This is a genomic window from Agrobacterium sp. FDAARGOS_525 (assembly GCF_003938925.1).
GTDB lineage: Bacteria > Pseudomonadota > Alphaproteobacteria > Rhizobiales > Rhizobiaceae > Agrobacterium > Agrobacterium pusense.
Genome location: NZ_RKIU01000003.1, coordinates 655001 through 712671, shown reverse-complemented (window position 1 = coordinate 712671; position 57671 = coordinate 655001). Strand labels below are relative to the sequence as shown.

Sequence of the window (57671 nt, the reverse complement as noted above, 5' to 3'; positions counted from 1 at the left end):
GATCGATGGTGACGTTGCGTCACATCAAGCAGCAGCTCGTGGAGCATCGCGATTCGGATGACAAGCAATTGCTCGGCGACTGAAGGTGGGATGATGAAAACGTGGGCTGCTCGGCCCGAGACCCCGCAACAGGGGTCGTGAAACTTCAAGGGAGTTGCAGGAGATGAAGGACAGGAAAGACCAGCTCGCCATCGTGACCGGCGCGGCAGGTGATATCGGGCGGGCGATTGCCGCGGCGCTTTCTGAAAGCCATGCGAAGGTGGTGCTGGTTGATATCGATGCTGAAGCCCTTTCCAGTGCGCTTTCTCTGCTTTCCGGATCCGGTTTCGTTGCAAAAGCCTGCGATGTCACCGATCCTGCAGATCTTTCGAGGCTGGCGGCTGACGTCGCGGAGCTGGGCGATGTGGCGACACTCGTCAACAATGCCGGTGCCGCGAGGGCTGTCAGTCTGCACGACACGACCGCCGAAATATGGCGGCAGGACAATGCCCTTAATCTCGAAGCACCGTTTCTCTGCTTTCGGGCTTTTGAAGACGCGCTGAAGCGGACACAGGGTTCCGTCGTCAATATTACGTCGGTCAACGGCATGTCGGTTTTTGGCCATCCAGCCTATAGTGCGGCGAAGGCCGGATTGATCCACCTGACGAAACTCATCGCCGTCGAATACGGGAAATTCGGTATCCGTTCCAACGCTGTCGCGCCGGGCACCGTGCGCACCCAGGCGTGGGAGGTGCGGGCCGCTGCCAATCCCCAGGTCTTCGAGGAGGCGAAGCGCTGGTATCCGCTGCAGCGCATCGTGAAACCCGAAGACGTGGCGAATGCGGTCGCCTTTCTGGCGGGACCGCAGGCGGCGGCCATCAGCGGCGTGTGCCTGCCGGTCGATTGCGGTCTCACGGCGGGGCAGGCGCCGCTGGCCCGCACTTTCTCGCAATCCGAACACTACTGACCGAGCCCTCTCATAGGGTCAAATGCGCAATAAAGGGGAGCATCATGGCGCTCGCAAACTATCGTCTCGAAAATTCATGGCATCCACTGGCGGAATCGGCATCCGGAGGCTTCACCTTCACGCTGATCAATCTTGCCCGAGAGCCGCTGAGGGATTTCCGTATCGTTTACACGTCGCTGACGCGGACGGTAGACAAGCCGGTTTGCGGCAATGCGGTTTATCTGCGCCGTAACGCCAATTTCCATGAATTCGCGCCACCTGCCGATTTCGTGCTGGAACCTGGCAAATCCTGGCGTTTCACCGTCGATGGGTTGCTGAGGCCCGCCCGGCATCGCACGGATGGTGCAAAATCCGCCTATATCAGCCTTGCCGACGGCACGCATCGCGCCGTTGATGTCGGGGACCTGATGTTGGACGGGCGTCACAGCGAGCCGGCGCCGGTGCTGCTTCCGGAAGGCAAGCTTGTTCTGCCTTTTGCCATCCAGCCCTGGCCTGCCGAAATCGATGCCGAACCCGGCGACGGCTTTCCCGTCGCGCTCTTCCCGTCGGAAGATGCCAAGGCCGATGAAGTCCTTGCGGTGGAAACCGTGCTTTCGCTGTTCCGCAGGCTATTTGCCGTCGGGCACGTGCCCTTCAGCCTCGCCCCTGTCCATGAGGGAAAGGCCCTGCACTTCAAACAGCATAGCGGACTGGAGGCGGAAGGTTATCGCCTTTCCTTTTCCTCTGACTTTGTTGTCGTGGAATACTCGGCCGCTGCCGGGCTGCAGTATGGCCTGACGGTTCTGGCGCAATTGCTGCATGGCGCGCGTCTCGATCCGAGGTTCCGTTTTCCCGCGTCCGGCACAATCAGCGATGCGCCGCGTTATAGCTGGCGGGGCTGCCACCTGGATGTCTCGCGGCAATTTTATCCGACGCAGGATGTCGTGCGGCTCATCGATATTCTTGCATGGCTGCGCATGAACCGCTTCCACTGGCATCTGACGGATGATGAGGCGTGGCGTCTTGAAATCAAGGCTTATCCGTTATTGACCACGGTCGGCGCCACACGCGGCCCGGATGCGCCGCTTCTGCCGCAGCTTGGCAACGGCGCGGAACCGGTCTCCGGTTATTATACCCAGGACGATGTGCGCATGGTCATTGCCCATGCGGCGGCGCTGAATGTGGAAATCGTGCCGGAAGTCGATATTCCCGGCCATAGTACGGCTGCCCTCGTCGCCTATCCGGAACTGACGGACGGGCAGGAAGCCCCTGACAGCTATCGCTCCGTGCAGGGATATCCTAACAACGCGCTCAATCCCGCCATCGAACTCACTTACGAATTCCTCGGCAAGGTTTTCGACGAGATGGTGGAGCTGTTCCCGTCTCGGCTGATCCACATCGGCGGCGATGAGGTTGCGGACGGATCCTGGCTCGCCTCGCCACTCGCCAAGGCGCTGATGGAAAAGGAGGGACTGGATGGTACTTTCGGTATCCAGTCCCACTTCATGAAACGCATTCAGGCCATGTTGCACGAGCGCGGCCGTCAGCTGGCCGGCTGGGACGAGGTTTCGCACGGCGGCGGCGTCGACCCCGCGGGAACATTGCTGATGGCGTGGCAGAAGCCGGAGGTCGGCCTTGAACTCGCAAGGCAGGGTTACGATGTGGTGATGACCCCGGGGCAGGCCTATTATCTCGACATGGTTCAGGACGAAGCCTGGCAGGAGCCGGGTGCCAGCTGGGCCGGCACCGTTCCGCCTTCCCACACCTACTCTTATGAGGCGATCGGTGATTTTCCAGAGGAGTTGAAGGAGAGGATGAAGGGCGTTCAGGCCTGCATCTGGTCAGAACATTTCCTCAACCGCGCCTATTTCAACCATCTGGTCTTCCCGCGGCTACCGGCCATTGCCGAGGCGGCCTGGACACCGAAGGCGCAGAAGGATTGGTTGCGTTTTGCGGCCATCGTTCCCTTTAGTCCGGTGTATTGAGGGGAAGGTGACATGCGTATTGCCGTTGGTGGAATCCATACTGAGTGCAGCACCTACTCGCCGGTGTTGATGGGACAGGAGGATTTTCGCGTCTTTCGCGGCGCGGAGTTGCTGGAGGCCGAATATTTCAACTTTCTCGGCGAAGGCGGAGCGGAGGTGCTGCCGCTTCTGCACGCCCGGGCGGTGCCCGGCGGTCCGGTGTCGCGCCCGGCCTACGACGCTTTCAAGCGGGAATTCCTCGAGCGTCTGAAAGCCTCATTGCCCTTGGACGGACTTTATCTCTCCATGCATGGCGCGATGAATGTTGAAGGCATGGACGATGCGGAGGGCGACTGGATTTCAAGCGCCCGCACCGTGGTCGGACCGGATGTCGTCATCTCCGCGAGCTACGACCTGCACGGTAATGTCAGCCAGACGATCATCGATCAACTCGACATATTTGCCGGCTATCGAACTGCGCCGCATATCGATGTGCGGGAGACGATGGTGCGCGCCTGGACGATGTTGATCAGGGCCCTGGAGACAGGGACAAGACCCGGTATCGCCTGGGCGAAAATCCCCGTTCTGCTGCCCGGCGAGAAGACTTCCACGGAAGACGAGCCGGCCAGGAGCCTTTATGCTTTCCTTCCTGATCATGACGCCCGCCCTGGCATCTGGGATGCGAATTTCATGATCGGCTACGTCTGGGCGGATGAACCGAGAGCGACCGCTTGCGCCGTGGTGACGGGAACGGATAAAGCGGCCGCACAGGCAATTGCGGCCGAGATCGCGCAATCCTACTGGGACGCCCGGCAGGATTTTCATTTCGGTCCCGTGACGGAGCCGCTCGCGAAAATTCTGGATATTGCGGAAACGACGACCACCCGGCCGATCATTCTGGCGGACTCGGGCGATAACCCCACTGGCGGCGGGGTGGGCGATCGCGCCGATGTTCTGGCGGCGCTCCTTGCGCGTGACTGGCAGGGTGCATTGCTGGGCGGCATTACCGACAGGCCTGCGGTCGAAGCCTGTTTTGCGGCGGGCGAAGGCGCGATCCTTTCCCTGAAGATCGGCGGAAGTCTTGATCCGAAGAGCCCGTCCGTCACCGTTGAAGCCGAGGTTGTTACACTGGACGATCCCGGTGCGGCAGATCAGCGGCAGGCTGTGATCGCCATCGGCGGAATCACGGTCATTCTGGCGGCCCGTCGCCGGCCCTATCACATGATTTCGGATTTCACCCGTCTTGGCTTCGATCCGAAGGACGTGCGGCTTCTGGTGGTGAAATCCGGTTACCTGTCGCCGGAGCTTGCGCCAATCGCCAATCCCAACCTCATGGCGTTGACGGAGGGTGTAATCAATCAGGATATTGAAAATCTTCCCAATCGCCGTCGGGAGGGCGATTTTTATCCCTGGGAGCCGCACTTCGATTATATCCCGAATCCTGCCCTTTCGGTCCGCTGGCGATGACAGCGGTCCGGTAGCTTCAATCCAGCGATCCGGCTTTGCCGGATCATCTCAGGCGAACATCCATGCCGTCGGCTCTTTCCATCGTCATCAACAATCCGTCGATCCGCATCGGGGCGCTCGCCATCCTGTTCTTCGGATTTTCGAATGCGGCGACCGCGCCCTATCAGGCGGTGATCGGCATTCGCGAAATCGGGCTCAGCAACACCGTCTATTCGCTGCTGATGCTGTTTGCCGCCGTCATCAATGTCAGCGCCAGCGTACTTATGGGCATCGTCGCTGACAGGCTGGGTGAATATCGCAAGCCAATGCTCTATATCGCGCTGTTCGGTGTCAGCGGCTACCTGCTGGTGTATCTCGCCGGTAATGCCACTGCCTTTGTGGCCTCCAAACTCGTGCTTTTGCCAATTTTCGGCGCGATGAATTCGCTGATCTTTGCGCATGTGCGCGCCGACGCCCGCAATCTTTCGACGGGCGAGATGATCGCGGTGAATTCCATCATGCGGGCGACGATCTCGCTTTCCTGGGTGCTGGTGCCGGGGCTTGTGGGGGTATTTCTGGTGAATTCCGGAAACATGCTGACCGCGTTTTTGTTCTCGGGCATCTGCGCGCTCGTCTGTTTTCTGCTGGTGGCCTTCTGCCTGCCGCGCGCCGCCACGCCCGCCTCGGCCAGTACCGAAGCGCGTTTTGGCCTGCGCGCCTCGCTTGGTGAAATCGGATCGCGTCGGGTGCTGCTTCGGATCGTCGCCATTGCATTGATCTGCTCGATGCTGCATTTGAACGATTCCGTGCGCTCCCTCATCATTACCGGCCAGGCCAAGGGTACGGTGGCCGATATCGGCATCGTCGCCGGTATCGTCGCTGCGCTGGAAATCGTTTTCATCCTGCTGTGGGGCTGGATAGAAAAGAAGGTGCCCCAGACGCTGACGCTTGCCGCGGGCGCACTGCTTTACGCTGTTTACCTGATCCTGCAGGGGCTCGCATCGGCGCCGTGGCATATCTATGCCCAGACCGTCATCAGCGCACTGGGGGCGGCCGCGATCATCAGCATACCCATCACCTACCTGCAGGAACTGATCGCGGACCGGCCGGGCCTCGGCAGTTCGCTGATCGCTGTCAATATTTTTCTTGGAGCGGGTCTGGGCGCCCTGATTTTTGCCCTTGGCACGCTCGTCTCCAATTATTCGGGAACGTCGATCCTCGGGGCGATCGTCGGGATTGGCGGGGTTTATATGCTCTACGCCCTTGATGGGATCGGTCGCCGCAGGTAACCGCCATCGAATGAAAGAGGCTATGATGATTCTCGAGATTTGCGTGGACGATGTGGCCGGTCTGGAAGCCGCAGTGAGAGGCGGGGCAGACCGTATCGAACTTTGCGCGGCACTGTCCGGCGGCGGGGTCACCCCGTCTGTCGGCTTTATGCACCGCGCTGCGGCTTATGGGTTGCCCGTCAGCGTGATGATCAGGCCACGTGCCGGCGATTTCGTTTTCACGCGTGATGAAGCGGATGTGATGAAACGCGATATAGATGCCGCGCGCGCCGCGGGCCTTTCCGGCGTGGTGCTCGGTGCATCGCGCGAGGACGGCTCCCTCGATCTTCCGCTGCTCGAAGAGCTGCGTCGTCATGCCAACGGTCTGGATGTGACGCTTCACCGGGCTTTCGATGTCGTTCCCGCCATGGATGAAGCCCTCGAGGCCGCCGTTGCGCTGGGCTTTTCCAGAATTCTCACTTCCGGCGGCGCACGTTCAGCGCTGGAAGGGGTGGAGACTCTGGCCCGCTTGTCGGAGGTCGCCGCCGGGCGGATCGCCATCATGCCGGGTGCCGGCGTGCGTCCGCAAAGCGTACAGACGCTGCTTGACCGGCTTCCAATCACCGAAATCCACGCATCCTGTTCCGCCGTTCCTCATTACGATCCGGAAAGCCGCGTAGCGAAGCTCGGTTTCACCGGGGCGGGGCGCAAAGTCACGGATGAGGCAGCGGTGCGTGAACTAAAGGCGATCCTTACCGCTCATCATAAAGCCGATGCAGCGTCCTAGCCGTCCCGGCGGCGCCATCGAGATTGAGGTGGACCGTACCGGGTGGCGGCAGGACGAGTGCCGCCTTGATCGCTTCGGCCATGGAGGCTGGCGAAATATCTTTCTCTTCCAGCACATGGGCAAGCCCAAGCCCGGCCAGCCGCTCCGCACGGGCGCTCTGTTCGGTTTCACCGCCGGCCGCGAAAGGGATGAGGAGCGAACGGCATTTTGCCTGAAGAATATCGCAGACGGTGTTGTAGCCGGCCTGTGACACCGAAAGGCGCGCGCCGGCGAGCAAGCTCGCGAAATCCTTGCGGAAGCGGAAAACGGAGATATTTTCCGGTGCTGCAGCCAATATCGCATCGAAATCCGCCTGTGGCATATTGGGACCGGTGATGAGACACCAGCTCTTGATACCGTCCAGCAGCGGCGCGGCCTCAAGGGCGGCCCGGACAAGGGCCGCACCGACAGCGCCGCCGCCGGCGGAGACCACAATATCGAATTTCTCGACCGGTTCCGGCGGTGGAAGCGGGGCCGCCAGGCCGGTATAAACAATACGCTGACGTATCTCGCTGGCGAGGGGAAAAGTATCTTCCAGCCGGGCGAAATCCGGGTCGCCGTGCACGAGCACGGCGTCGAAATGTTTCTTTACCAGCGAGACGGTTTCTTCATCCCGGCCCGGCTTGGTTTTTTCCTGCAAAATATCTCGCAGTGACGCCATGACGAGCGGGCGCGGTTCGCTATCCTCGATCTCATCGAGAAGCGGAAGCAGTTCGAACCGCACCTGCCTGCGGCCGAAGGGAAAAGCCTCAATGATGACGATATCGGGTTTGGCGCCATGATAGGCACCGATCAGCATATCGGTCCTGAGCCTCTTGAAGTCGTCATCCACCGGTTTGCCGGAACTGTCGACCAGGCCGGCAAAACTGCCATCGCTGACGGCAATCGGCGGCAATTCGACATGACGGATGCCTTCACCCGGAAATCCCGGGACAGGCGTTCCGCCCGTCACCAGAACCACGTTGAAGCCATCCGCCTGAAGGGCATTGGCGATGCGGCTGGCGCGGGCAATATGGCCGATGCCAAGAAGATGCTGGACATAAAAGAAAACACAGGGCCGCTTTTCCATCTCGGTCATGGTGTCTTTTCCCATTCGGTCTCGAAGAGCGTCTTCAGTTCGGCAATGCTGGTGCGATGATCGAAGGCGGTGCGCACGCGGTTTTCGGCGGCGTTGCCAAGACGCAGGCGCAATTGCGGATCGGTAATAGCCAAGCGCAGGGCATCTGCGAAGGCCGCTGGATTTTCCGGCTCTGTGAGCAGGCCGTTTTCACCACCGACGAAGAACTCCGGAATGCCCGATATGTTGGTGGAGATGCAGGTCATCGCCTGGCTCGCAGCCTCGACCAACACGTTGGGAAGACCGTCGCGGTCGCCATCGCTGGTGATGCGGCAGGCAAGGGCAAAGAGGTCCGCTTGCCGGTAATTCTCCAGCACCTGCTTCTGGTCCATGGCTCCCGTCCAGACGACCCTGTCGGAGACGCCAAGTTCGTCCGCGAGTTTTTTCAGCGCAGCCAATTCGTCCCCGCCGCCGATATGGGTAAAGCGCCAATGGATATTGCGTGGCAGCGAGGCGAGCGCGCGCAACAGAATATCGATTCCCTTTTTCTTGACCGCACGGCCGACACTCAAAATCCTGACCGGATCCTCGGCATCTGAACCGTCTCTCGCCGGCCGCGGCGTGTCGAAATGCGGGAAACGCGTGAGATCGAGGCCATGATAACTCAGATGCACGTTCTGCCTCACCCCGGAAAGGGTCTGCAGATGCCGAAAGCCGCCGGCAGTGCAGGTCACGGCCCAGCGGGCGCTTTGCAGCTTGGCGGCAAGGTCACGGTCGCTGGAGGTCCAGATGTCCTTGGCGTGGGCCGAAATCGTCCAGGGCGTGCCCGTGATGAGATGGGTATAGGCCGCGACTGAGGCGGGCGTATGAATGAAATGCACATGCAGCCACCCGGCATCCTCCGGCCATTCATTGGCCAGCACGGCCGCCTGACCGAAACGGCGAAAGCGGTTGCGGCTGAGATCATGGGGCAGGTCGCTGAGAAACTGGCGAAGCGCCTTGGTGAAGCCCGGCTTTTTGCGACATCCCCACAGGGCTTTCAGCACACGCAGAGGTTCCTCATGCAGATACTCCGGCAGGTAGGTGACGGGCGCGCTGATCTCATCATGAACAGGATGGCGTTTCTTATCCGTTGGCCGGCGCATGGACATGAGTTCGAGCTTCAGCCCGGCCTTTTCAAGCCCCAGCAATTCCTGGGCGATAAAAGTCTCGGACAGGCGCGGATAGCCCTTGAGGAGCACCACGATTTTTTTTGCATCAGTCACGTTGCGCGCGTCTCTTCTGAACGTTGGTTGCCGAGGCCGGGTTACGCGCTGAGCGTGATCGGCGTCTTGTCGCCCTCGGGCGGCAGCCATTCGGCAATCCTGCGTGATATGTTTTCCAACCCGTCGAGCTTCAGCCCGCACGAATTGACGGATGGCGGCGCGCGGTGCGGCAGGGCTTTGAGGGCGGCCGCCATCTTGGCGGGGTTCTCGGCATCTTCCGGCAGGAGCATGTCGAAAAGACCCAGCTCCGATGCGCGGCTGGCGCGGATAAGCTGCTCCTCCCGCGGCACCGTGCGGGGCACGACGAGTGCGGGTTTGTCGAAGGACAATATTTCGCAGACAGTGTTATAGCCACCCATGGAGACCACGGCCTGCGCACCAGCGACGAGATCTTCCATGCGATTGTCGAATTCGATGATTTCGATGTGCGGTATATCGGCTACGCTGCTCATGAAGCGCTGGCGCTGATCCGCCGGCATATAAGGGCCGAGCACGACCAGCGCCTTGTGCGTCAGCTCCGGGTCATGTCGGTAGGCGTTGATGACGTCATCGATCAATTCACTGCCGTCGCCACCGCCGCCTGTGGTGATGAGAAGATAATCGCCTTCCGGCCGATGCGCCGCGGTTTCCGCCTGTGTCTTCGATCTCTGAAGAAAGCCCACGAAATCCATCTTGTCGCGCACCGTCTGCGGAACGTCGAGCCCCGTCAGCGGATCGTGGAAATCCGGCGGGCCATAGACCCAGACATGGTCATAGAGCTGGCCGATCTTGGTCATGACGTTGTTGCGCTTCCACTCCGCCTCGAGCAGCTGCGGCGCATCCATGACATCACGCAGGCCGATGACGAGCTTGGTGCCCTGTCCCTTGAGATAAGCGAGTGTTTCCTCCACCTCGCCGCGAAGGCCCATGGGCTCCTTGTCGACGATGAAGATGTCAGGCTGGAAGCTTTCGGCGGTATGGTAGATGATGGACCGGCGCATCTTCAGCGTTTCCTGAAGATCGATATGCCTGTCCATCGAGGTGTATTCGCCATTGCGCAGCTTGATGACGCTCGGAATTTTCACGAAATCGACGCGGGCGCGATAATCGAAGGCACCTGCAATGGTAGCCCCTGAAATGATGAGGACGTTGAGACCGCGATAATCCTCCACCAGGGCATGCGCAATGGTGCGACACCGCCGCAGATGGCCGAGACCGAAGGAATCGTGGCTGTACATGAGAATACGCGCGTCGTTCAAACGGGAGCTCATGGGCCACACCTCTTTTTGCCTTTCACGATGAAGGCGGCTTCGGAAGGGCAGTTTATCAAGGTGTATTCCATTTTATCTGAAGGGGTCCGCAGCATCACGTAGTCCGTCACCGAAGAAATTAAAGGCCAGAATGACGAGAACGACAGGGATCGTCGGGATGAGAAGCCAGGGATATAGCGCAATGACGCTGACGCTGCGCGCCTCCGTGAGCAGAATTCCCCAACTTGTGATCGGGGGGCGCAGGCCGAGGCCCAGGAAGCTGAGCGCTGTTTCGCCAAGGATCATGCCCGGTATCGTCAGGGTGGCCGAGGCGATAAGATGGGACATGAAGCCCGGAATAAGATGTCGGCCAATGATACGCGGTGTGCCCGCTCCCATCAATTGCGCAGCCAAAACATAGTCTTCCTCGCGCAACGCCAGTAGCTTTGAACGCACGGCGCGCGCTAGCCCGGTCCAGTCCAGCATGCCGAGAATGATGGTGATGCCGAGATAAACGAGGATCGGACTCCAGGTCACCGGCATGATGGCCGCGAGCGCCAGCCACAGCGGAATGCTGGGAATGGATTGCAGGACCTCGATGATGCGCTGGACAATCAGGTCAAACGTGCCGCCGCGATATCCCGCCAGGCCACCGATCACAATCCCGAGAACGAAGCTCATGGCGACGCCGAGGAGGCCGATGGTCAGTGAAATGCGCGCGCCGTAGATGATACGGGACAGCACGTCACGCCCGAGGCGGTCGGTGCCGAGAAGGAACAGTTCACCGCCTTCTGCCGGGCAAACGAGATGGGTTCTGCCCTCGAACATGCCCCAGAAACGATAGGTGTCACCCTTGCAGAAGAAACGCAGCGGCTGGATATCGGTCGGCACGTCCCGGTAGACACGCCTCAGATTTTCCATGTCGAGCGTCATTTCACGGCCATACACGAAGGGGCCGACAAATTTCCCGTCATTGAAGAGGTGGATGGCCTGGGGCGGGGCGTATATGTGTTCGATATTGCGGGTGTGGAGATTATAGGGGGCGAGGAACTCGCAGATCAGAATCGAAAGGTAAAGCACCACCAGAAAGGCGCCGGACCACACCGCGATCTTGTGCTGGCGGAACTGCCACCACATGAGCTTCAACTGCGAGGCTTTGCTGAAGGCCGCCATGCCAGACGTGTTGGGTTCGATCAGCGACGGGTCGAAGGGCGCGGTCGAGACATAGTGTGGCAGGGCTTCGCCGGGATTCGGGATGGATGAAGTCATTTGACGTTACCACCTCCGAAGCGGATTCTCGGATCGAGTATGGCAAGGGCGATGTCCGACACCAGAACGCCGATCACCGTCAGGAACGCAAGGAACATCAGGAACGAACCCGCCAGATACATGTCCTGGCTTTGCAACGCCCGGATGAGCATGGGGCCGGTGGTCTCGAGCGACAGGACGACGGCAGTAATTTCCGCGCCCGATATGATGGCAGGCAGGATCGAGCCGATATCCGAGATGAAAAAATTCAGGGCCATGCGCAGCGGATATTTGGTCAATACCCTGAAAGGGTGCAGGCCCTTGGCGCGGGCGGTGACCACATATTGCTTCTGTAATTCATCCAGAAGGTTGGCGCGCAGGCGGCGGATCATGCCGGCCGTGCCCGCCGTTCCGATGATGAGAACGGGAATCCAGATATGCTCAAGGATCGACTTGAACTTCGCCCAGCTCATCGCCTGGTTCAGATATTCCCGGTCCATCAGATGGCCTATGGAGATGCCGAACCATATGTTGGCGAAGTACATCAGAATCAATGCCAGCATGAAGTTGGGGATGGCGATGCCGAGCAGGCCGAGGAAGGTTAGCCCGTAATCGCCCCAGCTGTATTTATGCGTGGCGGAATAGATGCCGATTGGAAAAGCCAGCAGCCAGGTAACAATGATGGTAACGAAGGAAACCAGAACCGTCAGCCACAGGCGATCTCCCACCACGTCGCTCACGGGTAGCTGATATTCGAAAGAATAACCGAAATCGCCGACAAGCATGCCGGTCGCCCAGCGGAAATAGCGGATCGGGGCGGGCTGATCGAAGCCGTAGCGGACGCGCAGTTCCTCGATTTCGGCAAGATTTGCCGTTTCGCCCATGGCGCGCAGCTCAGCGACATAGCTTTCGAAATAATCGCCCGGGGGCAGTTCGATGATGGTGAAAACCAGCATCGAGATCAGGATGAGCGTCGGGATCATGACGAGAACGCGCTTCAGAATATACCGCAGCATATCAGGCGTCTCCGTCATACCAGAAGCTATCCGGCATGTAGACGCCGAGATAGGAAGTGGGTTCATAACCGAAAAGCGCCTTTTCCGGCACGTTCCGCATGCGCTTGACATGGACGACGGGCTGCAGCGCGCCGTTGACGATGCCGATGGAAAATACCTGCTGCGTATAGACGCCAAGCATTTCCAGCCAGATTGCCTGACGTTCTTCCTCGGTGACGCTGCGACGCCATTTTTTCAGAAGATCAAGCAAATGGGCCGCTTCCGGCAGATCGGGCTCTTTGCCTTCACGGCCGCCGGATAGATAGTGAATCCCCCAGACCGGCCATTGCAACTGGTCGTCACCGGTGGGGGCAAGGCCGGAAGGCAGCATGTCGGCCGTTGGCACGCCATTGTCCATACCCATCCACACCGACATCAGTACTTCTCCGCCCATGGCGCGCTTGCGGAAAACATCGCGCTGGGTGGGGCGGACAGAAACGGCAATGCCGATATGTCGCCAGTGATCCGTCACCAGCTCCATCACGTCTGTTTCGAGCGTGCTTTCGCCTGTCGTCTCGACAATGATATAGGCGGGTCGACCATCAGGCAGGAGCCGAAGGCCGGCATTGTCGCGCTTGTCGAGACCCGCTTCATCGAGCAGCCTGTTGGCCGTTGCGCGGTCGAAAGCGCTCCAGGCGTCCGCAAATTCCTGCCGGTAAAGCGGGCTTTCCGGCAGTACGGTATCTGCGCTTTCCTTCGCGAGCCCGTAAAAACAGACCATGTTGATTTCGTGCCGGTTGATCGCGAGCGAGAGCGCGCGGCGCACACGCACATCCTGGAAAGCGTTGCGCCAGACCGGGTCGGCGCAATTGAGATTTGGCAGCAGCGCGATGCGCGAGCCCTGGGAGCGCTTGTAGAGGTTAACTTTCAGGGGGAAGCGCTTTTCAGCATCCTTCAGGAAAGTGTAATCAGCGAAATCGAGGCCGAAATATTGCAGGTCGCTATCGCCCGACGCCGTCTTGGCCGAGATGATATCCGACGAGGTGACGTTGAGCAGGAAGCGGTCGAGATAGGGCAGTTGCAGGCCGTTTTCATCGACGCGGTGATAATAGGGGTTGCGTTCGAACACGAATTGTTCGGCCGGCGGCGCGGTGGTGTTACGCCAGGCATCGAGCGTCGGCAGATCCGGATTTTCGGGACGCACCTGCCGCGACATCTTGATATGCAGCCCGCTCCAGTCGTCTGTCTTGTTTTTCTTGATCAGCTTGGCGAGCTTTTCTGCCGTCTGATATTTGATGTGGAACTGTTTCATATAGGCGGCAGGCAAGAACAGCCGCGCCGGCGAGGCGGCCGCCAGTTTCGCCAGAAAATCCGGATTGGGGCCGTCCCAGGTGTATCGCACGGTCAGCCGGTCAACGACCTCGATCTGGGGCGGTTTGCCATTGACCAGAAGCTCGATCGGCGGACCGCCCTTGTGGATTTCCTTATTGAGCGCAACATCTTCCCAGAAATAGCGGAAATCCTCTGACGTGAAATCACTGCCATCGGACCACTTATGGCCTTCGCGCAGCCTGAAGGTGAAGATGCGTTCTTCCTGTACGTCGTAGCTTTCTAGAATATCCGGATGAAGCTCGAATTTTTCGTCGTAACCGACAAGGCGGGCATAGCTGCTGATCGGCATCAGGCGAATGTCGCGCTGGCCGCCAATGAGCATACGTACCGATCCACCATGTTTCCCCGGCTCTCGGCCAAGTGCCTTCATGTCGATGACGCGCGGGTTTTTCGGCAGGCGCTCGGCGATGTCGGGCAATTCGCCCTTTTCGCGCTTTTCCTTGAAATAGGTGGGGTCGGTATAGGAGGCCCGCGCATAAGCCGGCACAAAGACAGAGGCCAAGAGAGCGAGAGCGGTGCGACGCGTGATCAAGGGCGAAGCTCCCGCATGTCGGCATTGCCGTTCGCAAGTACGAAATGGCCTTCCCCAAGATCGGCCGATACCATCTCGCCATCCCCCTCGTCGCGGAACTGTTTGCCCCAGTCGAATTTGCCCGTCGCGCTGATCTTGCCGATGGTGCGGAAATCGAGCGGACGGTCGAGATCGGGGAAAGGCACGGCGGCCAGCAGGGATTTCGTATAGGGATGCACCGGAGCGCGCATCAGGATTTCCCGTGGCGCCAGCTCCACGATGCGGCCCTCGCACATGACCGCCACGCGATCGGCCATATAATCCACCACCGCAAGATTATGCGAGATGAAGAGGTAGGTAAGCCCGAGATCCTGCTGCAAATCTTTCAGCAGATTGAGAATTTGCGCCTGCACGGAAACATCGAGAGCGGAGACGGGTTCGTCGCAGATCAGCAGTTCCGGGCCAAGTGCGAGGGCCCTTGCAATGCCGATACGTTGTCTTTGCCCGCCCGAAAAACTGTGCGGATAACGGTTCAGCGCGCTTTCCCCAAGCCCGATGGCCCTGACGAGGTTGCGCACTTTTTCGGAGCGATATTTCGCATCACCCCGACCGTGGATTTCCAGCGGCTCGCTCAGGATGTTTCCCACGGTCATGCGCGGCGATAGCGAGGATATCGGGTCCTGAAAGACCATCTGTATCTTCGACCGGAGCTCTTTCAGGTCATCGTCCCGGGCGTTGAGGACATCGATATCGCCCTGCGGACGGTGGAAGGTGACGGAACCCTGATCCGGGCGAACGGCGCGCATGAGGATTTTGCTGACGGTTGTCTTGCCGCTGCCGCTTTCGCCGACCAGTCCCAGACATTCTCCACGACGGATCTCAAAGCTGACGCTGTTTACCGCTTTGGTTGCGCTGGCGTCACCTTTGCGGAACCAGCTCGATTTGCGGGTCGTGAACGTCTTGCTGATATTGTCCACGGTCAAAAGCGGACCAGGGGTTTTGTTGACCGTTGCGGTTTTCTTCCCCACCAGGCTTTCATGGTCGACGTTGATTTCGCGTAGCGCCTTCAGCCGCTCGCCCGGCTTCATGTCGAAATGCGGAACGGCTGCCATCAAACCCTTGAGATAGGGATGGGCTGGCGATTTGAAGATATCATCGACCGTGCCGGCTTCCATGATCTCGCCCTGATAGATCACGGCAACCTCATCTGCAATGTTCGCCACCACGCCGAGGTCATGGGTGATGAGCAGCATGCTCATATTCAGCCTGCTCTGCAGGTCACGCAGCAGCTTGAGGATTTGCGCCTGAATGGTCACATCAAGCGCCGTCGTGGGTTCGTCGGCGATCAGAAGCGCGGGACGACAGATCAGCGCCATGGCGATCATGGCGCGCTGGCGCATGCCGCCTGAAAGCTCGAAAGGATACATGTTCACGACCTTCTTCGGGTTCGAAAACCCGACGAGATCGAGTGTCTCATACATTTTTTCCGCACGTTCCGCCGGCGAAAGAATGCTGTGGATTCTGAGCGCCTCGTCAATCTGGTTGCCGATGGTGTGCAGCGGCGAAAACGAGGTCATGGGCTCCTGAAAGATCAGCCCGATGCGGTTGCCACGGATGGCGCGGATTTCGCGGCCGTCTTTGGGCAATTGCAAAAGATCGACGGGACCGCCCGCAGTGTTTTCCGGATCGGTGAACAGCACGCGGCCATTCACACGAGCGGTCTTGGGATGGATGCCCATGATCGTCTGGCCAATGACGGATTTTCCGGAGCCGGATTCACCGACCAATGCGGTTACTTTTCCCGGAAGAATGCGGAGGCTCGCCCCCCTGACTGCATCGATCGTTCCACCCATGAGAGAAAACGAGACCTGCAGATTTTCGATACGGAGCAAATCTGCGCCTGCGCTCATGCCAAAGGGTTCCTTGCCGCCTCTTTATCGTTGCCTTGTGACAATTGCTCGGGAGGGCTTAAAGCAACGTTATCGCAGGGTTTGTTGTCTGTCTATCCTTCTGAAACATCGAATTCTTTAGCAAATTTGAAGCCGGCTTCCGAAATGCTGCGACTTGCCCCACCGCGCTTGTTTCGTAATATGCTGACGGGAGCTTTCGAACGAGGATCCATGTCCGACAAGAAATATTACGACGCCAAGCTGAACGATGCGCGTCAGTTGCAGAATAACGGCCAATATGCTGAGGCGAATGCGCTTCTCTTATCGCTGGTTGCAGCAAAGGACGGGCATCTGATGGGAGAGCAGACGGTGCTCGGCCTGCCGCGCCGGCTGCATGCCGCACGGCTGCGTCTTGCCAAGGCCGAAGGCGATATGGTCGCGAAGATCGGTTATCAGTATACGCTGGTGCCACCCCCGCAGGTGCTGGAAAAATATGCGCGATTTTCCGTGGAAGAACGCCGCACAATAAACCTCAAAAGCCGGGAGGATGTGCCGAGGCTCATTCATCAGATATGGATTGGCGAGAAATCGCCGCCCATGTCGGTCGAGGCCTGGGCTGCCCATGCGCTGAAGCACGGCTACGATTATCGCCTTTGGCGGGAAGCCGATCTTGAGCGGGAAGGGGTTTTTGCGAATAGCGTCTTTAACAGGATGCTGAGCGAGGGCGACTATCCGGGTGCTGTTGACGTCGCCCGCTACATCCTGCTCGAGCGGTTCGGCGGCATCTATCTCGACTGCGACTGGTATCCGGCGCGCGACGACGTGAGTTTCGATTCACTCCTTCCCCTTGCGGGTCTCACGGCGTTTGATGAAAAAACGCCGCGGAATACCGGACAGGGAAGTATGCTTCTCGCTAATTCCTTCATTGCCGCTCCAGCTGCGCATCCGGTCTTTCGCAAGATGCTGGCCGCCTTTCCCGACATTCTCGAAGAAATGCCGCGCGCGCCGGCGTGGTGGTCCACCGGCCCGTTGATTTTCACCGTCATTGCCCGGCAGGGAAGCATCAGCCTTGCACCGGCAGCGTTTGTCGCGGCATCCGTTCCAGACCGAACGCCGTTTGATACGGTTGATGCGATCAGGCGGGATCTGGCCAAGGATGCCGGCGGGCTGCTGATCGCCTGGAAATCATGGTGAGATTGCTTCGACGAGGTCTTTAGAGGAGCACCAGCGTGCTGCGCGGTGCCGTGCGGTCACCTCGAAAAGCCGCCGGAGGAAATGCCAGACGGTGTCATCATGCACGAGATGATGGGTAAGGATGCCGATTGTGCCGCCTTCCTCGGTAGCGCGCAGGATGCGGGCCGCCGTCTCGGCAAACAGGACATCGTGGTCACGGCCGCCGCGGCTGCCATGCCAATCGATCACGTCCACGTGCGTATTCAGACATGGCGGCGCTGTGTCCTTCTCCGGACCGAAAACGGAGAGGGCCCGATATCCAAGCCCTGTCAGTTCCCTCACTATATGGGCGTCGATGCGGTTCCACGGGGGCACCAGCATGGGCACGACACGCGGTCCATGCAGATCGTAGAGTTTTTCCAGCCCGGACTGCAGCTCGTCGAGAACGAGGGGAAGTTCCCGGTGGAGGCCAAGCTCCTGTTTCTTTTGTCCATCGCCGGCATAATTGCTATGCGACCAGCCGTGAACCGCCACCTGGGCAATGTCCGAGGCATCCAGATGCTGCGCTAGCCTGCGGGTCGTCGTTTCGGGAATGACCGCGAGGGTGACCGGAACCGAGAAACTTTCGCAAAGATCGAGCAGGGTATCGAGTGCCCCCGTCGGGTCCACTGCATCGTCGTCCCTGAGCCACAGATCGGCCGAAATGCCGCGACGTCCGCATTCGTCCAGTGCTGCGACGAGTTTTTCGAGACTCATGATCTTCGTGCCTTTGCTTGCATCAAAATATCGTTCAGCTTGGTTGCGGCATTTTCCAGAGACCGCTCATGCATGACGAACCGGCGGGCTGCTTTTGCCAGTTCCTGTCGCCGCCTGTCGTCGTAAAGCAGGGCCTTGATCGCATCGGCATAAGCGGCACTATCATTTTCAGGTGTCAGTAATCCGGTGGCGCCAGATTTTACGACTTCGGGAACGCCCGCCACTTTTTCGGCGATGACGGGCAGGCCGGCCGCCTGTGCTTCCAGATAGGCAAGGCCGTAGGCCTCGCCGTGACCCGGCCAGACATAAATGGCAGCTTTCGAGAGAAGCGCTGCGATCTCGTCTGCGGCTTTTTGCCCGTGCCAGACGAGGCGATTTTCAGGGAAGCCGCTGAACATGGCTTGCACCGCCTCGCGTTCCGGACCGTCGCCAACGATCTCAAGTGTCCAGTCTAGGTCTTGTGGTAGCAGGGCGAGAGCGTTCGACAGGGCGCGATAGCTCTCGAGTTTGTCGCCCGCCCTCATCATGGCGACGGTGATGAGCCGTGTCCGTTTCGGCTGGGGAACAACCTTGAGGAAGGGCGCGGGGTCGATGAAAGGCGGAAGCATCGCCCATTGAAGCCCAGGAGAGGCCTGTACGAGCCCTTCGCGATCCCGTTCGGTGAAGCAGATATTGACTGCGGCTTCGTTCAACGACGACAACAACCCGTCCTGCACTGCCTGCCAGCCCATGGCGTTGCGCTTTGGCGAATAGGATGCTTCGGCGGTGACGTAGGATATATTGAAACGGCTGGTGAGTTCCGGTCCGAGCAGGTCCGGAGCCTTGTAGTAAGGGTGATAACAAAACCACAGGTCCGGTGCGCCGTGCAACCGCCAGCGCTCCGCAATAGTCTCTACTTCACGTTCGGCCCGGTCGGCGAGGGACGATCGCTCGGGATCATCCGGCTGTCTCAGGAAGCTTCGCAGCTCGGACGCGACAAAAACCTCATGGCTACCCATTACCATCGCCTGCATCAACAGGCGGGCCATCAACCGGTCGCCGGAAGGAACGGGGTGGTTGGGTGCTTTGAGCGGCGAATAAAACGCGATCTTCATGCGGATGGTTGTGCGTTGGTCGTGCCTCTGGCGTCAACCGGAATTTGAAGACGCGGAGCCTTGACAGCCTCGCCATTCTTGCCCAACTGAAAGATATCTTTTGCACATGCGCGGAGCGTGACACGCTTTGACTTCTCCAGACATTTCCCAAGCCCTGCTTTCCAGCATCGAGAACAAGAGCGCCAAAGCGGGCGTGATCGGCCTCGGCTATGTGGGCCTGCCGCTTGCCATGACAATCGCCAGAGCTGGTTTCAAGGTTGTCGGTTTCGACATCGACCCCGGTAAAATTACTTCGATAGATGCGGGTCAGAGCTATATCGAGGCGGTTTCGGATGCCGTGCTCGCAGGAGCCAGTCAAAATGACGTCTTTGTTGCCACATGCGACTTCTCCAGATTGGCCGAGTGTGACGTGATCGCCATCTGCGTACCGACGCCGTTGACGAAGTATCGCGAGCCAGACCTTTCCTATGTCGAGAAGACCTGTCACTACATTGCCGCGCATCTGCGCAAGGGGCAGCTTGTGGTGCTGGAATCCACCACCTATCCCGGCACTACCGATGGGATTGTGAAAACCATTCTGGAGAGCACCGGTCTCGTCTCAGGTATCGATTTCTTCATCGGCTTTTCCCCCGAGCGGGAAGATCCCGGCAACCGGGACTTTGAGACGTCGACCATTCCGAAGGTCGTTGCGGGTGACGGCGAGGCCGCTGGGCAGCTGATGGCGGCTTTTTACGGATCGGTGGTCAAGAAAACCGTTCCGGTCTCGACCAATGCGACGGCGGAGGCCGTGAAGATCACCGAAAATGTCTTCCGCGCTGTCAATATCGCGCTCGTCAACGAACTTAAGGTCGTCTACGAGGCTATGGGTATCGATATATGGGAAGTCATCGATGCGGCAAAAACCAAGCCGTTCGGTTTCATGCCATTTTATCCCGGCCCCGGTCTTGGCGGTCACTGCATACCGATCGACCCTTTCTATCTCACCTGGAAATCTCGCGAATATGAATTGCCAACGCGGTTCATCGAGCTTGCAGGTGAAATCAACACCGGCATGCCGCGCCACGTTGTGGGGCGGGTTGCGGAAGCGCTCGACATCCATTCCGGCAAGGCGCTCAGCCGCTCGAAGGTGCTGGTTGTCGGTCTCGCCTACAAGAAAAATGTGCCCGATATTCGTGAAAGCCCTTCATTGAAGCTCATCGAGCTTGTTCAGGAGCGCGGTGGCGAAGCGGCCTATTTTGATCCGCATGTGGCCGAAATCCCGAAGACACGGGAATACAGCCACCTGATGGGCATGAAGTCCGTCTCCTGGGACAGGCAGTCCATCAGCGCTTTCGATGCTGTTCTGGTTGCGACCGACCATGACAATGTGGACTATGCCGCCCTTGCCGAATGGGCTCCGCTGATCATCGACACGCGAAACGCCTTCGCGCGCCGGGGCATTTCCGCAAGACACATCATCAAGGCCTGATAACGGACGGATCATGAGCAGACTGGACAGTTTCATTCGCCGGTTGACCGCGCAGCGTGACATTCTCAATCATGTCGCCGCCAAACTTGATATGCCGCATGAGGGTGCGCTCATGGAAATCGGCCTTGGAAACGGGCGAACTTTCAATCATCTGCGGGAACTGTTTCCGGGGCGCAGGATCATTGCGTTTGACAGGGCCATGGGTGCCCATGCCTCGTCCGTTCCTGCAGACGAAGACCTGGTGATCGGCGAGATATCGCAGACCGCTCCCGCATTCGTCGGTGCGGAAGCGGCAATGGTGCATGCCGATATCGGCACGGGCTATCCGGAAAAAGATGCGATCACATTGACATGGTTGCCCGATCTCGCCGCCGGCATGCTGGCGAAAGGCGGCGTCGCTGTCAGCGGTCTGCCTCTCGATCATCCCCTGCTGAAACCGTTGCCGGTTCCGGAGAGCGTGCCGACGGACCGTTATTTTCTCTATCGCAAGATATAAAGATCGGTCCGACCCCAAACTTCCGGGTCCTGTCACAAATAGCGTTCGCTCTCTTCCTCCGAGAGTAGAAACACCTTCATTTGCGAGTTTCGACCGCGAATGGCGACCTGTTCGCTTCTGAGATCGGTAATATTCTGTCCCGCCTGTATGATGGCCGGTTCGGAGACCACGATTGCGGCGCCAAATTCCTTGGCTTTGGATTCAAGCCTGCTTGCCACGTTGACGGTATCGCCAATGGCCGTCAGCGTTTTGGCAGCCCCATATCCCATGACCCCGACGATGCTCGGACCTGCGTGAATGCCAACCACCACCTCAAGACGCACGGTGAATTGTTTCTCCAGCCCTTCGTTCAGGATCGCAATATCCCGCAATATGATTGCTGCCGCCTTCATGGCATTGCGACAGGCGTGCTGGCTGTCGTCGCCTAGTCCGAAAAGCGCCATGGCGCCGTCACCGATAAATTTGTCGAGATGGCCCCCCGCCTGTTCGACGGCCTGGCCGACGATGGTGAAATAGCGGTTCAGGAGAAAGACGACATCGTAGGGCAGCTTCGCTTCCGACAAAGTCGTGAAATTGCGCAGATCGCAGAAGAGAATGGCGATCTCCTCTTCCCGGCCCGGCCGGGCCGGCTGGGCGTCCGCCGGCAGGTCACTGTGCTGGGGCGGTGAAACCAGAAGGGCAACGCCGAGATCATGTGTGGGACGCAGCTGGCAGCCGAGCCGCACATCCGAATCGGCATGGATGCGTCTTAATGTGGTTTGCTCGATGTCTCCGGGTGGAGGGAGCGGCCCCTTGCTTTCCATGACTCTCACCCGGCAGGTCGAACATCGTCCTTTACCGCCGCATACGGAATAATGCGGGATGCCTGCCAGACGGCTGGCTTCCAGAATGCTGAGTCCCGCCGGCACGCGCGCCTGCGCACCATGTTCGTAGCGGATTTCGATGGCCGTCAACCGCTGTCGCCAGCTTCTTACACCGCGCATCGCGAAGACCAGCATCACCGCGCCGGCAAAAATCGCCTCTGTCGTCCCGGTGATAAACCGGATTCGTGTTTCCATCTCCCGCTGCAGCGGAAGTTCGTCTCTCTGAACGATCGTGTCGCCCAGTCCCGGAGGAAGCGCATATTTGCGGTCGACTTCCTCGAGCCAACGGCCGGCATCGCTGAAGCCCAGCAGCGCCAGAAGCGGCAGCATCACAGCTATGGTCATGAAGATGCCGGCGATTTTCGGGTACCAGTCGCGATAACGCAGCCAGAAATAGAGGCCGATACATCCGTGTATCCAGATGACGATCAGGGCGAGACTTTGCCACGCGCCTCCCATGGGATTGTTGATCCAGAGCCGGCGGACGACGGTATAATAACCGATGTCGATGCCGTAGAGCATGTGCGACACGCGGATATTCACTGCATGGCTCAGAATGAGGAAGGGGATCGACAGGCCGAAGATGACCTGAAGTGCTTCACGAAGCGGCATGCGCAACGTTCGGCGCTGGTAAAGCGAGCGCAGGACCAGGCTGACATGCACCAGGACCGAGCCGTAGAAAAGCAGGCTGCTAACAGGGTTGAGCCAGATGAGGCTGAACCATTTTCGTGCCCGTTCGGCGGTGTCGATGGAAATGAGCGCAAGGGAATGATTGAAAAGATGCGAAAAGACAAAGGCAAATATAATCAGGCCGGATAAAATCCGGGCGCGTCTCAAACTGGTTTCCGAAAAGAAACGGATCATGCAAATCCCATCGTGAGGTCGTTCGGCCCAGAATCATCAGTCGGTCGATCGTCGCGTCTTTAGTGCATGACATCTCGTGGCAATATCGTGGAGCAAACGAGCGGCGATGGTCAATTATGCGTGTTTAAGTACCCGAAGCCACCAATGACTGGTGAGGCCTCTTCAGATTTCCGGTCAAATAGTCACGCGAAGTCAAAAACACCATGACGGCGGCTATCAGATTTCGATGACCTGACCGTCCATGGCTGCGAATGCGCCGCTGAACAGGGCTTTCGCCTGTTTTTCGATCATGTCCAGCTCTTCGTCGCTGCGGCTCGGGGCATGATGGATGAAACCGACATTTTTCGCATCGGCCAACTGGGCGAGGCGGATCGCCTGCTGCCAGGACGAATGGCCATAGCCGCGATAAAGGCCCATCTCGTCATCGGTAAACATGGCGTCATAAAGGAAAAGATCGGTATCCCGGATGAGATCAAGCACAGTTTCGTCGATGCCGCCGGGCTCGTGTTCGGTATCGGTGATGATGGCGAGGGACTTTCCCTCCCAGTCCAGCCGGTATCCGACGGCGTTGCCAGGATGGTTCAGCATGCCGGTTCGGATCGAGAGGCCCGGATGGACGTCTAGGGTATCACCGGGCATGAAATCCCGCGTGTCGATTTTTGCGCAGCAAATTTCCAGCGGCACGGGAAACCAGGGCGGGCTCATGAAGTCCTTGAGCATTTCCCGTGTCGTCATGGTGCCCGCGAGATGGCCCGACCAAATCGAGACGTCATTGCAGCTATTATAGAATGGCTTGAAATAGGGAAAACCGACAATGTGGTCGTAGTGGCAATGGGAGAAGAAAAGATCGACGTCGGTAACCCCCTCCGCCCGAAGCGCCATGCCCGCAGGATGAAGTCCCGACCCCGCATCGAACAAAAGGACATGGTCGCCGCATCGAACCTCGATGCAGATGGTATTCCCACCGTATTTTCGGAAGTTTTCACCTGAAACAGGAAGCGTTCCCCGCGCCCCCCAGATCTTCACCCGAAAATTTCTGTTACTTTCCCGACCCGCAGTGTCGGAATTGAACGCCATGACACACCCCAATAACAACGGAATCTTGCACGCTTTCCTCCCATGAAGCCCGTTGTCTCTATAGATCTTATTTCCCGCCCTTTTCGGGCGGATGCCTTTACCCCTTATTCAGTCAGCATTTCATTTATATTGCAATAGTACGACATTTATTTTTCCAATATCGACCGCCGGGGGAGCATAGAATTGCCGCTTATGTTCTGGCGTTTGTCCTGGCTTTGCTGAGTTCAGCCGTCGTCTGGGTGAGACGTTCGGCCAGAACGCGCATGACCTTGATAGTGATATCGGGGAAATCAGACATCAGCTTGAAGAATTGTTCCTTGCCGATCCGAAGAGCTTCCACATTGGTGGAGGCGCGGACGGTGGCGGTTCTGACGCTGTCGCAGAGAATTGCGATTTCCCCGACGATGGCGTTGCCGGTCATTTCCGCCACTTTCAAAGTGCCAGAGGGAGAATCGACCAGAACATCCACCTTTCCGGTCAGCAGCACATAGGCCGCGTCGCCGACGTCACCCTGCCGGAACAGCACGTCGCCGGCGTGATAGGAAACGCGGTCTGATGCGAATGCGAGCAGTTTCAACTTGGAGGGTTCCATTTCGGAAAAAAACGGCACCCTTTTCAGCATCTGAATTTCGTCTTTGAACAGCATTGCCTTACCCTGTTATTGTTCCACCTCGGTCACATTCTTGGAATTATGTCGCGACCATCTCCTTGAATGTACCGTTTTCCTCGACCAGAGTCTCGTAACTTCCGTCAGCGGTGATCAGCCCCTGATGAACAACGATGACCCTCTCGAACATGCGCGAGAGGTGCGCATTCGACAGAACCCATATGATCGAGGGGTTATTGTTGTTCTGTTTCAGGAGTGTGATGACCCTTTCAACAATTTCTTCCTGCTGTCTCGGGTCGAGGCCCGGAAGCGGGCGGTTGAAGACGTAAATGTCGGATTTCCGGATCAGCGCCCGTGCCAGATTAAGCTTCTGGCGCTGTAGCGGGCCTAGCCGCTTGCCGCCTGCACCCAGATTGAAATCCAGACCCACTGCCAGCACCCGTTCGTAAACGCCCTGCTTGCGCATGACGTCAGCAACGATGCGGGTGATGCGCCGGGAAGCATCGGTGTAGCGGTGGCTTACCTTGCCAAAGAGGATATTATCCAGAAGACTGGTGGCGCTCATGTATTTGGTCGGATCGTAGATTTCGATCACGTTTTTCAGACTGTCGGGCAGCTTCTCGTGGAACATGTGCCGGACCTCGACGATGCGGTTCATGATTTCCGGCGTCAGCAGGCCGAAACGCTGGCGGGGCTCGATATAGAAGAAGCTCAGCCGCAGCATCGCGCGTTTTTCGCTTTCATTGGCCTCGTCGAAATTCCGGCCCTGAAGGCGTTGCAGCATCTGCTGATAGACCGGAATATCGTCAGGCGTCATGAAGGTGAGCTGCTGGAAGAAGGGGTGATCCCCCGGCAGATCGGCGAAGATTTCCACGATGTTCTCGGCGATCGTGTAGCCCATTTCGAACAGGGTTTTGACCAGGCCGGTCTCGCGCATCAAAGAGCGGAAATAGTCGCTTTCGATGACCGTCCTGATTGACTGGGACGAGTCCCGCATGGTGCCGAAAAGCAGGTTTTCGCCGACCGTTGCCTCGCTATTGTAGCTCTCCAGCTCGAAAGGCGCGATCAGGCCGCTCAGATTTTCCTTTTCCAGCTCGGCGCGCAGGACATGTCGCAATTCAACGATCCGGGCGGCGAGATGCAGGTCTGTCAACGGGTCGATCGACGATCGCAGGGCGAATTCCAGAATATCCTGCGACAGTTCCACACTGTCGAGAACAGCTAGAATGGCCTGTATGAGATTTTCCGGTTTGCCGTCGCCTGCCGGACTCGAAGCATAATCGATCCATTCGCTGTTGATGTCGATCAGCGGATTGCCGGCCATCTTCGCTTCACGGATTTCCCATTTGCGATGGTCCAGCGCCGCGCCCTCATAGTTTTTCTCTGCAAGCGGCGCGTGTTTGAGACCGTATAGCAGGTTGTCCTTCAGGCTGGCATGGAAGAAATAGCTGTCCGAGGACACGTAGGAGATGCGCCGTCCCGTCAGCGATTCCGGCAATTCCAGAATGTCGACGTCGTTGATGCTGATCTTGCCTGAGCTCGGCCAGAGCGTGCGGCCTATCGCATCCGCCAGTGCCTCGCCTCCCGCACCACCGACGATGGCGATAACCTCACCCGGCTCGATCTTGAGGGATGCCTGTTCCAGAAGCCGGCTGCCGCTATCGTCTTCGAGCGTCAGATTGGCGACGACGAGCGGTGCGCTGATGGCTGCGACGGCACCGGGAGAAAGTTTCTGCACCTTCTCATCGATCATGTTCGGCGCATCGAACTGTTCGAAGACCTGCTCGTACTTTACCTGCACATCCTGCCGGGCCTGATCCCAGTCGATCAGCTCCTTCAGCGGCCCTGGCAGTTCCTTATAGGCGTTGATGACGGCGACCAGCTGCCCCACATCGAGGCTGCCCTTCAGGGTCAGATATCCGCCCAGCGCATAAAAGAAGAAGGGGGTCAGCTGGGCAAGGAAGTTGTTGATGAATTTGACCAGAAACTTCCACTGGTAGAGATCGTAGCGAATCTTGAAGATGTCGCCGAGGCGATGCGAAGCATCCGCACGCTCGTAATTGGACGTGTCATAGGCATGAATCGTGCCGATGCCGTCGACCATTTCACCGATACGTCCGGCGAGCTGGCGTGCACTCAGCTGCCGCTGACGGCCGAGTTCGATGAGGCGGCGGCGCATCTTGGGAATGATGCCGACCTGAATTGCCGCCATGAAGGCCGCGATCAGGCCGAGCCAGAAGTTCTGCACGAGAATGAAGAAGAGGGCGGAGAGCGCTTGGCCGCCGAGAAGGGCCGGCTGCACGAAGGCGTCGCCGGTAAAACCGCCGAGCGGCTCTACCTCGTCCTTCACCATGCTGGAGATTTCAGCGCCCTTCACCCGTTTGAAATGGCTGGGCGGAAACCTCAGGATCTTGTCGATAAGTTCGAAGCGAATACGCCGCAGAAGCCGTTCGCCAAGCCGGCCCTTGTAGGTATTGATGTAATATTTGAAGAGCCCATTGATGATAACAAGCGCAAGGAACGTCAGGCTGAGCGCCATCAGCATCGACATGCGGTTGAGCTCAAGCCCCGGGAACAGGGTCACGGTGCCCCAATAGGGGATATCGACCGTGAGATGCATGAAGAGCTGGGTTGCATTCGCTCCTTCGAAGCCGTCTCCCTGAATGGGGCCGTTGACGATCTGCTTGGGCAGGTCGAAGGCGAGGAAATACGGGATCATGGACAGGGCGACGATCAGCAGGATGAAAAGCTGCTGCCGCTTGGTATGCGACCAGATGTAACGCGTAAGGCTTTGTTCCATATAAAACTTCTATGACCTGTCGGGGCGGGCCCGGCGTGTTGGTTTGCGCGGTGTCTAGATGATCCGGCGGCCGGGTGGCGCAACCTCCTCCTGCAAATAGGTATGTGACTCGCTATTTATCAGCATATTCAAGCGGTTTCGAGAAAAATAGCGGCTCAAACGCGACCTGTCGCCACGCGAAGCCATTCTGTCTGCATGGCATGCGTTTTCGTCGATCCAGACGACATGGTATTTTTAGGATTCTCTAATGTTATTGTTTTTATTGTAGAACAGGCATTAAGACACTTCGGTATAGTGATCCCGTAATGGTTGAGCCCGACGCTGGCGCAATGGTGGCAAGGTCTATGGCAATAGATATTTCAGAGCATACAAGCAGCAATTCTTCCCTCGATGCATTATTGCTTTCCGGCATCGCGGCGGACGGCACGATCGCCCGTCCGGTTTCCTTTGACGGGCTTGCGGGTATTTTTCATCCGGCACGCCAGGACTTGCGGCAGGAACACGCCGTTCTTTTTGTCAGTCCGTGGGGCATGGAGGAGCTTTGCAGCCGCAAGTTCCAAAGGGTTCTGGCCGAACGGCTTGCGGCTTGCGGCGTCGCCAGCCTGCGGTTTGACTATCTTGGCACCGGAGATGCACTTGATCCGGAAGATGCGGGCCGCGTGGCGGACTGGCTTTCCGATACGCGGGCGGCGCTGAACTATCTCAGGCGCCTCTCCGGATGCTCGGGCGTGGTCGTCATCGCCCAGGGCCTCGGTTGCCCGATCGCTGCGGAGGCGCTTGCCGGAGCCGCCAGTTCCATGGCGTTTCTGGCACCCGTCGTCTCAGGACGTGCCTATCTGCGCGAACTGGCGATGTGGTCTTCGATGATCGACGATGGACTTGGCCTGCGTGCCAGCCAACGCATGCCACAGGCTGGTGCAATCGCCGGCATGGCGATGCCAGCCGGTGTGGCCGATACCGTCAAGAAGATCAATCTTTCGAATCTCGATGCCGCTCCGGCTCGCCGCATTCTCGTTCTGTCGAGGCCGGGCCGCATCACGGACGGTGATTTCGCCACACACCTCACCGCAATCGGCGGTGAGGTGGAGGAGGCCGAATTTTCGGGCTATGACGATCTCGTTTCCAGTCCCACGCTGTCGAAAATATCGGAAAATGTGGTGAGCCGGCTGGTGGGCTGGGTCTCTTCGCAGACACAGGCCTCAGGCTCCGCGGCCTGCCCGGCTGATTTCGTCATCAACGCGGCGCAGCGCGGTCAGGGTTTTTTCGAACAGCCGGTGCAGTTTGGTGAGGGCGGGCGACTTTTTGGCGTTTCCTGCACACCGGACGACCGGCGTGCGGTCTCCTCGGTTTTGCTGCTCGGGGCGGCCTATGACCGGCACGCGGGCTGGGGCAGGCTTTCGGTGCAGATCGCCCGGGCGCTTGCCCGGGAGGGTGTCGCTTCCCTCCGTTTCGATGCGGCCAACATTGCCGATAGTCCGCCGGTCAAAGGCGTGCCGGACCAGGTTCTTTACGATGCCGCGCAGAATGACGATGTGTCCGCCGCGCTCGATTTCCTCGAACGGGGCAGCAATGGTCCGTTCATCGCGGCGGGCCGATGTAGCGGCGCATACCTTGCCTTTAATGGCGCGCTTGTCGATGACAGGATTGAAGCGGTGGTTGCCGTGAACCCGGTTGTCTTCCACTGGCGGAAAGGCCGTTCGGTCGATGAGGCGTTGCACAAGCGGCCCCGTTCCTTTGGGGAATACAGTCAGCGCTTTCGTCAGGGCGCCACGTTCAAGCGTCTCATCAGCGGCGATGTGGATGTTGTCAGTGCCGGATTGAATATCGTCAAGGCGACGATGAAGAAGCTTTCGACAAAAACCGCGAGGCTGTTCCGCCGTGGCAGCGAGGAAGGACGGGCCGTATACCGCGCTTTCGATCTGCTGAAAGCAAAAGGGACTGCCGTCAATCTGCTTTACAGCGACAATGATGATGGTCTGGAGCATTTCCGCTATTATTTCGACGCCGACGGGCAGGGGCTGTCCGCCTATCGAAATGTGTCGCTGACCATCATCCCCGATGCCGACCACAACCTCTCCACGCCTGAGGCGAAGAGAACCTATATGGAGACCGTGAAGAGCGTGGCCCTAGAAGGAAAATCGTCGTCTGGACCCCAATGACACCACGTCACCGGAAGGAGGCGTCTGAGATCCTGCGGTCTCCGGCACAAGGCCGATCTTTCTGCTCTCGCCGGGGGCAAGGTGGAACCAGTTTTCCGAAGCACGGTAACCTTCTGCGGCAACATGGACGGACTGCGCCAGACGGTCAGTGCCGATCTCAAGCGACCAGATATCGTTGTTTTGGCTGATGGCGACCTGGAGGTTTGCCGCGTGCATCGCCTTTTTCCGGCCGAGCGGAAAATGGAATGCATCAGCAATGACTTGTCCGGTCGCAACGTCGCGAAGCCGGGCCACCGTGACATCATGGGACGGCGGGCCGAAACGGTAAGTGTAGGTCGTATCGAAAAACGCCCCGAACAGATCAGTTGCGGCAATCGTCTGGCTCTGTCGCGATGACAGCGTGATCGACCGCTTGGCATGAACGACGGGCTGGGCGCCGTCGCGCAGGCAGGTGAGTTCGAGCATACCCTCGAAGGTGTCGCCGGTCTCGTTGATCAGCTGAATGTCCAATCCGTTCGTGCCCTCGTCGAGCAGATTGACCTGGACGGGGCGAAACGCCCTTTTCAGGGCATGCCAGACGGATTTCGGCCTGCCGGTGGCATCGATGATACCCCAGCCTGCACCGGGAAGGAGGTCCTGCAGGGTCCAGACAAGAGCGCCCTGGCAGGATGAACCGCTGCGCCGCCATTCGGCGAAAGTCGCCTCCATGACTTCGGCCGTCGCGGCCCGGGACATGTCGAGATAAAGACCGCCGTCTTCTCGCCGCAGAACGTCCGGTTCGACATCATAAAGCAGCTTGAGATAGTGATCGCGAACATCCTCGAAATCCCAGGAGGCGCCGCGATCACGCGGTGCATGCGCTTTCCACCGTGGATCGTGCACGGCCACGCCGGGTAGATACCTGTCCAGCGTTTCCTGTTCGGGAACATTGGCGAAGGCCAGGCACTCGGCGGCAAAGCGCAGACCGGCGCGACGCGCATCTTCCAGCGGACGGCAATAGGCGCCGACGCCGTAATAATGGCCGACCCCGGTGTTCGGAAAAAAGGGCAATGCGCCGCCGGAGGGGGAATTGGCGACATAAGCCGCGTCTGGCCGCTTTTCGGCAAGAAGTTCCGGCAGAACCTCTTCGGTCAGTGTTCCCTTCCATATCTGTTCCGGAAGGCCGAGCATCGCGCCCTGCTGGTACATTTCACTGCCACCGCAAAAAATGGCGAGCGATGGAGAAAGCGCGGTGGCTTCAAGGAACTGCGAGATTTCCGTGACGATGTGCTGGCGCAGACTCTCGTCCCTTGCCGGATAATCGAAATTGGCGAGCATGGCGTCCTGCCAGACCATGATGCCGAGTTCGTCGCAAAGTGCGAAGAATTCCGGGGTCTCATAGGTCATGGTGCCGCCGATGCGGATCATGTTCATGCCTGCTTCCGCTGCTTTTCGAAGCCACGGCTCGTAGTCCGGCCTCGTTCCCGGCAGGCGCACGATGTCGGCCGTCGTCCAGACCGCGCCACGGCAGAACACCGGTTGACCGTTCACCCTGAGGCCGAAACCTTTACCGTCGTCGCCGTGATCGATCTCGACCTGTCGGAAGCCCGTGCGTGCAAGGCGATGTTGCGTGCCGTCCAGCTCAAGAACGACGTCATGCAGAGTTGGCCTGCCATGCGTGTGTGGCCACCATTGTTCCACATCAGTTATGCGCAGTTCGCCGGAAAGTGTGCCGCCTTCGTCTAGAGAAAGATCGGCGCTGTGACCGGCGCAGCCAAGCTTTGCCGACTTTATCGGGCGGTTGCCTTGCAGCGCGATGCTGACCCTTCCCGTTCCGGCCCCGTCCAGCGAAGATTGCAGCGTGCAGAGAATTCCGTTCTGACGTATCAGGCTGATGGGTCGCCATGGGCCGGCGGCGTGTATTTCCGGGCACCATCCAGGCATATAACCCAGTGCAGTCGTACGGATCAGCCGCAGCCCCTGCGTATTCATCATTTGCGGCCGCCAGCGAGCGCGAGGACCGGTTTTTTCAAGTCGGGGTGCCAGCGCTCTGAAGCAGATCGCGAGTTCATCCGCACCCGTCAGTTCCACAGGCACTTCCAGTCTTTCAAACATGCTTTGGCTTGCCGCGATCAGCTCACCGTTGAAGAAGATCTCCGCGATGGTGGAAAGACCGTCGAAGCGCAGGGTGGCACGCTCCCGGACATCGGAAATCATCGTCAGCCTGTACCAGGCGTCCCTGTCATTGAGGGGCGTCGGAGCGAGGCGGTCGAACTTTTCAGCGGCTTCCAAAGCCTGCGCCACGGTTCCGGGAACGGAGACATGGAGGCTTTCGAGCGAGGCGGGAATATCGGAGGGCGTTTCATAGGCATCGGCGGGCGTCAGCGCCAGCGTCCAGCCTTCGCTCAGCAATTCCTCGCTTTCACCCGGGAGATAGGTCCTCACGCGGCCTCGCTGGCATCAGACAGTTTTTTGCCAAGGCTTTGCATCAGACCATCCCATGCATCCGCGGCTGGATCGAGAACGGTGGCCAGCGCATCGAATTTGCGGCGGGTGACGGCGCGCGCAAGCTGGAACTGCACGGTCTTGGCAACCTCGGAGATTTTTAGCGCGTGGTTCTTTGCCTCAGAAAAACTATCCGCGTCCAACCATTCGAAGTGGCTTGCCGCCAGTTCGAAATTGGCACCGAGCTGGCGTAGCGTATTGAACGCGTATTTGTGGAAAAACCCGAAGGGCCGGTCTGCGACCTTTTCCACCTGTGCCGGAAACACCTTTGCAAAGGCCCGGACCGGGTTGGAGGAAGGTCGCCGGGAAAAATGAAACTTCAGGAGCCGTTCGGCGGTCTTGCGAACATGCGCCGGCGAAGGATTGCCGTCCGCGAATTTCGCAAATTCCGTATAGGGCAGGAAAGGCGGGTCGGTTTCAGCCAGATGATGCTGGAAAAGCCCGTCAAAGTCCTCGCCGGAGAGATGGAAGAAGCCGGCATTGTGGAAATAGTCGAGTTCCCGCTTTTCGAGATCGAGCCGGTTGATGGCGATCGTGGTCTTGCCGTGTTCCTTACGGTAGCCCACCCCATGGGTATCGGGCATATAGAAACTGTCCATCTCGATCAGACAGATGCGGCCGCGTTCCAGCTGCGCCTCGATGTGGTTTTCCACCTTATCGAAGATCGCAAGCTCGGTGGCGCGAACGCCATAAAGGGCTTCGAGGTCTTCCAGCGGCACCTTGAAGAAGGTGAACTGGTCGCCTTCGAAGTCCTGCGTCAGGGTGAAACCGAACATCGCTTCCGGGGATAAGCCTTTCGAGGCCAGCACCTCGATCCATAAATCAATGTAGCAATTGGTCTCCGGCCACATTCTTTCGGAGGAATGAAGCGGATGCTGCACATAATTTTTGGGATCGAGACCGGGAAAAATCTGCTGCATGGATAATCAGCCCCAGAGTGTTTCCACGACTTTCGCAGGCCATTTCTTCACATCGAGACCATGATGCGCAAACAGCGCCAGCGCGATGCGTTCAAGGCCGAAACCGACGCAGGCGGTGTGGGCGACATCGCCATTATCGAGGTTCAGACCCCATTTCTGGCCGAAGGCGTCCTGATGGTAGTTAAAGCTCATGCAGGCTGTCGGGCTGGTCGTTGACGTGACCGGGATCAACAGTTCGAATTTCAGGTTCTGGTCGCGCTGGTTGTTGGCGAGCATCTTGCCCGCGCGGCCGAAGAATGGATCGTTGGCGACATCGATGGTGACATCGAGCCCGACGGCTTTCATCATCTCAACGCCGCGATCCATCCAGGTCTGGCGGAATTCGGTGACGTTGGCCTCAGTGCCCATGCAGACATATTCGCGCATGCGGAAAAGCTGCTGGCGGGCCGGATCCTTGGAGGGCTCGTGGCGGAAGCAATAGGACTGGATGTCATAGAGACCGCCGCCGGCAGGCAGCGCGCCGCGCTTGGCGATCGTTGGATAAAGCGGGTAGCAGGCCGCTGGCGTCAGTACGATATCGGTTGCTTTCTGATCCTTGGTCCAGTCGCCGCCCTCATCCATGGTCTTCAGCAGGCTGACATGGTCCAGTTCGCAGCCGCAAAAGGAATGGACCGTGCCGGCGAGCTGCGGGAAGCTCTTCATGTAACCGCTTTTTTCGAAATAGGCGCGGTTGATGCCGGGCGGGAAACGGATCGCTTCGGCGCCATCGGCGCCACCGGTGCGGTCGATCAGCCGCTCGAAAGCGGCAATCACGTCCTCGAACTGGCCGCTGCGTCCATAAAGACCGTCCACACCCGTTTCAATCAGCAGGCCTTCTTCGAACAGTCGATCGAGGAACGATGTTTGCATGTCCATGGTCTTATCCCAAGAGGCTGGTGTCCTGCCTGTGAACCAGCAGGAGATTGGCGGAATTGCCGAGAATACGGTCGTTGGAAATCATCAGACGGGCGGAATGCGCGTCGCGCAGATGCCGGCCGAGGCTGTAGGGCGTGCCATTCTTGTAGCCCATGATACCGCAGACCAGCATGGCGTGGTCGATGATCTCGAGAATGGTTTCCGAAGAGCAGATTTTCACATTGTTCATGGCAACCGCAAAGGCCATCGACATCAATTTTTCCGGATCGCTCTTGGTGTCCTCGTAGGCCTTGATACCGGCTATGATGTTGGATTTCACCACCTGCAGCTTGGTGGAAACCTCGGCAAGGCGGATCGCGCCGGGAGGAGCCGTTCCGGGCGACTTGCGGGCCGCGGCTCTGACAAAAGATTGGGCGCGCAGCACCGCATCCGACGCGATACCATACCAGACGGCGCTCCACAGCAGATGCGAGCTTGCAAGCATGGATTGTGCAGCGATTTCTGCGAAAGGCTTTGGGAAAATCTGCGCCGCCGGCGCTTCGCCGCGGAACAGGAAGCCGTCCGAACAGGTGCCACGCATGCCGAGCGTATCCCAAACATGGGTCTTCTCAAGCGTATACTGGTTTTTCAGGAAGACGGTCATCACCTGATCGGCGGGCGCGGCATCCTTGTGGGCGCGCGACGTAATCAGGATCGCATCGGCGTTGCTGCCGTAAGAAATGACCGTGGCGTCCTTCTCCAGCCGGCAGCTATCACCTTCGACTTCTATTGCGCAGATGGAGTTACGCAGATTGCCGCCGATGCCGCCTTCGGTGGTGGCGGAACCGAGCAGAAGCTGTTCGCCGGCGACGCGGCGCATGAAGTCCGCGTGCCATGCGCTCGCCTCTCCATGTTCCACAAGGCTCGACAGTTTGATGTGGTGCATGGCGAAAATCATCGCCGTTGCCGAACAGGCCTGCCCAAGCCGAGCGCAGATATCGGCGATTTCCTGAAGGGAGGCGCCTTCGCCGCCCAGCAGTGAGGGGACCTGTATGCCGAGCAGACGTTCCTGCCTCAATGCATCAACGGCTTCCTGCGGAAAGCGGCCGGTGACATCCACCTCGTCCGCATATTTGGCGGCAATTGCCGCAACACGGCCCGCGCGCGCGGACAGCGTTTCATCCTGCGGCGCGACGGTGACGTTCATCAAGCTGCCTCTTTACCATCGAGAATGAGTTTAACAGTGTCTTCAATGGCCTTGATGCTGGCGAAAGACTTGCGGTTCAGCAGATTGTCCGGGAATTCGATATCGAATGCTTCTTCGATGCCGAGCATCAATTGCACCGATGCAAAGGAAGAAAGGCCCGCCGCGTAAAGATCGGCTTCATCTGCAATCGTATCGACGGGGGTTGGAAGCTGGCCGAATTTTGCCAGTATTTCACGTATAGTCGCATTCATTCCGACGTATCTCCCATGAATTTCACATCAGGATGGTTTGTGCTTATGGTTACGTTGCAAACGATAATATTCGCCTAAACCGTTAGGTTAATTACAACTAACGGCAGCATGCGCCATTCCCGCACCTTTGCCAAGCATGGATCGCCGGTCTTGACAAAAGCCTGAGGGTGTTTTTTGCTGGGGCCATTCACCAGGGGTGTCCCGTCAAGGGGCTGAGATTCTGCTTTCATGCGCAGTGACCCGTTGAACCTGATCCAGTTCATACTGGCGTAGGGACGGTGCAAAGACCTGATGTCGGGCGGCGCATGGCGCCGCGTTTCGGCACACAGGTATTTTCCATCATTCCGGCTCGAACTGGGTCTCCACTGTTAAACTTTGGAGCCTCAAGATGAATATCGCTGCCAAGACTATACCGCTCGTCGTTACAACCGGCCCGCATGCCGCCTCCACGAAAATCCATAAGCCGGGCGTTGTGCATCCGCATATCCGCGTACCGATGCGCGAGATCGCAGTGCACCCGACGGCGGGCGAGCCGCCGGTCACGGTTTATGATTCCTCAGGTCCCTATACCGACCTCAACCATCCGGTCCTGATCGAAAAGGGTCTGCCGCGTCTGCGTCATGACTGGATCGTCGCGCGCGGTGATGTCGAGGCTTACGAGGGACGGCACGTCAAACCGGAAGATAATGGTTTCGCCACCGGCGAACGCCTGACGCCTGAATTTGGTGTACGTCATCAGCCGCTGAAAGCGACGGCGGGCAAGGCGGTGACGCAACTTGCCTATGCGCGGGCGGGCATTATCACGCCCGAAATGGAATTCATCGCCATTCGCGAAAATCTCGGGCGCGAGGCAGCGAAGGAGAAGCTCGCGCGTGACGGTGAGAGTTTCGGCGCGCATATTCCTGATTACGTCACGGCGGAATTTGTGCGTCAGGAAGTGGCGTCGGGCCGCGCCATTATTCCAGCCAATATCAACCATCCGGAACTTGAGCCGATGATCATCGGCCGCAATTTTCTCGTCAAGATCAATGCCAATATCGGCAATTCCGCCGTCACCTCCTCAATGGCGGAAGAGGTTGAGAAGATGGTCTGGGCCATCCGCTGGGGTGCGGATACGGTCATGGACCTTTCGACCGGCCGCAACATCCACAATATCCGCGAATGGATCATCCGTAATTCGCCGGTTCCGATCGGAACCGTGCCGCTTTATCAGGCGCTGGAGAAGGTGAACGGCATTGCCGAAGACCTCAATTGGGAAGTGTTCCGCGATACGCTGATCGAGCAGGCGGAGCAGGGTGTGGATTATTTCACCATCCATGCCGGCGTCAGGCTGCATTACATACCGCTCACCGTCAACCGCGTCACCGGCATCGTCTCACGCGGCGGCTCGATCATGGCCAAGTGGTGTCTTCATCACCACAAGGAAAGTTTCCTCTATGAGCATTTCGACGAGATTTGCGACATCTGCCGTGCTTACGATGTCTCCTTCTCGCTGGGCGATGGCCTGCGTCCCGGCTCGATCGCTGACGCCAATGATGCGGCGCAGTTTGCGGAGCTGGAAACGCTGGGCGAGTTGACGCAGATCGCCTGGGCAAAGGATTGCCAGGTGATGATCGAAGGCCCCGGCCACGTGCCGATGCACAAGATCAAGGAGAATATGGACAAGCAGTTGAAGACCTGCGGCGAAGCGCCCTTCTATACGCTTGGGCCGCTGACCACGGACATTGCGCCCGGTTACGACCACATCACGTCCGGCATTGGTGCTGCAATGATCGGCTGGTTCGGGACCGCCATGCTCTGCTACGTTACGCCGAAGGAACACCTCGGTCTGCCGGATCGTAATGACGTGAAGGTGGGTGTCATTACCTACAAGATCGCCGCTCACGCCGCCGATCTTGCCAAGGGTCATCCGGCCGCGAAAGTGCGGGACGACGCGTTGTCACGTGCAAGGTTCGAGTTCCGCTGGGAGGATCAGTTCAACCTGTCGCTCGATCCCGATACGGCTCGGTCCTTCCATGACGAGACGCTGCCGAAGGAGGCGCACAAGGTTGCGCATTTCTGCTCCATGTGCGGACCGAAATTCTGCTCGATGCGGATTTCCCACGATATCCGCGCCGAGGCGCAGAAGGAGGGGCTTGAGGCCATGGCCGCGCGCTTCAAGGAAGGCGGTGAGCTTTACATGCCGCTTCCGACGCCTGCGAATGCCGAATAAAATGCACGTCCTTGTCAAGGGAACGGGGGTCGCCGGTTTGACGGCGGCCTTCGAACTGGCACGGAGGGGCGTTGTTGTCGAGGTGTCGGAGCGCAGTGGCGAGCCTTCTCGTGGAGCGTCGTTTTATGCCGGCGGCATGCTAGCGCCCTGGTGCGAGCGCGAAAATGCGGAGGAAGCGGTCCTGACGCTTGGCAAGGTGGCGCTTGACTGGTGGGACGAGGCAACTCCCGGCCTTGTGGTTCGCAATGGCACGCTGGTCGTCGCGCCAGCACGCGACAGGTCAGAGCTTACGCGTTTCGCATCGCGGACCAGCGGTTATCGCTGGGTGGATGAGGGCGAGATCGCCGCTCTGGAGCCCGATCTTGCGGGTCGCTTCCGCTCCGGGCTCTATTTCCCGGGCGAGGGGCATCTCGATCCGCGTCTCGCGCTGAAATCGCTGCATGAGCGGCTTTCTAACACGGGCGTGCGGTTCCACATGGGCATCCCTGTCGATGAACGATTGTTCGACCGGGTGGTGGACTGCACCGGAGCTGCGGCAGTGGGAGAAATTTCCAACCTACGCGGCGTGCGTGGAGAGATGCTCTACCTCGCTACCTCGGAGCTATCCCTCTCCCGTCCCGTCCGGCTGTTGCATCCGCGCATTCCGCTTTACATCGTCCCGCGCGAGTCTGGACGCTTCATGGTGGGCGCCACGATGATCGAGACGGAGGATGCCGGGGCCATTTCCGTCCGTTCGATGATGGAGTTCCTGAATGCCGCCTATGCCGTGCATCCGGCTTTTGCGGAAGCTCGGATCATCGAATCCGGCACGGGTGTGCGTCCTGCTTATCCCGACAATCTCCCCAGGGTCATGCAGGACTGCCGGACCATTTTCATCAACGGCGCGCACCGGCACGGCTTTCTGCTTTCTCCGGCCATGGCGCGGCACGCGGCTGACATCATTCGCCAAACTCTCTCAGAAGGAACAGGATCATGAAACTTCTTGTCAATGGCGACGAGCTTGATCTCGCCGCCGAGACGTTGGCCGGCCTGCTTGCCAGCCTCGAATACGAAGGCGATTGGCTGGCGACGGCGGTGAATGGCGAACTCGTGCACTCGGAAGAGCGCGCCGATTATCAACTGAAGGATTTTGACCGTGTCGAAATTCTCTCGCCGATGCAGGGAGGCTGAGCCATGCTGATGCTTTATGGCCGTGAGGTCTCGTCCCGTCTTCTCCTTGGTACGGCGCGGTACCCATCCCCCGCCGTGCTCGCGGATGCGGTCCGGGCCAGCAACACGGATATTCTGACGATTTCGCTGCGCCGGGAAATGGCGGGCGGCAGGAAAGGCGGGCAGTTTTTCGAACTGATCCGCGAACTGGATCGAAACGTCCTGCCGAATACGGCTGGCTGCCACACCGCCAAGGAAGCCGTGCTGACGGCAAAGATGGCGCGCGAGGTGTTTTGCACCAACTGGATCAAGCTGGAGGTCATCGGCCATCACGATACGCTGCAGCCCGATGTCTTTGCACTTGTGGAAGCCGCGAAAATCCTCTGCGACGATGGTTTTGAGGTCTTTCCCTATACGACCGACGATCTTGTCGTCGCCGAGAAGCTGCTGGAGGCGGGCTGCAAGGTGTTGATGCCGTGGTGCGCACCGATTGGTAGCGCCATGGGACCGCTCAATCTGGTGGCGCTGAAATCCATGCGGGCGCGTTTCCCCGACATACCTTTGATTGTTGATGCCGGTATCGGCCGCCCGTCGCATGCAGTCACCGTAATGGAGCTTGGATACGATGCCGTTCTGCTCAACACGGCGGTGGCGGGGGCGGGAGACCCGGCCGGCATGGCCGAAGCTTTTGCTCTGGCGATAGAAGCCGGCCATCAGGCATATATTTCCGGACCGCTGGAGCCGCGGGACATGGCCGTTCCCTCGACGCCCGTGATCGGGACTGCGGTTTTTTCCTGATCGCGGCTCGTCGCCGACATCAGGCGTGTCACCTTTTGCGTTGACAGTGCCTGATGGTGGCGGGATACCGGGAGAAAAGGGAAAAGGCATGGCGGCACTCACCAATCTTCTGACTGACATAGACGGCGTTTCGGTCGGCAATGTTACCGATCTTTCCCTCGGCTCCGGCGTTACGGCGATTGTTTTTGAAAAGCCCGCCATTGCCTCAGGTTCTGTTCTGGGCGGTGCGCCTGGCGGGCGTGACACGGGCCTGCTCGACCCGGCGATGACGGTTGAAACCGTGGATGCCTTCGTGCTGTCAGGCGGCTCGGCCTTTGGGCTGGATGCGGCAGGCGGCGTTCAGGCCGGGCTGCGCGAGATCGGCCGCGGCCTTCAGGTCGGTTCCACCCGCGTACCCATCGTGCCGCAGGCGATCCTCATGGATCTTCTGAATGGCGGCGACAAGGACTGGGGTTTGCATTCGCCCTATCGAGACATGGGATATGCGGCTTTCAAGGCGGCGCGTGCGGCGCCTTTCGAGCTCGGGACGGTCGGTGCGGGGACGGGAGCAACGACCGCGACCTTCAAAGGTGGGCTGGGGTCGGCAAGTGCTGTCAGTTCCGGCGGATATAAAGTGGCGGCTATTGTCGCCGTCAATGCGCTTGGCTCGGCAACCCTCGGCGCGAGCCGCCATTTCTGGTCGGCTCCGTTTGAGGTGGCGGATGAGTTTGGCGGAAGCGGTTTTCCGCAACGGTTTGAGCCTGAAAATACCGCCTTGCGCCTCAAGGGGGTCAATCTCACGGCAACGACCATCGGTACGGTGGTGACGGATGCCGCACTTACGAAAGCGCAGGCACATCGCCTTTCCATCATGGCGCATGACGGGTTGGCCCGCGCCGTTCTGCCCGCCCATTTGCCGAGTGACGGTGACACCATGTTCGTGGCCGCGACGGGCGAGAAGCCGCTTGAGCGCGGCGTTCATTTCGCAGAACTTTGCCATCTTGCCACCATTGTCATGGCGCGGGCCGTGGCGCGTGGCGTCTATGAGGCGACGGCCTTGCCGGTGGATGGAGCGCAAACGGCCTATCGCGATCTTCATGGACGGAGCCTTTAACCGATGAGTGAGACTCTTCCGCCACTGAAACCTGTCCTTCGCATTGATTTTTCGCCCGGAGAACGCCTCGGCCACGGCAAGATCGAATTGATGGAACTGATTGTCGAGACCGGCTCGATTTCCGCCGCCGGGCGGGCGATGGACATGTCATATCGCCGCGCGTGGCTGTTGGTGGATGCGCTGAACCGTATGTTTCGACAACCAGTTATCGAATCGCAGCGCGGCGGCAAACAGGGCGGCGGGGCGGCGCTGACCGTCTTCGGCACCGAATTGCTGGCGCGCTATCGCAACATGCAAACGCGGATGAACGAAGCCCTACATCAGGATATCGACTGGCTGGAGGCCAACCGCAATCCTGACGCTGCTCTCAATAGGGATCGATAGCCGCTGACTTTATGATTGCATGCACCGGTTTTCCGGGTTCCAGCTGCAACCTTTCGCGAGAGAGGTCTGTGATGCGCGACTGGATGATGTCACCGCCGCAATCCACCTGAACCGTGACCATGGCGTCTTCGCTCACGGAAACGTTTGCGACACGGCCGTTGAGAATGTTGAGCGCGCTCAAGCCTTCAGGTTTTACGGTTGCAAGCATTACATCGCGTGCGGGTATGAGCACGCGCACCGGGCTGCCGCATATTCCGCTTTTTGCCGGAACGTGAAGCAGCATGGTTTTTAGCTTTACGGCGGCAAGCCCATGCCGCTCGTCGAAGCTTTCAATGCGCCCGGAAAGAATGCTGCCCGCCTCGCGCCTTTCGAGATGGGTGCTGAAATCGGGTCTTGCCAGCACCTCGGCGGCTTTTCCCTGCGTTTCCACCGTTCCGTCTTTCATAACAACGATGCGATCGGCCAGACGGGCGACCTCGTGGATCGAGTGGCTGACATAGACAACAGGGATTTTCGTCTCGTCCCGCAGCCGTTCGAGATAGGGAACGATCTCCGCTTTCCGCTGTTCGTCCAGCGAGGCGAGCGGCTCGTCCATCAGCAGCAATCTGGGTGAAGAAAGCAGGGCGCGGCCGATAGCCACACGTTGCTTTTCGCCGCCGGAAAGTTTGTTCGGGCGTCGGTGCAGAAGATGGCCAATGCCGAGCATGTCGACGATATGGTCCCCATCCGTGCCCGTGGTTTTATTCGCAGTGAACCACCTGCCGTAGTTCAGGTTTTGGGCGACGCTGAGATGCGGGAAGAGCCGCGCTTCCTGAAAGACATAACCGAAATGGCGTTTATGTGCCGGTAGAAACAGTCGTTTTTCGCTGTCGCTCAGCACTTTGCCATCAAGTGAAACCTGTCCATCATCCGGCCGCAGCAGGCCGGCGATGATGCGGATCATTGAGGTTTTGCCGGAGCCCGAGCGCCCGAAAAGCGCGGTCACTCCGCCTTCGGACGTGAATGACGCGTCAAGTTCGAAGGCGCCAAGACGGTGGCGGATGGAAACCGAAAGCGTCATTCCATGCTCATCCGTTTGCCGATTACGCGGGCCAGCAATTCCGAGACGAGCAGAGCGAGCATGGAAATCGCAACCGAAACGATTGTAAGCCGCAGCGCACCGGCGTCGCCGCCCGGGACCTGCGTGAAGGTGTAGATGGCGGCGGACAATGTCTGCGTTTCGCCCGGAATGTTTGAAACGAAAGTGATGGTCGCGCCAAATTCGCCCATGGCCTTGGCGAAAGCGAGAATCATGCCGGCGATGATGCCGGGCAGGGTCAGTGGCAGGGTAACGGTGAGGAACACCCAGAGCGGATTGGCCCCCAATGTTCCCGCCGCCTCTTCCAGCTTGCGATCCACCGCTTCGATGGAAAGGCGGATGGAGCGCACCATCAGCGGAAAGGCCATGACAGCGCATGCGAGAGCTGCCCCCGTCCACCGGAAGGAGAAGACGATGCCGAACCAGCTGTCGAGAAGTTGTCCGATCGCGCCCCGGCGGCCGAAGAGAACCAGCAGCAGAAAACCGGTTACGACGGGCGGCAGGATAAGCGGCAGGTGGACGATGCCGTTGAGGAGAGACTTGCCCCAGAAGCGGCCGCGCGCCAACGCCAAGGCGATGAGAATGCCGAACGGCAGGCTGGCGAGCATGGCAACGGAGGACACCCACAGGCTGAGCCTGATCGCCGTCCATTCTTCAGGGCTGAGTGTCCACCAATGCAACGCCATATCCCGTAACCGTCATCTCTTGCGGCCCCTGCGCCAGGGAAAGCAGTTTACTTCAAAACCGTAAAGCCTTGCTTTTCGAAGAAGGGCGTTGCCTTTTCGGACTTCAGGAAATCCAGATAGGCTTTTGCCGCCGGCGATTTTGCCTCCGAAAGAATGGCCACGGGATAGATGATCGGCGGATGGCTGTCTTCAGGGAACGTGCCGACGATCTTCACACCGGGATCGGCAGCCGCATCGGTCTGGTAGACGATGCCATAGGGCGCCTCTCCGCGCGAGACGAGCAGCAGGGCGGCACGCACGCTTTCCGCGCCGGCGACCTTTTGTTCGACCGACGACCAGACGCCGAGTTTTTCCAGCGCGGCCTTGCCGTATTTGCCGGCGGGTACGGAATCCACCGCGCCCATGGCCAGGCGGCCGTCACCTACCAGAGCCGCAAGATCAAAGCCCTGCTTGATCTCGACCGGCTTGGCCCTGTCGGCGGGAGCGACGAGAACGATGCGGTTGCCTAGAAGATTGGAGCGGCTGTCAGCGTTGATCAGCTTCTTTTCAGCGACATAATCCATCCATGCAAGGTCGGCGGAAATGAAGATATCCGCTGGTGCGCCCTGCTCGATCTGCTTGGCGAGCGCTGAACTTGCGGCATAAGAAGCCGCCGCTTCATTACCGCTTTCCTTCGCCCACTCGGCGTTGATGCCGTCCAGTGCGTTTTTCATGCTGGCTGCGGCAAACACCGTGACTTTTTCGGCGGCATGGGCCGGAACGGCTGCAAAGGAGGCCGCCAGCCAGAAGGACGTCACTGTGGCGATGGTTTTGAAGAAGCTGCGACGCAAAAGTCTCATGGTGTGATGCCCCGGTACGAGATATTCCTATGAATATATCGATAGGCCTATCGCGCATTCATTATATTTTCAAGGATATATCGAAGGATGACAAAATTCCCGACGCGGGGCCTTTTCCGACCTCAGTTCTCTGCTCGTCACAGGAATGCGTTAGATGAGCGTCTGCGTCACGGGAGTTTCTTTTCAGACCGACTTGCGCTGACTGAAATCCCGTGACAGCGATGGGGATAGCAAGCACACAAGAAGCGGCAAAGGTCGTAATCAGATATCGGGCCCAATGTTTCTGTCGGACCGTAAGTCGGATCAAAAACGCTCGCCGGCGAAATGGGCTATCTGTGCACCTGCTTCGTAATAGGTTTCCTTCAGAGCCCTGAAGGGCTGCGCTTTTGGTTCCGTTAAAGGCAAAGGCAATTCCGCTTCGGTTATCTCACCGAGAACATGCTGTGCAATGACTTTGCCGAAGGCCGTGCCCGGTGCGATGCCGCGGCCATTATAGCCTGAAAAGCCGACGACATTTTCGGCGAATTTGTGAAAGCGGGGCACGGCATTGTCGGTCATACCGATCTGGCCGTACCATTCACACTCGAACTCGGTATCCCCAAGCTGCGGAAAAAGCCGCTTCAGCGACCGTTTCGCCCAGGCGCGGTGAATGGCGGCACCCGTGCCGCGCAGCGCCCCGACACTGCCGAAGACCAGCCGGCCAGCCTTGTCCATGCGGAAGGATGAGAGAATTTCCTTCGTGTCCCAGCAGCCCTCGCGGCCGGGGAGGATGCTTTTTTGCAGATTGTCGCCGAGAGGTCTGGTCGCGAAGTTGAAATAGGGCAGATAAATCTGTTCATCGCGAACGACCTGCCACGGTCCCGTGCTGTAGGCTTCGGTCGCCACCACGATCCATTTGGCGGTTACCGATCCGTTTGGCGTCTTCACGACCCATTGTCCACCGTTGCGTTCGGTGGCTACCACGGGGCTATCCGTATACAGCCGTGCGCCCGCCTTCTGCGCGGCGGCGGCGAGACCGCGAACATAGGCGAGCGGCTGAATTGTGCCTGCACGCGTATCCAGAAGTGCGCCGGAATAGGCTGTCGTGCCAGTGCGTCTGGCCGTTTCCTCTGCATCGAGAACACGAACGGGCGCGCCCCTTTCGGCCCATTGTTCGCAGCGTTTGCGGATTTCACGGAGCCCTTTTTCACCAACTGCGCAATGCAGCGTTCCGTTTTTTTCGATCTCGCAGGGAATTGCGTGTTTTTCCACCAGGTCTCGCACGAGAAGTGGCGCATTGCCCAGAAGGCCGAGAAGCCGCTCGCCGTAAGTTTCGCCCAGCACGCCAGGCAATTCCTTCGGCATGACCCACATGCCGCCATTGATAAGGCCGACATTGCGCCCCGCGCCGCCGAAGCCGATTTCCCTGGCTTCGAGCAGGACGACATTTATGTCCCGTTTGGCAAGGTGGAGCGCCGCAGATTGCCCGGTGAAACCGCCACCGACGATAACGACATCGGCAGCCACGGAGCCTTTTAACGCAGCGGTTGCGGGTGGCTGCGGCGCGGTCTTTTCCCAGAGGCCGTGCGAGCGGGGGTCGTTATACATCGTTCCACCATATCCGGGCGAGTTCATTTGGTTTTCGTATGAGTGACAAGCCCTTGTTTATAAGACTTTACAAGCCTCGCCGCCTGTTGAATATCGACATATCGTCAAGAGTTCATTCCGTGAGGGAATATGGTTCTGCCGCCCCGCCGTTTTTTGCCGTCGCTTTCGCTACTCGCGGCATTCGAAGCCGCTTCGCGCACCGGCAGCGTTACCGCAGCTGCGCGGGAGCTCGGCCTGACCCAGGGTGCCGTCAGCCGGCAAATCCTGGCCCTAGAAGAACAGCTCGGGGTGGCGCTGTTCCTTCGCGAGCGACAGACGATCCGGTTGACAAGGGCAGGGGAGGGTTATGGCCGGGAAATACGCGAAGCCCTGCGGCGCATATCGACGGCTTCCCTTAATCTGCGCGCCAATCCGGGTGGCGGCACGTTTAATCTCGGGGTGCTGCCAAGCTTCGGCACACGCTGGCTCGTGCCACGCCTGCCCGATTTTATCGCACACCACCCGGGTATTTCCGTCAATCTTCTGACGCGGTCTTCGCTTTTCGATTTCAAGACCGATACGGTCGATGCGGCGATTCATTTCGGCTTGCCGCACTGGCCGGGTACCGAACTTGTTTTCCTGATGCACGAAAAGATCGTTGCCGTATGCAGCCCCGCTTTCAAAACGCGACATCGATTTTCAACGCCTGATGATCTGCTTCATGTGCCGCTACTCCACATGACAACCCGACCCGATGCCTGGGAGCAATGGTTTCGCAGTCACGGCGTGGTATTCGACAATGTACACGGCATGCTTTTCGATCAGTTCACCACCATCGCCGAAGCGGCGAGCGCCGGTCTCGGTGTGTCGCTCATTCCTGCTTTCATGATCGAAGAGGAGTTGCGAAGCGGCCGACTTGTCGCGGCCGTTGCCGGCGAGGCGGAAAGCGAGGAGGCGTATTATCTCGCCTGCATGCCGGATCGCGCCGGTTACGCACCGCTTGAAAGCTTTCGGCGCTGGATCGTTTCCGAGGCAGGAGGTGGAACCGGCGTCGAGGCCGGGGAGTTTTCCGCTTAAACCCTTGCGCGGTCTTGCAAGAACGATGCGGCTCAGCCAATAGTGCGCCGTGACGCGTGGCGCCAGAGCCGTGCCTTGAAAGTTTCAATACGGGAGATGTCCGTGAAGCCCATTTTTGTTCAGCTTCAATGCGAGCCCGGCAAGACCTATGATGTCGCCGACGCCATCTATAAAACCGAACTGGTTTCCGAACTTTATTCCACCAGCGGTGAATATGATCTTCTGCTGAAAATCTATCTTCCGCAGGAAGAGGATATCGGCAAATTCATCAATCAGAACATCGTCAATATTCCGGGCATCGTTCGTTCGCTGACAACGCTAACCTTTACGGCCTTCTGACATCAAACTTGAGAGTCTGCGACGGCCTCTCATTCTGCCCGTCCCGGGAGCCTGTCAGCTCAGCGCCTTGTCGGAACAAGGAAATGTGGGGGCTTAGGCGCGTTTGCGAAGTTCGCAAAAACCTGCATAGGCAGACCTATTAAAGTGGAAGGCGTGTCTTGCAGGCAGGACTGTCAGCCAAAGGAAAAGCGCGCCGCCGGCCCACAATGTCGGGTCCGATATGGGGCGCGCTTTCGTTTTGACGGTTTTGTAAGCTGGCGATGGCTTTCACGCATCAGGCCACCGCCGCCAGGTTCCGATTACGCACGAGGTCGCGAATCGCGATCCGCACATCGTCCGCACTGTCGAACTTCTGCTCGTCCAGATCGTGAACGTGGAACTTCACCGCAATAAACTTCAGCCGGTCGTTGTCCGGGATGACGATGCCGACGGGCTCGCCGGCGAATTCAATAACTTGCTTCTGCATAGATAAACTCCCGCTGTGGCTACTTCTCACAGCATGTTGTCGAACTGATTTTCAGGAAATTGAGACTGTTAAGTCACATTCGACAGCAGCGGGAACACGTGGATTTAAATCCAGCATTCCAGGATTCAAGACCAAGGATTGCGTTGATGCGATTGTATTTTGACATGACACACTCCCTGTATTGGTGTTGATCCGGAATCAGGAGACTCGTTCTCCAGTTCCACACTGATAATCCAGACCAGCACTAAAATCAATGCTGATTGTTATAGGTAGAATATTTTTCTTTATGATGACAGGAGAGGGGCGGAATTGTGAAATTTTTGTTTCCGCTCGGGGCCGGCGTCAAAAGGCCCTGCGTTACGGGCTTTTTTAGCTTTTTTTAATCGTGTCCGGATGGCTGCGGCGGATAAATATGATCGTTTCCGTTGAAGTCAGATATTGAAAAACGGCCGTCCCGGGTCTTTTCAGCCGCATTTCCGCCAATGGGCGCCTTGCCGTGGCCGCCGGGTATGTCGAGAACATAGGTCGGTTGGCAGAGACCGGAGATGCGTCCGCGCAGGGCAGACACGATTCGCTGCCCTTCTTCTATCGACAGGCGGAAGTGGCTGGTGCCGGGCGCCAGATCGGGGTGGTGAAGATAATAGGGCTTGATGCGGGTCTCGACGAATGCCCGCATCAGTTCGGCAAGAATCGCCGGATCGTCGTTGACACCTTTTAAAAGCACGGTCTGGCTGACCATGGCGATCCCCGCATCAATGAGGCGTGCCGAGGCTAGTCTTGCGGTCTCGCCGAGTTCCCGCGCGTGATTCGCATGCAGTGCAACATAAGTCGTCTTGCCGCTGGATTTCAGCGCGTCGATCATCGCTTCATCGATGCGATCGGGATCGACTACGGGCACACGGGTGTGGAAGCGGACGATCTTCACATGCGATATGTCTTTCAGTCGTTGCATCAGATCGAAAAGTCGCCGTGGGGAGAGCACCAAGGGATCGCCGCCGGTGAGGATGACCTCCCAGATCGCCGGGTTCGCCTTTATATAGTCGAACGCGGCGTCCAGCTGCTGCGGGCTCATCATGCCATTACCCTGCGGCCCGACCATTTCACGGCGAAAACAGAAACGGCAATAAACGGGGCATATATGCACCGCCTTTAAAAGGACCCGGTCCGGATAACGGTGAACGATACCATGCACGGGGCTATGGGCGTCATCGCCTATCGGATCCTCCCGCTCTTCGGCAAGATGGATAAGCTCGGCCGCATCCGGCACGAACTGCCGGGCGATGGGATCGTTCGGATCGCCGATGTCGATCAGTTCGGCAACCGCTGGCGTGATAGCCAGTGCGTAACGCTGCGTGACCGGCCGCAGGCTGTCGAGTGCGCCGGCTTCGATCAGCCCTGCTTCCAGCAGTGCCTCCGGTGTCTTGATGGTCTCAGAGCCTGTCATCGTCCGTATTCCGCAACCGGGGCCCACATGACGAGATCGATGCGGGGTGCGCCTGTGGCCAGCATCACCAGCCGGTCGAAACCCAGAGCTATGCCGCTTGCCGGCGGCATGATGGCGAGCGCAGCCAGAAAATCCTCGTCCAGCGGATAAGTCTCGCCATACACGCGCTGCTTTTCCGCCATCTCCGTTTCAAAACGCCGCCTCTGCTCGGCAGCGTCGGTCAATTCACCGAAGGCATTGGCAAGTTCCACGCCGCAGGCATAAAGCTCGAAACGTTCCGCCACGCGCGCATCCCTCGGGGATCTGCGGGCGAGGGCTGCTTCGCTTGCCGGATATTCATCGAGAATTGTTGCGCGTCCGAAGCCAAGTTCCGGCTCGACCCGTTCGACGATGACACGGCTGAACATATCCGCCCAGGTATCATCCTCGGCCACCCGGATGCCGGCACTGGCGAGGCTTGCGGCAAGGTGCCGGCTGTCGGTCTCGCCGTCTCCGCTGATTGTGGCCAGAAGGTCGATTCCGGCATAGCGTTCGAAGGCCTCAGCGACACTCAGGCGTTCGGGCTCGAGAAAGGGATCAACGCTGCGCCCGCGATAGGAAAAATGTTTCGTACCCGTGGTTTCGGCCGCGAGAGCGAGAAGAGTGGCGCTGTCCTTCATCAAGCTCTCATAGGTTTCGCCTGCGCGATACCATTCCAGCATGGTGAATTCGGGGTGGTGCAGCGGGCCCCGCTCCCGGTTCCTGTAGACATGGGCGAAACAGGAGATGCGTTTTTCACCCGCGGCAAGCAGCTTCTTGCAGGCGAATTCCGGAGACGTGTGAAGATAAAGCGGCACGGCGTCGCCGCCCGGCGTCACGCCTTCAGTGGCAAATGCGTGGAGATGTGCCTCGTTGCCTGGCGAGATCTGCAGGGTGGCGGTATCGACCTCGAGAAAATCGGCGCGGGCGAAATAGCCGCGAAAGGCCGACTGGACGGCGTTGCGGCCAAGCAGGAAGGCGCGACGGTCGGCATGGACGTCGGGCGTCCACCATGGCGACATTGTTTCGTTGCTTGCGCGCATCGTTCTTCGTTTCCGTCTTCTGTCCCGCCCCGGATTGCGGATAAACAGGCTGCAAAACACCTGGTTGCGATATTTAAAGCGGTTCCGGGGCGAAAACCGCTAGGTACTCTTCCGCGAATTGCTGTAGAAGGCTGGCAATCCGTGCGGATTTAAGGTAGTTGCGCCCCAGAAAAAAGACAAAACGTCTGCCGGGGCTGGTGCTGCCGCGCAGTCCTTTACGACGCATTTCATCGAGTTACAAGGAAGTCATATGGTCAAGGTTATCGCCTCATCCGTCCGCAAGGGCAATGTTCTCGACGTGGACGGCAAGCTTTACGTCGTTCTCACCGCGCAGAACTTTCATCCCGGCAAGGGCACGCCGGTCACGCAGGTGGACATGCGCCGCATCGTCGATGGCGTGAAGGTCTCCGAGCGCTGGCGCACCACCGAGCAGGTCGAGCGTGCTTTTGTTGAAGACCTGAACTTCCAGTTTCTCTATGAAGATGGCGAAGGCTTCCACTTCATGAACCCTGAGAATTACGATCAGGTCGTGGTGGATGCGGAGACGATGGGTGACCAGAAGGCCTATCTTCAGGAAGGCATGACCTGCGTTCTTTCCATCCACGAAGGCAATCCACTGGCTGTCGAACTGCCGCGCCACGTCACGCTTGAGATCACGGAAACCGAGCCGGTCGTAAAAGGCCAGACGGCGTCTTCTTCTTACAAGCCCGCCATTCTTTCCAACGGCATCCGCACCATGGTGCCGCCGCATATCGATGCCGGCATTCGCGTGGTCATCGCGACGGAAGACAATGCCTACGTCGAACGCGCCAAGAACTGATCCTGGCAATCGAGTAGACAAAAAGCACCGGTTCCCGGTGCTTTTTTTATTCCATGCCGCGAATAACAAAAAGCCCGCGTCGAGACGCGGGCTTTTTTTGTCTTTTCGGGCTGTTGATTACATGCCCTTGGCCGCCGTAACGGTCGGGCCTGCCGGCTTCTTCGGCGCGGTCGTCTGGCCAAAGGCATAACCGCCGCCCAGCGCCACGTTCAGCGACACATAGTCCTGCGCGGTCTGCTGGATCGCCGTGGCAAGGCTTGCCTGTGCGGCGGAAACCTGACGCTGCGCATCGAGAACGTCGAGCAGCGAAGAGGCACCGTCGCGGTAGCTGGCGGTCGAGAGCTGCAACGCTTCCTGGTAGGAAGCGACCGTCTTGCGCAATGCGTCGGCGGTGCGCTGGTCGCGATTGACTGCGGCAAGGGCGTTTTCAACCTCTTCGACGGCGTTGAGGACCGTCTGCTTCCATGCGAGATATTCTTCGCGCGCCTGCGAGTTGGCGAGGTCGATATTGGCGCGAATGCTGCCGCCATCGAGGATCGGAAGAACAAGGCTCGGGCCGAAGGACCAGCTGTTTGCCGTACCTCTGTTGCCGCCGCTGACAAAGTTGTAGCTCGGGGTGATGGCGCCGCCGAGTTCAATGCTCGGATAAAGCTGCGATTCGGCAACGCCGATCTTTGCCACGGCTGCCGCAAGTTCACGCTCGGCAACCCGGATATCCGGACGGTTGCGAATGAGATCTGCCGGAATGCCGGTGCGTGGCACACTGCGGGCCACGGGCTGACGCGCGCCCTTCTGCAACTCGGCGATCAGCGACGAGGCTGGCAGGCCGAGCAGCGTGGCGATGCGGTGCGCCGCCTTGCGGAAGTTGGTTTCGAGGCCCGGTATGTCGGACAGGGTGGAGTTGACCAGACCTTCGGACTGGACAACGTCGAGTCGCGAAGCCGCACCGGCTTCAAGCTGAAGCTTGGTCAGATCCAGTGTTTCACGGCGGGAAGCCAGGTTATGGCGGGCGATCGCCAGACGCTCCTGATAATAGCGTACATCGATGTAAGCCGAGGCAACCGAGGAAATCAGCGTCAGGCGCTGAACGTCGACGCTTGAATAAGCCGCATCGAGCGATGCATTGGCGCTTTCCGTGGCGCGACGGTAGCGGCCGAAGAGATCGAGCAGCCAGGAAACGCTGAGGCTGCCGGAAGAGACGTTGGTAACAGGAACGTCGCGGTAGCTGCCCTTCGTTTCGCTGGTCGTGTGGCTGCCATTGGCGGTCAGGCTGGGCAGGCCGCCTGCGCCGGCTGAAATCACGTTGGCTTCAGCCTGGTTGATACGCTCTATGGCCTGCATCACCGTCAGGTTCTGCTTCAGGCCGGTAGCAACGTAACCGTTCAGGCGGCTGTCATTGAAGGCTGTCCACCACGCAACGGTGCTGATGTCGCCGTTACTGGTTTTTCCGGCTTCCGCAAACTTTCCCGGCAATTGGATTTCCGGTGTCTTGTGGTCGGGTCCGACAACGCAGCCTGAGAGCAGCAGCATTGTCAGGGGAAGAGTAGCGCGAATAGACAGCATATAATTTTCCCAATTCTCTGGTTGGCTTACCGAGCGCGGCTTGGTGAAAAATGGGCTGCGCGGTCGATCTGCCGTAGAAACGTGCAATTGCCAAATCGGCAACATTTCTAGCAGCGTATTAACGGTTGGCACAGCCCATTTTTGTTTTGTTAACGCCTTGAAAGGCGACGAATGATGACGAAAAAGGACGGAACGAAGAAAATTCCGAGCAGTGTTGCAGAAAGCATACCACCCAATACTCCAATCCCGATTGCATTTTGGGCGGCTGAACCCGCACCGGTTGCGATTGCGAGAGGCACAACACCGAGGATGAAGGCCAGCGATGTCATGATGATCGGCCGCAGGCGCAGCTTCGCGGCCTCCAGTGTCGCTTCCATGAGACTCAGCCCGTGCTCCTGTCTCTCCTTGGCGAATTCGACGATCAGGATCGCATTCTTTGCCGCGAGGCCGATGGTCGTCAGCAGGCCCACCTTGAAGTAGACGTCGTTCGACTGGCCGAAGAAATGCGCCGCGGCCAAGGCGCCGAGGACACCCACCGGCACGGCCATGATGACCGAGAAGGGGATGGACCAGCTTTCATAAAGGGCGGCAAGGCAAAGGAACACGATCAGCACCGAGAGCGCATAGAGCATCGGCGCCTGTGAGCCGGAAAGGCGTTCCTGATAGGAGATGCCCTGCCACGCGACCGTGTAACCGCCCGGCAGGCTCGCCGTCAGCCGTTCCATCTCGTCCATGGCATCACCGGAGGCTACGCCGGCGCCGGCAGTGCCTTCGAGCGAGATGGCGCCCGTGCCGTTAAAGCGCGCCAGAGACGGAGGAGCGTTGATCCATTTCACCTCGCTGAAGGAGGAGAATGGCACCATCTCGCCGCTGGTGTTGCGGGCATACCAGAACTTGAGATCGTCCGGCTGCATGCGGTAAGGCGCGTCGCCCTGGACATAGACGGGCTTGAGTTCACCGTTGAGGGTGAAGTCATTGACGTCACGACCGGCGAAGATCGTCGACAGCATCAGATTGACAGAGGAAAGATCGACACCCATTGCCCCCATCTTCTCCTGATCGAGGATGATCTTCATCTGGGTTTCGTTGTCCTGGCTGTCGCTTCGAAGCGAGCTGATCTTCGGATTGCCGGTGGCAAGCGCAATCAGTTCCTTGGACGAAGCGGTCAGGGCATCGGTGCCGTTGCGGCCGCTATCCACGAGATACATCGAGAAGCCGCTCGATGTACCCATGCCCTGAATGGCCGGCGGCAGAAGCGGGAAGACCTGGGCATCACGGAAACCGAAGAAGGTGCCCATGGCGCGCTGGACGATGGCACCCGCGTGCTGGTCGGGAGCCGTTCGCTCGGCGAAATCCTTGAGTTTGGTGAAGACGATGGCGTTGTTCTGGCCCGAACCACTGAAGCTGAAGCCGAGAACGCCGAAAACCGATTCGACATTGGCGGCTTCCTTTTCGCGGAAGTAGTTTTCAACCTGCTTCACCACCTCATTGGTTCGCTCGATATTCGAACCGGTCGGCGTCTGGATGATGGTCAGGAGCACGCCCTGGTCTTCCTGCGGCAGGAACGAGCTGGGGAGCTTGCTGAAGAACCAGACGCAGCCGCCGATGACGATTGCGAAGATGATCATGACGCGCAGGGGCCGCTTCAGCAGATAACCGATGGAGGACACGTAGCCGTCCGTCGTCTTGCCGAAGCCGCGGTTGAACCACGCGCCCGGCCCGCGCTGCTTCTTGTGATGGTCGATCGGCTTCAGCATGGTGGCGCAGAGCGCCGGCGTCAGCACGATGGCGACTACGGCCGAAAGCAGCATGGCCGAAACGATGGTGATCGAGAACTGGCGGTAGATGATGCCCGTCGATCCGCCGAAGAAGGCCATCGGAATGAACACGGCGGTGAGCACAAGCGCGATACCGATGATGGCTCCGGTGATCTCACCCATCGATTTCTCGGTGGCCTCGACCGGCGACAAACCCTCCTCCGACATGATTCGTTCGACGTTTTCGACAACGACGATGGCGTCATCAACGAGCAGACCGATGGCCAGAACCATGGCGAACATGGTGAGCGTATTGATGGAATACCCGGTGAGCGCGAGAACGCCGAAGGTGCCGAGAAGCACGACCGGCACGGCGATCATCGGAATAAAGGTGGCTCTGAGGTTCTGCAGGAAAACCAGAAGCACGACGAAGACAAGGATGATCGCCTCGATCAGCGTATGCACCACCTTTTCGATCGACAGTTTCACGAACGGCGTCGTGTCATAGGGATATTCGATCGCGACGCCTTCAGGCAGCGAACCTTCGACGTTGGTCAGGGCAGCTTTTACACGCGCCGCCGTGTCGAGCGCGTTGGCACCCGTGGCAAGGTTGACCGCGAAACCGGCCGAAGGGCGGCCATTGGAGCGGGAATCGCCGCCATAGGTTTCCTGGCCGATTTCAATACGGGCAACATCGCTGAGGCGGACGGTTGCGCCATCCTTTTCGACTTTCAGGATGACCGATTCGAAGTCGGCGACAGTGGTGAGCTGGCTCTGCGCCGTCACCGTCACGTTGAGCTGCTGACCCTTGACGGCGGGAACGGCACCGAGCGAACCGACCGAAACCTGGGTATTCTGGCTTTCGATGGCACCGGTGACGTCTGCGGTGGTCAGCTGGTATTTGTTGAGCTTGAAGGGATCCAGCCAGATACGCATCGCATATTCGGAGCCGAAGACATTGATGCTGCCCACGCCTTCCAGGCGCTTGATCTGGTCTTCGACACGCGAGGAGAAGACGTCGCCGAGATCGGCCGAATTGCGCTTGCCGTCGGTGGAGATCAGTGCACCAACCATGAGGATGCTCGATGTCGAGCGGCTGACCTGGATACCCCGCTGCTGCACGGTATCGGGCAATTGCGACTGGACAAGCTGCAGCTTGTTCTGCACCTGAACCTGCGCGATGTCAGGCAGGATGCTGTTACCGAATGTCAGCGTCACTTCGGAACTGCCGGTCGAGGACGACGAGGTCATATAGGTGAGGTCATCGAGGCCGGTCATGCCGTCCTCGATGATGGTTGTCACCGATTTTTCCACGGTCTCGGCGCTGGCGCCATTGTAGGTCGCGCTGACGCGGACCGTTGTCGGTGCAATGTCGGGATATTGCGAAATGGAGAGAGTCCAGATCGCAAGGGCGCCGCCCAGCATGATGACGATGGCGATAACCCATGCAAAAACAGGGCGCCTGATGAAGAAATGGGCCATGGCAGTCCTTGCCTTACCTTTTACGAGCTTCGACCGGAGGTCTCGCGCTCATGCTTATTTCGAAGGCGCGGCGGCAGGCTGAGCCTGCTGCGGCACAACGACGATACCCCGATCGTCAATGGTCACTTCCACCGGCGCCACGGTTGCGCCGTCCGCGATCCACTGGAAGCCGTCGACGATGAGCTTGTCGCCATCCTTGACGTTTTCCGTCACCAGCCAGGCGTTGCCCGACTGCTGGCTGGAAGGGAAGGTGCGGGTTTCCACCTTGTTTTCCGCCGTCACGAATTTTGCCGTCAGCTCGCCATTGGCGTTGCGGCTAGCCGCGCGCTGCGGGATACGGAAGCCCTTTTCCTTGCCGATGGTCAGCGTGGCGCGAACATAGGTACCGGGAAGCAGGAGATCGTCCGGATTATCGAAGAGGGCGCGAATGGAGAAGGTGCCTGTCGTTTCGCTCACCGCCATGTCAGACATGTCGATCTTGCCGTCATGCTTATATTCGGTGCCATCTTCCAGTGTCAGATGAATGCCGGTCTCTTTCGTGTCGCCACCAAGCTGACCGGACGATATCGCCTTTTTCAGACGCAGGAGATTGGTGCTGGATTCCATCAGGTCGATGTAAATCGGATCGATGCGACGAAGCGTTGTCAAAGCGGTCGTCTGGTTCGCGGTCACCACGTTGCCGATGCTGAAGGCCGTTGCGCTGGTAATGCCGTCGAAGGGTGCACGGACCTTCGTGAGATCGAGATTGATCTCCGCCGTTTCCAGCGCCGCCTTGGTCTGGGCCACATCGGCCTGCGCCTGCAGCAGCGTCACCTTGGCGTTTTCATATTCGATCTGGGTGGCACCGCTGTTAACCAGCCGTTCGTACCGGGCAAGGTTGGCCTCCGCGCTCGGGACACTCGCTTCCGCCTTCGCCACGTTTGCCTTGGCCTGCGCCACTTCCGCCAGATAGGTATTGTCTTCGATCTGGTAGAGAACGTCGCCCTGCTTCACCTCGCTGCCTTCCTTGAAGGGAATTTCACGGATGATGCCGGTGACCCGCGGCCGGATTTCAGCCGTCTGGAACGCGCTGGCGCGGCCGGGCAGAACAGTGGTCAACGGATATTCGCTGGTCTTCATCAAAATGACGCTGACCGGAGACGGCGGACGCGCCGCGCCCTGGGCGGCGTTCTGGCTGCTTTCGCCGCCATCGCTGCAGCCCGCCAGAATCGCGGTCACACACAGAGAAGCAAGTAGGGGTAAAATACGTCGGCTCATTGTTCTTCCCTGCGTATCGATCGCATTCAACTATAAGCGCAATGTCGCTCGGCGGATGCGCGTCCGGAGACAGATACGACAGGCGAAGGCCTTGGAAGGGACCCGATTCGCTTATTCTGTCCGGACCGCATGCGCATAGAAGCGCAGGCTTTTGCGCTTCGCAAGCAACTGCGAGAAGGTGACGTAAATTGGGAATCGTCACTTAGCAAGCGGATTGCGCAATCCCGCATCGACTAAATCGACGAGTTGATCGCAACGTGTTGCCAAATTGCCGATATCTTCCCGCGCAATAAGGACGGGATGAATGACGCTGGTCAGCGCGTGGAGCACGGTTTCCGCCAGAGGAGAAACATCCGTGGCGGTATAGATTCCGGCTTCGATCCCATCCTGAATGATCTCGCCGAGCAGCTTCACGATGACGGACTTGTAATAGTCTCCGCACTTCATGTCCTGCTTGGCGGTCATCAGGATCATTTCGAAGACATAGGGGTTCTTATTGAGATCCTGGTGGTGTTGCTCCATCAGGTTGCGCGCCAGATGACGCAATCTGGAAAGCGGCGCATGGCTTTTGTCGAGCGGACAGATCTGGCGTTCGAAAGCACCGATCTGTTCGAAGCCAAGGGCGTCGACAAGGGCGTTCTTCGAGCTGAAGTTCTTGAAGACATTGGCGGGAGACATACCGAGCGCCGCGGCGATATCGGCAATCGCAACGGCATTGAAACCGCGCTCCCGGAAAAGCTCTTCCGCCTTGGCGAGAATGTCCCGCCGGGTTTCCTCGGCGGAACGGCGGGGCCGGCGTCTGACAGGACGGTCACCCTTCCTGTCGGCCTTTCTCGCCTGTTCGATCATTTTGTTCACAGTCAGACTCCGGGGAAGAACCGCTCCAGATTCCGGCGTACTCTTGCAAGCGGCGTCTCGCCGCTATCGTCGGGAACGAAGCTCTGTCCGGTGATGCGTTCGTAAGCATCAATATAGACCTTCGAGGTTTGCAAGACGAGGTCCTGCGGAATTTCAGGCACCTCGTCCTTGTAAGGGTCGCAGCGTTCGGCAACCCAGGCTCTGACAAAGTCCTTGTCGAAGCTTGCCGGCCTTGTGCCGTTTCGAAAGCTTTCCTCATAGCTGTCAGCCATCCAGTAGCGGCTGCTGTCCGGTGTGTGTATCTCGTCGGCCAGAATGATCGTCCCGTTTTCATCCGTTCCGAATTCGTATTTCGTGTCAACGAGAATGAGGCCCTGTCTGGCGGCAATCTCCTGCCCGCGCTTGAACAGTGCCAGCGCATAATGGGAAAGCACGTTCCATTGCTCCTGCGTCAGGAGTTTCTTCTCTACGATCTCTGAAGGCGTCAAAGGTTCATCATGGCCGCCATCAAAGGCTTTGCTGGTGGGTGTGATCACCGGTTCGGGCAGGATCTGGTTGTCCTTCATCCCATCGGGCAGGCTCATACCGTACATCTGCCGTTCGCCCTTCTTATA

At 58.8% G+C, this 57671-nt stretch carries 48 protein-coding genes, 1 pseudogene and 1 riboswitch (2 of these 50 running past the window's edge); of the genes and pseudogenes, 19 read left to right on the top strand and 30 right to left on the bottom strand.

Annotation, left to right across the window (positions count from 1 at the left end):
* The 6 genes from EGT36_RS04705 to EGT36_RS04680 form a co-directional block, all read left to right on the top strand.
* Positions 1–83, top strand: the 3' portion of a protein-coding gene (locus tag EGT36_RS04705) for a MurR/RpiR family transcriptional regulator (protein ID WP_006698207.1). 781 nt of this gene lie to the left of the window's left edge; the window shows 83 of its 864 coding nt (coding positions 782–864); its start codon lies beyond the left edge, outside the window; the stop codon is at positions 81–83.
* Between the two features lie 80 nt (positions 84–163).
* Complete coding sequence (locus EGT36_RS04700; RefSeq protein ID WP_037090254.1) at positions 164–946, top strand: SDR family oxidoreductase; 783 nt, start codon at positions 164–166, stop codon at positions 944–946.
* 44 nt (positions 947–990) lie between these two features.
* Positions 991–2910 carry a beta-N-acetylhexosaminidase gene (locus tag EGT36_RS04695; protein WP_037090255.1) on the top strand — a complete coding sequence of 640 codons (1920 nt, stop codon included), beginning with the start codon at positions 991–993 and terminating at the stop codon, positions 2908–2910.
* A gap of 12 nt (positions 2911–2922) precedes the next feature.
* Positions 2923–4356: a M81 family metallopeptidase gene (locus tag EGT36_RS04690; protein ID WP_125270103.1), complete on the top strand. Its 1434-nt coding sequence runs from the start codon at positions 2923–2925 to the stop codon at positions 4354–4356.
* Positions 4357–4418: 62 nt separating this feature from the next.
* Complete coding sequence (locus EGT36_RS04685) at positions 4419–5624, top strand: MFS transporter (protein WP_037090257.1); 1206 nt, start codon at positions 4419–4421, stop codon at positions 5622–5624.
* A gap of 25 nt (positions 5625–5649) precedes the next feature.
* On the top strand, positions 5650–6390 hold the full coding sequence (locus EGT36_RS04680; protein WP_037090327.1) for a copper homeostasis protein CutC: 741 nt from the start codon (positions 5650–5652) through the stop codon (positions 6388–6390).
* Here EGT36_RS04680 and EGT36_RS04675 read toward each other — a convergent pair.
* From EGT36_RS04675 to EGT36_RS04645, 7 genes are all read right to left on the bottom strand, one after another.
* Positions 6356–7507: a glycosyltransferase family protein gene (locus tag EGT36_RS04675; protein WP_037090258.1), complete on the bottom strand. Its 1152-nt coding sequence runs from the start codon at positions 7505–7507 to the stop codon at positions 6356–6358. The genes EGT36_RS04680 and EGT36_RS04675 overlap by 35 nt on opposite strands.
* Positions 7504–8751, bottom strand: coding sequence for a glycosyltransferase family 4 protein (locus EGT36_RS04670; protein WP_037090260.1), 1248 nt, complete (start codon positions 8749–8751; stop codon positions 7504–7506). Before EGT36_RS04670 ends, EGT36_RS04675 begins: the two co-directional genes overlap by 4 nt.
* A gap of 41 nt (positions 8752–8792) precedes the next feature.
* Positions 8793–10001 carry a glycosyltransferase family protein gene (locus EGT36_RS04665; protein WP_037090262.1) on the bottom strand — a complete coding sequence of 403 codons (1209 nt, stop codon included), beginning with the start codon at positions 9999–10001 and terminating at the stop codon, positions 8793–8795.
* 72 nt (positions 10002–10073) lie between these two features.
* Positions 10074–11249: an ABC transporter permease gene (locus EGT36_RS04660; RefSeq protein ID WP_072495120.1), complete on the bottom strand. Its 1176-nt coding sequence runs from the start codon at positions 11247–11249 to the stop codon at positions 10074–10076.
* Positions 11246–12244 (bottom strand): ABC transporter permease, encoded by a 999-nt coding sequence (locus tag EGT36_RS04655; protein WP_004443698.1) that lies wholly within the window; start codon positions 12242–12244, stop codon positions 11246–11248. The genes EGT36_RS04660 and EGT36_RS04655 overlap by 4 nt, the downstream gene beginning before the upstream one ends.
* 1 nt (position 12245) lies before the next feature.
* Positions 12246–14147 carry an ABC transporter substrate-binding protein gene (locus tag EGT36_RS04650; RefSeq protein WP_037090266.1) on the bottom strand — a complete coding sequence of 634 codons (1902 nt, stop codon included), beginning with the start codon at positions 14145–14147 and terminating at the stop codon, positions 12246–12248.
* Complete coding sequence (locus EGT36_RS04645; protein ID WP_004443693.1) at positions 14144–16036, bottom strand: ABC transporter ATP-binding protein; 1893 nt, start codon at positions 16034–16036, stop codon at positions 14144–14146. Before EGT36_RS04645 ends, EGT36_RS04650 begins: the two co-directional genes overlap by 4 nt.
* 210 nt (positions 16037–16246) lie before the next feature.
* Between EGT36_RS04645 and EGT36_RS04640 the strand changes: the two genes are divergently transcribed.
* Positions 16247–17209, top strand: a complete 963-nt coding sequence (locus EGT36_RS04640; protein WP_037090268.1) for a glycosyltransferase family 32 protein — start codon at positions 16247–16249, stop codon at positions 17207–17209.
* On the opposite strand, the gene EGT36_RS04635 is transcribed toward EGT36_RS04640, so the two are convergent.
* Entirely contained in the window at positions 17201–17944 is a 744-nt protein-coding gene (locus tag EGT36_RS04635; RefSeq protein WP_037090271.1) for a polysaccharide deacetylase family protein, read from the bottom strand. The genes EGT36_RS04640 and EGT36_RS04635 overlap by 9 nt on opposite strands.
* On the bottom strand, positions 17941–19038 hold the full coding sequence (locus tag EGT36_RS04630) for a glycosyltransferase family 4 protein (protein ID WP_037090273.1): 1098 nt from the start codon (positions 19036–19038) through the stop codon (positions 17941–17943). The genes EGT36_RS04635 and EGT36_RS04630 overlap by 4 nt, the downstream gene beginning before the upstream one ends.
* Positions 19039–19165: 127 nt before the next feature.
* Here EGT36_RS04630 and EGT36_RS04625 point away from each other — a divergent pair, with 127 nt between their 5' ends.
* Both EGT36_RS04625 and EGT36_RS04620 read left to right on the top strand, forming a co-directional pair.
* The gene (locus tag EGT36_RS04625; RefSeq protein WP_172965623.1) at positions 19166–20506 is read left to right on the top strand and encodes a nucleotide sugar dehydrogenase; all 1341 of its coding nucleotides are present in this window, start codon (positions 19166–19168) and stop codon (positions 20504–20506) included.
* 13 nt (positions 20507–20519) lie between these two features.
* Complete coding sequence (locus EGT36_RS04620) at positions 20520–21002, top strand: class I SAM-dependent methyltransferase (RefSeq protein WP_037090275.1); 483 nt, start codon at positions 20520–20522, stop codon at positions 21000–21002.
* 32 nt (positions 21003–21034) lie between these two features.
* Here the strand turns inward: EGT36_RS04620 and EGT36_RS04615 are convergent, their stop codons facing one another.
* From EGT36_RS04615 to EGT36_RS04600, 4 genes are all read right to left on the bottom strand, one after another.
* Positions 21035–22729, bottom strand: coding sequence for an adenylate/guanylate cyclase domain-containing protein (locus EGT36_RS04615; protein ID WP_037090276.1), 1695 nt, complete (start codon positions 22727–22729; stop codon positions 21035–21037).
* Between the two features lie 216 nt (positions 22730–22945).
* Positions 22946–23806, bottom strand: coding sequence for an MBL fold metallo-hydrolase (locus EGT36_RS04610; RefSeq protein ID WP_004443679.1), 861 nt, complete (start codon positions 23804–23806; stop codon positions 22946–22948).
* 190 nt (positions 23807–23996) lie between these two features.
* Positions 23997–24452, bottom strand: coding sequence for a cyclic nucleotide-binding domain-containing protein (locus EGT36_RS04605; protein ID WP_004443676.1), 456 nt, complete (start codon positions 24450–24452; stop codon positions 23997–23999).
* 43 nt (positions 24453–24495) lie between these two features.
* A complete protein-coding gene (locus EGT36_RS04600; protein WP_006699101.1) occupies positions 24496–27213 on the bottom strand; it encodes an ABC transporter ATP-binding protein in 2718 nt (905 codons plus the stop codon).
* 344 nt (positions 27214–27557) lie between these two features.
* Between EGT36_RS04600 and EGT36_RS04595 the strand changes: the two genes are divergently transcribed.
* Complete coding sequence (locus tag EGT36_RS04595) at positions 27558–29372, top strand: alpha/beta hydrolase family protein (protein WP_169692062.1); 1815 nt, start codon at positions 27558–27560, stop codon at positions 29370–29372.
* Here EGT36_RS04595 and EGT36_RS04590 read toward each other — a convergent pair.
* Genes EGT36_RS04590 through EGT36_RS04570 form a run of 5 tightly spaced genes read right to left on the bottom strand, consistent with a single transcriptional unit; the run spans position 29340 to position 35128 of the window.
* Positions 29340–31796 carry a glycoside hydrolase family 2 protein gene (locus EGT36_RS04590; RefSeq protein ID WP_037090279.1) on the bottom strand — a complete coding sequence of 819 codons (2457 nt, stop codon included), beginning with the start codon at positions 31794–31796 and terminating at the stop codon, positions 29340–29342. The two genes, EGT36_RS04595 and EGT36_RS04590, sit on opposite strands and share 33 nt — an antisense overlap.
* Positions 31793–32776 (bottom strand): DUF1839 family protein, encoded by a 984-nt coding sequence (locus tag EGT36_RS04585; protein WP_006699104.1) that lies wholly within the window; start codon positions 32774–32776, stop codon positions 31793–31795. The genes EGT36_RS04590 and EGT36_RS04585 overlap by 4 nt, the downstream gene beginning before the upstream one ends.
* A gap of 6 nt (positions 32777–32782) precedes the next feature.
* Positions 32783–33691: an amino acid--[acyl-carrier-protein] ligase gene (locus EGT36_RS04580; RefSeq protein ID WP_037090280.1), complete on the bottom strand. Its 909-nt coding sequence runs from the start codon at positions 33689–33691 to the stop codon at positions 32783–32785.
* Positions 33692–33695: 4 nt separating this feature from the next.
* Positions 33696–34877: an acyl-CoA dehydrogenase family protein gene (locus EGT36_RS04575; RefSeq protein WP_037090281.1), complete on the bottom strand. Its 1182-nt coding sequence runs from the start codon at positions 34875–34877 to the stop codon at positions 33696–33698.
* Positions 34877–35128, bottom strand: a complete 252-nt coding sequence (locus EGT36_RS04570; protein ID WP_003504852.1) for an acyl carrier protein — start codon at positions 35126–35128, stop codon at positions 34877–34879. Before EGT36_RS04570 ends, EGT36_RS04575 begins: the two co-directional genes overlap by 1 nt.
* A gap of 182 nt (positions 35129–35310) precedes the next feature.
* Positions 35311–35422, top strand: a riboswitch (TPP riboswitch).
* A gap of 94 nt (positions 35423–35516) precedes the next feature.
* On the opposite strand from EGT36_RS04570, the gene thiC reads away from it, so the two are divergent.
* From thiC to EGT36_RS04540, 6 genes and pseudogenes are all read left to right on the top strand, one after another.
* Entirely contained in the window at positions 35517–37340 is a 1824-nt protein-coding gene (gene thiC / locus EGT36_RS04565; protein ID WP_125270102.1) for a phosphomethylpyrimidine synthase ThiC, read from the top strand.
* A gap of 1 nt (position 37341) precedes the next feature.
* Positions 37342–38344, top strand: a pseudogene (thiO, locus tag EGT36_RS04560) (glycine oxidase ThiO).
* Positions 38313–38510: a sulfur carrier protein ThiS gene (gene thiS / locus EGT36_RS04555; RefSeq protein ID WP_004443639.1), complete on the top strand. Its 198-nt coding sequence runs from the start codon at positions 38313–38315 to the stop codon at positions 38508–38510. Before thiO ends, thiS begins: the two are co-directional and overlap by 32 nt.
* A 3-nt stretch (positions 38511–38513) precedes the next feature.
* Positions 38514–39287: a thiazole synthase gene (locus tag EGT36_RS04550; RefSeq protein WP_037090283.1), complete on the top strand. Its 774-nt coding sequence runs from the start codon at positions 38514–38516 to the stop codon at positions 39285–39287.
* Between the two features lie 88 nt (positions 39288–39375).
* Positions 39376–40380, top strand: a complete 1005-nt coding sequence (locus EGT36_RS04545) for a P1 family peptidase (RefSeq protein WP_037090284.1) — start codon at positions 39376–39378, stop codon at positions 40378–40380.
* Positions 40381–40383: 3 nt separating this feature from the next.
* Positions 40384–40764, top strand: coding sequence for a winged helix-turn-helix domain-containing protein (locus EGT36_RS04540; protein ID WP_125270101.1), 381 nt, complete (start codon positions 40384–40386; stop codon positions 40762–40764).
* Here the strand turns inward: EGT36_RS04540 and modC are convergent.
* The 4 genes from modC to EGT36_RS04520 form a co-directional block, all read right to left on the bottom strand.
* Positions 40748–41824 carry a molybdenum ABC transporter ATP-binding protein gene (modC, locus tag EGT36_RS04535; protein ID WP_037090289.1) on the bottom strand — a complete coding sequence of 359 codons (1077 nt, stop codon included), beginning with the start codon at positions 41822–41824 and terminating at the stop codon, positions 40748–40750. The genes EGT36_RS04540 and modC overlap by 17 nt on opposite strands.
* Entirely contained in the window at positions 41821–42528 is a 708-nt protein-coding gene (gene modB, locus EGT36_RS04530) for a molybdate ABC transporter permease subunit (protein WP_022556891.1), read from the bottom strand. Before modB ends, modC begins: the two co-directional genes overlap by 4 nt.
* Before the next feature lie 47 nt (positions 42529–42575).
* Complete coding sequence (gene modA, locus EGT36_RS04525) at positions 42576–43367, bottom strand: molybdate ABC transporter substrate-binding protein (protein ID WP_037090292.1); 792 nt, start codon at positions 43365–43367, stop codon at positions 42576–42578.
* Positions 43368–43670: 303 nt separating this feature from the next.
* Entirely contained in the window at positions 43671–44954 is a 1284-nt protein-coding gene (locus EGT36_RS04520; protein ID WP_125270558.1) for an NAD(P)/FAD-dependent oxidoreductase, read from the bottom strand.
* A 129-nt stretch (positions 44955–45083) separates the two neighbouring features.
* On the opposite strand from EGT36_RS04520, the gene EGT36_RS04515 reads away from it, so the two are divergent.
* Together EGT36_RS04515 and EGT36_RS04510 are read left to right on the top strand one after the other, a co-directional pair.
* Positions 45084–46010, top strand: coding sequence for a LysR family transcriptional regulator (locus EGT36_RS04515; RefSeq protein ID WP_125270100.1), 927 nt, complete (start codon positions 45084–45086; stop codon positions 46008–46010).
* A 102-nt stretch (positions 46011–46112) separates the two neighbouring features.
* A complete protein-coding gene (locus EGT36_RS04510; RefSeq protein ID WP_003521320.1) occupies positions 46113–46349 on the top strand; it encodes an Lrp/AsnC ligand binding domain-containing protein in 237 nt (78 codons plus the stop codon).
* A gap of 274 nt (positions 46350–46623) precedes the next feature.
* Here the strand turns inward: EGT36_RS04510 and EGT36_RS04505 are convergent, their stop codons facing one another.
* The 3 genes from EGT36_RS04505 to epmA form a co-directional block, all read right to left on the bottom strand.
* Positions 46624–46815: a hypothetical protein gene (locus EGT36_RS04505; RefSeq protein WP_003492264.1), complete on the bottom strand. Its 192-nt coding sequence runs from the start codon at positions 46813–46815 to the stop codon at positions 46624–46626.
* 379 nt (positions 46816–47194) lie between these two features.
* Positions 47195–48259: a lysine-2,3-aminomutase-like protein gene (locus EGT36_RS04500; protein ID WP_006699116.1), complete on the bottom strand. Its 1065-nt coding sequence runs from the start codon at positions 48257–48259 to the stop codon at positions 47195–47197.
* Positions 48256–49320, bottom strand: a complete 1065-nt coding sequence (gene epmA / locus EGT36_RS04495) for an EF-P lysine aminoacylase EpmA (protein WP_006699117.1) — start codon at positions 49318–49320, stop codon at positions 48256–48258. The genes EGT36_RS04500 and epmA overlap by 4 nt, the downstream gene beginning before the upstream one ends.
* Before the next feature lie 250 nt (positions 49321–49570).
* Here epmA and efp point away from each other — a divergent pair, with 250 nt between their 5' ends.
* Positions 49571–50140, top strand: coding sequence for an elongation factor P (efp, locus tag EGT36_RS04490; protein WP_037090297.1), 570 nt, complete (start codon positions 49571–49573; stop codon positions 50138–50140).
* A 117-nt stretch (positions 50141–50257) separates the two neighbouring features.
* Here the strand turns inward: efp and EGT36_RS04485 are convergent, their stop codons facing one another.
* From EGT36_RS04485 to EGT36_RS04465, 5 genes are all read right to left on the bottom strand, one after another.
* On the bottom strand, positions 50258–51703 hold the full coding sequence (locus EGT36_RS04485) for an efflux transporter outer membrane subunit (protein WP_022556884.1): 1446 nt from the start codon (positions 51701–51703) through the stop codon (positions 50258–50260).
* Positions 51704–51852: 149 nt separating this feature from the next.
* Positions 51853–54942, bottom strand: coding sequence for an efflux RND transporter permease subunit (locus tag EGT36_RS04480; protein ID WP_004443603.1), 3090 nt, complete (start codon positions 54940–54942; stop codon positions 51853–51855).
* A 54-nt stretch (positions 54943–54996) separates the two neighbouring features.
* A complete protein-coding gene (locus EGT36_RS04475) occupies positions 54997–56199 on the bottom strand; it encodes an efflux RND transporter periplasmic adaptor subunit (RefSeq protein ID WP_006699119.1) in 1203 nt (400 codons plus the stop codon).
* 198 nt (positions 56200–56397) lie between these two features.
* Positions 56398–57057, bottom strand: a complete 660-nt coding sequence (locus EGT36_RS04470) for a TetR/AcrR family transcriptional regulator (RefSeq protein WP_006699120.1) — start codon at positions 57055–57057, stop codon at positions 56398–56400.
* Between the two features lie 2 nt (positions 57058–57059).
* Positions 57060–57671, bottom strand: the 3' portion of a protein-coding gene (locus EGT36_RS04465) for a phosphoribosylaminoimidazolesuccinocarboxamide synthase (protein ID WP_035210214.1). 339 nt of this gene lie beyond the right edge of the window; the window shows 612 of its 951 coding nt (coding positions 340–951); its start codon lies beyond the right edge, outside the window; its stop codon occupies positions 57060–57062.

Excerpts from the sequence above, each read along its gene's own strand:
- EGT36_RS04700 (WP_037090254.1), top strand. The coding sequence starts at position 164 with ATGAAGGACAGGAAAGACCAGCTCGCCATCGTGACCGGCGCGGCAGGT.
- EGT36_RS04695 (WP_037090255.1), top strand. The coding sequence starts at position 991 with ATGGCGCTCGCAAACTATCGTCTCGAAAATTCATGGCATCCACTGGCG.
- EGT36_RS04690 (WP_125270103.1), top strand. The coding sequence starts at position 2,923 with ATGCGTATTGCCGTTGGTGGAATCCATACTGAGTGCAGCACCTACTCG.
- EGT36_RS04685 (WP_037090257.1), top strand. The coding sequence starts at position 4,419 with ATGCCGTCGGCTCTTTCCATCGTCATCAACAATCCGTCGATCCGCATC.
- EGT36_RS04680 (WP_037090327.1), top strand. The coding sequence starts at position 5,650 with ATGATTCTCGAGATTTGCGTGGACGATGTGGCCGGTCTGGAAGCCGCA.
- EGT36_RS04675 (WP_037090258.1), bottom strand. The coding sequence starts at position 7,507 with ATGACCGAGATGGAAAAGCGGCCCTGTGTTTTCTTTTATGTCCAGCAT.
- EGT36_RS04665 (WP_037090262.1), bottom strand. The coding sequence starts at position 10,001 with ATGAGCTCCCGTTTGAACGACGCGCGTATTCTCATGTACAGCCACGAT.
- EGT36_RS04660 (WP_072495120.1), bottom strand. The coding sequence starts at position 11,249 with ATGACTTCATCCATCCCGAATCCCGGCGAAGCCCTGCCACACTATGTC.
- EGT36_RS04655 (WP_004443698.1), bottom strand. The coding sequence starts at position 12,244 with ATGCTGCGGTATATTCTGAAGCGCGTTCTCGTCATGATCCCGACGCTC.
- EGT36_RS04645 (WP_004443693.1), bottom strand. The coding sequence starts at position 16,036 with ATGAGCGCAGGCGCAGATTTGCTCCGTATCGAAAATCTGCAGGTCTCG.
- EGT36_RS04640 (WP_037090268.1), top strand. The coding sequence starts at position 16,247 with ATGTCCGACAAGAAATATTACGACGCCAAGCTGAACGATGCGCGTCAG.
- EGT36_RS04635 (WP_037090271.1), bottom strand. The coding sequence starts at position 17,944 with ATGAGTCTCGAAAAACTCGTCGCAGCACTGGACGAATGCGGACGTCGC.
- EGT36_RS04630 (WP_037090273.1), bottom strand. The coding sequence starts at position 19,038 with ATGAAGATCGCGTTTTATTCGCCGCTCAAAGCACCCAACCACCCCGTT.
- EGT36_RS04620 (WP_037090275.1), top strand. The coding sequence starts at position 20,520 with ATGAGCAGACTGGACAGTTTCATTCGCCGGTTGACCGCGCAGCGTGAC.
- EGT36_RS04615 (WP_037090276.1), bottom strand. The coding sequence starts at position 22,729 with ATGATCCGTTTCTTTTCGGAAACCAGTTTGAGACGCGCCCGGATTTTA.
- EGT36_RS04610 (WP_004443679.1), bottom strand. The coding sequence starts at position 23,806 with ATGGCGTTCAATTCCGACACTGCGGGTCGGGAAAGTAACAGAAATTTT.
- EGT36_RS04605 (WP_004443676.1), bottom strand. The coding sequence starts at position 24,452 with ATGCTGTTCAAAGACGAAATTCAGATGCTGAAAAGGGTGCCGTTTTTT.
- EGT36_RS04600 (WP_006699101.1), bottom strand. The coding sequence starts at position 27,213 with ATGGAACAAAGCCTTACGCGTTACATCTGGTCGCATACCAAGCGGCAG.
- EGT36_RS04595 (WP_169692062.1), top strand. The coding sequence starts at position 27,558 with ATGGCAATAGATATTTCAGAGCATACAAGCAGCAATTCTTCCCTCGAT.
- EGT36_RS04585 (WP_006699104.1), bottom strand. The coding sequence starts at position 32,776 with ATGCAGCAGATTTTTCCCGGTCTCGATCCCAAAAATTATGTGCAGCAT.
- EGT36_RS04580 (WP_037090280.1), bottom strand. The coding sequence starts at position 33,691 with ATGGACATGCAAACATCGTTCCTCGATCGACTGTTCGAAGAAGGCCTG.
- EGT36_RS04575 (WP_037090281.1), bottom strand. The coding sequence starts at position 34,877 with ATGAACGTCACCGTCGCGCCGCAGGATGAAACGCTGTCCGCGCGCGCG.
- EGT36_RS04570 (WP_003504852.1), bottom strand. The coding sequence starts at position 35,128 with ATGAATGCGACTATACGTGAAATACTGGCAAAATTCGGCCAGCTTCCA.
- thiC (WP_125270102.1), top strand. The coding sequence starts at position 35,517 with ATGAATATCGCTGCCAAGACTATACCGCTCGTCGTTACAACCGGCCCG.
- thiS (WP_004443639.1), top strand. The coding sequence starts at position 38,313 with ATGAAACTTCTTGTCAATGGCGACGAGCTTGATCTCGCCGCCGAGACG.
- EGT36_RS04550 (WP_037090283.1), top strand. The coding sequence starts at position 38,514 with ATGCTGATGCTTTATGGCCGTGAGGTCTCGTCCCGTCTTCTCCTTGGT.
- EGT36_RS04545 (WP_037090284.1), top strand. The coding sequence starts at position 39,376 with ATGGCGGCACTCACCAATCTTCTGACTGACATAGACGGCGTTTCGGTC.
- EGT36_RS04540 (WP_125270101.1), top strand. The coding sequence starts at position 40,384 with ATGAGTGAGACTCTTCCGCCACTGAAACCTGTCCTTCGCATTGATTTT.
- modC (WP_037090289.1), bottom strand. The coding sequence starts at position 41,824 with ATGACGCTTTCGGTTTCCATCCGCCACCGTCTTGGCGCCTTCGAACTT.
- modB (WP_022556891.1), bottom strand. The coding sequence starts at position 42,528 with ATGGCGTTGCATTGGTGGACACTCAGCCCTGAAGAATGGACGGCGATC.
- modA (WP_037090292.1), bottom strand. The coding sequence starts at position 43,367 with ATGAGACTTTTGCGTCGCAGCTTCTTCAAAACCATCGCCACAGTGACG.
- EGT36_RS04520 (WP_125270558.1), bottom strand. The coding sequence starts at position 44,954 with ATGTATAACGACCCCCGCTCGCACGGCCTCTGGGAAAAGACCGCGCCG.
- EGT36_RS04515 (WP_125270100.1), top strand. The coding sequence starts at position 45,084 with ATGGTTCTGCCGCCCCGCCGTTTTTTGCCGTCGCTTTCGCTACTCGCG.
- EGT36_RS04505 (WP_003492264.1), bottom strand. The coding sequence starts at position 46,815 with ATGCAGAAGCAAGTTATTGAATTCGCCGGCGAGCCCGTCGGCATCGTC.
- EGT36_RS04500 (WP_006699116.1), bottom strand. The coding sequence starts at position 48,259 with ATGACAGGCTCTGAGACCATCAAGACACCGGAGGCACTGCTGGAAGCA.
- epmA (WP_006699117.1), bottom strand. The coding sequence starts at position 49,320 with ATGCGCGCAAGCAACGAAACAATGTCGCCATGGTGGACGCCCGACGTC.
- efp (WP_037090297.1), top strand. The coding sequence starts at position 49,571 with ATGGTCAAGGTTATCGCCTCATCCGTCCGCAAGGGCAATGTTCTCGAC.
- EGT36_RS04485 (WP_022556884.1), bottom strand. The coding sequence starts at position 51,703 with ATGCTGTCTATTCGCGCTACTCTTCCCCTGACAATGCTGCTGCTCTCA.
- EGT36_RS04480 (WP_004443603.1), bottom strand. The coding sequence starts at position 54,942 with ATGGCCCATTTCTTCATCAGGCGCCCTGTTTTTGCATGGGTTATCGCC.
- EGT36_RS04475 (WP_006699119.1), bottom strand. The coding sequence starts at position 56,199 with ATGAGCCGACGTATTTTACCCCTACTTGCTTCTCTGTGTGTGACCGCG.